Source organism: Flavobacterium aureirubrum, assembly GCF_038739835.1.
In the GTDB taxonomy this organism is placed as follows: domain Bacteria; phylum Bacteroidota; class Bacteroidia; order Flavobacteriales; family Flavobacteriaceae; genus Flavobacterium; species Flavobacterium aureirubrum.
Window position 1 is genome coordinate 1 of the sequence record NZ_JBCGDO010000006.1, and the last position, 57,671, is coordinate 57,671.

The 57,671-nt window shown below is 33.3% G+C and carries 57 protein-coding genes and 1 pseudogene; 19 read left to right on the plus strand and 39 right to left on the minus strand.

The annotated features are described in order from the left end of the window. Positions 1-170 (plus strand): annotated as a pseudogene (locus WFZ85_RS06200) (IS982 family transposase); the annotation flags it as partial. 298 nt (positions 171-468) lie between these two features. Next, a complete protein-coding gene (locus tag WFZ85_RS06205) occupies positions 469-1,269 on the plus strand; it encodes a glycosyltransferase family 9 protein (protein ID WP_342695553.1) in 801 nt (266 codons plus the stop codon). A gap of 104 nt (positions 1,270-1,373) precedes the next feature. Here the strand turns inward: WFZ85_RS06205 and WFZ85_RS06210 are convergent, their stop codons facing one another. Beyond that, positions 1,374-1,745: a hypothetical protein gene (locus tag WFZ85_RS06210; protein WP_342695421.1), complete on the minus strand. Its 372-nt coding sequence runs from the start codon at positions 1,743-1,745 to the stop codon at positions 1,374-1,376. 120 nt (positions 1,746-1,865) lie between these two features. After that, on the minus strand, positions 1,866-2,276 hold the full coding sequence (locus WFZ85_RS06215; RefSeq protein ID WP_342695422.1) for a BrxA/BrxB family bacilliredoxin: 411 nt from the start codon (positions 2,274-2,276) through the stop codon (positions 1,866-1,868). Between the two features lie 133 nt (positions 2,277-2,409). Here WFZ85_RS06215 and WFZ85_RS06220 point away from each other — a divergent pair, with 133 nt between their 5' ends. Continuing rightward, positions 2,410-2,868 carry a hypothetical protein gene (locus tag WFZ85_RS06220; protein WP_342695423.1) on the plus strand — a complete coding sequence of 153 codons (459 nt, stop codon included), beginning with the start codon at positions 2,410-2,412 and terminating at the stop codon, positions 2,866-2,868. Here the strand turns inward: WFZ85_RS06220 and hisIE are convergent. The 13 genes from hisIE to WFZ85_RS06285 all read right to left on the minus strand — a co-directional run bounded on the left by hisIE (position 2,784) and on the right by WFZ85_RS06285 (position 15,756). Beyond that, a complete protein-coding gene (gene hisIE / locus WFZ85_RS06225) occupies positions 2,784-3,380 on the minus strand; it encodes a bifunctional phosphoribosyl-AMP cyclohydrolase/phosphoribosyl-ATP diphosphatase HisIE (RefSeq protein ID WP_342695424.1) in 597 nt (198 codons plus the stop codon). The genes WFZ85_RS06220 and hisIE overlap by 85 nt on opposite strands. Beyond that, positions 3,377-4,129, minus strand: coding sequence for an imidazole glycerol phosphate synthase subunit HisF (hisF, locus tag WFZ85_RS06230; protein WP_342695425.1), 753 nt, complete (start codon positions 4,127-4,129; stop codon positions 3,377-3,379). Before hisF ends, hisIE begins: the two co-directional genes overlap by 4 nt. Further along, positions 4,123-4,836 carry a 1-(5-phosphoribosyl)-5-[(5-phosphoribosylamino)methylideneamino]imidazole-4-carboxamide isomerase gene (gene hisA / locus WFZ85_RS06235; protein WP_342695426.1) on the minus strand — a complete coding sequence of 238 codons (714 nt, stop codon included), beginning with the start codon at positions 4,834-4,836 and terminating at the stop codon, positions 4,123-4,125. The genes hisF and hisA overlap by 7 nt, the downstream gene beginning before the upstream one ends. Positions 4,837-4,943: 107 nt before the next feature. Continuing rightward, positions 4,944-5,522, minus strand: coding sequence for an imidazole glycerol phosphate synthase subunit HisH (gene hisH / locus WFZ85_RS06240; RefSeq protein WP_342695427.1), 579 nt, complete (start codon positions 5,520-5,522; stop codon positions 4,944-4,946). After that, on the minus strand, positions 5,519-6,610 hold the full coding sequence (gene hisB, locus WFZ85_RS06245) for a bifunctional histidinol-phosphatase/imidazoleglycerol-phosphate dehydratase HisB (protein WP_342695428.1): 1,092 nt from the start codon (positions 6,608-6,610) through the stop codon (positions 5,519-5,521). The genes hisH and hisB overlap by 4 nt, the downstream gene beginning before the upstream one ends. After that, positions 6,607-7,620: a histidinol-phosphate transaminase gene (gene hisC, locus WFZ85_RS06250; RefSeq protein ID WP_342695429.1), complete on the minus strand. Its 1,014-nt coding sequence runs from the start codon at positions 7,618-7,620 to the stop codon at positions 6,607-6,609. The genes hisB and hisC overlap by 4 nt, the downstream gene beginning before the upstream one ends. Beyond that, positions 7,613-8,902: a histidinol dehydrogenase gene (gene hisD / locus WFZ85_RS06255; RefSeq protein ID WP_342695430.1), complete on the minus strand. Its 1,290-nt coding sequence runs from the start codon at positions 8,900-8,902 to the stop codon at positions 7,613-7,615. The genes hisC and hisD overlap by 8 nt, the downstream gene beginning before the upstream one ends. 15 nt (positions 8,903-8,917) lie before the next feature. Then, the gene (gene hisG / locus WFZ85_RS06260) at positions 8,918-9,775 is read right to left on the minus strand and encodes an ATP phosphoribosyltransferase (RefSeq protein ID WP_342695431.1); all 858 of its coding nucleotides are present in this window, start codon (positions 9,773-9,775) and stop codon (positions 8,918-8,920) included. A 260-nt stretch (positions 9,776-10,035) separates the two neighbouring features. Next, on the minus strand, positions 10,036-11,184 hold the full coding sequence (locus tag WFZ85_RS06265; protein ID WP_342695432.1) for a lycopene cyclase family protein: 1,149 nt from the start codon (positions 11,182-11,184) through the stop codon (positions 10,036-10,038). A gap of 46 nt (positions 11,185-11,230) precedes the next feature. Next, positions 11,231-13,276, minus strand: a complete 2,046-nt coding sequence (locus WFZ85_RS06270; RefSeq protein WP_342695433.1) for a TonB-dependent receptor plug domain-containing protein — start codon at positions 13,274-13,276, stop codon at positions 11,231-11,233. 114 nt (positions 13,277-13,390) lie between these two features. Continuing rightward, positions 13,391-14,629, minus strand: a complete 1,239-nt coding sequence (locus WFZ85_RS06275) for a GTP-binding protein (RefSeq protein ID WP_342695434.1) — start codon at positions 14,627-14,629, stop codon at positions 13,391-13,393. Between the two features lie 2 nt (positions 14,630-14,631). Further along, a complete protein-coding gene (locus WFZ85_RS06280; protein ID WP_342695435.1) occupies positions 14,632-15,399 on the minus strand; it encodes a cupin domain-containing protein in 768 nt (255 codons plus the stop codon). A 9-nt stretch (positions 15,400-15,408) separates the two neighbouring features. Continuing rightward, entirely contained in the window at positions 15,409-15,756 is a 348-nt protein-coding gene (locus WFZ85_RS06285) for a MerC family mercury resistance protein (RefSeq protein ID WP_342695436.1), read from the minus strand. Between the two features lie 80 nt (positions 15,757-15,836). Here WFZ85_RS06285 and WFZ85_RS06290 point away from each other — a divergent pair, with 80 nt between their 5' ends. The 3 genes from WFZ85_RS06290 to WFZ85_RS06300 all read left to right on the plus strand — a co-directional run bounded on the left by WFZ85_RS06290 (position 15,837) and on the right by WFZ85_RS06300 (position 17,747). Continuing rightward, entirely contained in the window at positions 15,837-16,211 is a 375-nt protein-coding gene (locus WFZ85_RS06290; RefSeq protein WP_342695437.1) for a Fur family transcriptional regulator, read from the plus strand. 67 nt (positions 16,212-16,278) lie between these two features. Next, positions 16,279-16,926: a metal-dependent transcriptional regulator gene (locus tag WFZ85_RS06295; RefSeq protein ID WP_342695438.1), complete on the plus strand. Its 648-nt coding sequence runs from the start codon at positions 16,279-16,281 to the stop codon at positions 16,924-16,926. Positions 16,927-16,928: 2 nt separating this feature from the next. Beyond that, positions 16,929-17,747: a ZIP family metal transporter gene (locus tag WFZ85_RS06300; RefSeq protein WP_342695439.1), complete on the plus strand. Its 819-nt coding sequence runs from the start codon at positions 16,929-16,931 to the stop codon at positions 17,745-17,747. Here the strand turns inward: WFZ85_RS06300 and WFZ85_RS06305 are convergent. The 3 genes from WFZ85_RS06305 to WFZ85_RS06315 all read right to left on the minus strand — a co-directional run bounded on the left by WFZ85_RS06305 (position 17,744) and on the right by WFZ85_RS06315 (position 20,493). Next, positions 17,744-17,869 (minus strand): FeoB-associated Cys-rich membrane protein, encoded by a 126-nt coding sequence (locus WFZ85_RS06305; protein ID WP_342695440.1) that lies wholly within the window; start codon positions 17,867-17,869, stop codon positions 17,744-17,746. The two genes, WFZ85_RS06300 and WFZ85_RS06305, sit on opposite strands and share 4 nt — an antisense overlap. 46 nt (positions 17,870-17,915) lie before the next feature. Next, on the minus strand, positions 17,916-20,138 hold the full coding sequence (locus WFZ85_RS06310; protein WP_342695441.1) for a TonB-dependent receptor family protein: 2,223 nt from the start codon (positions 20,136-20,138) through the stop codon (positions 17,916-17,918). Positions 20,139-20,277: 139 nt separating this feature from the next. Next, the gene (locus WFZ85_RS06315) at positions 20,278-20,493 is read right to left on the minus strand and encodes a hypothetical protein (RefSeq protein ID WP_342695442.1); all 216 of its coding nucleotides are present in this window, start codon (positions 20,491-20,493) and stop codon (positions 20,278-20,280) included. 298 nt (positions 20,494-20,791) lie between these two features. On the opposite strand from WFZ85_RS06315, the gene WFZ85_RS06320 reads away from it, so the two are divergent. The 4 genes from WFZ85_RS06320 to WFZ85_RS06335 all read left to right on the plus strand — a co-directional run bounded on the left by WFZ85_RS06320 (position 20,792) and on the right by WFZ85_RS06335 (position 26,087). Beyond that, a complete protein-coding gene (locus tag WFZ85_RS06320; RefSeq protein WP_342695443.1) occupies positions 20,792-21,337 on the plus strand; it encodes a Riean_0653 family protein in 546 nt (181 codons plus the stop codon). Positions 21,338-21,572: 235 nt separating this feature from the next. After that, positions 21,573-22,124, plus strand: coding sequence for a Riean_0653 family protein (locus WFZ85_RS06325; protein ID WP_342695444.1), 552 nt, complete (start codon positions 21,573-21,575; stop codon positions 22,122-22,124). A gap of 19 nt (positions 22,125-22,143) precedes the next feature. Continuing rightward, positions 22,144-22,683, plus strand: coding sequence for a Riean_0653 family protein (locus WFZ85_RS06330; protein WP_342695445.1), 540 nt, complete (start codon positions 22,144-22,146; stop codon positions 22,681-22,683). A 125-nt stretch (positions 22,684-22,808) separates the two neighbouring features. Further along, positions 22,809-26,087, plus strand: a complete 3,279-nt coding sequence (locus tag WFZ85_RS06335) for a T9SS type A sorting domain-containing protein (RefSeq protein ID WP_342695446.1) — start codon at positions 22,809-22,811, stop codon at positions 26,085-26,087. A gap of 68 nt (positions 26,088-26,155) precedes the next feature. On the opposite strand, the gene feoB is transcribed toward WFZ85_RS06335, so the two are convergent. From feoB to WFZ85_RS06350, 3 genes are read right to left on the minus strand one after another with little or no spacing between them, the layout of a single operon-like run. Next, positions 26,156-28,183, minus strand: coding sequence for a ferrous iron transport protein B (feoB, locus tag WFZ85_RS06340; protein WP_342695447.1), 2,028 nt, complete (start codon positions 28,181-28,183; stop codon positions 26,156-26,158). Position 28,184: 1 nt separating this feature from the next. Continuing rightward, the gene (locus WFZ85_RS06345) at positions 28,185-28,415 is read right to left on the minus strand and encodes a FeoA family protein (RefSeq protein ID WP_342695448.1); all 231 of its coding nucleotides are present in this window, start codon (positions 28,413-28,415) and stop codon (positions 28,185-28,187) included. A 57-nt stretch (positions 28,416-28,472) separates the two neighbouring features. Beyond that, on the minus strand, positions 28,473-29,144 hold the full coding sequence (locus WFZ85_RS06350) for an SCO family protein (protein ID WP_342695449.1): 672 nt from the start codon (positions 29,142-29,144) through the stop codon (positions 28,473-28,475). A 142-nt stretch (positions 29,145-29,286) separates the two neighbouring features. On the opposite strand from WFZ85_RS06350, the gene WFZ85_RS06355 reads away from it, so the two are divergent. Then, complete coding sequence (locus tag WFZ85_RS06355; RefSeq protein WP_342695450.1) at positions 29,287-31,338, plus strand: M13 family metallopeptidase; 2,052 nt, start codon at positions 29,287-29,289, stop codon at positions 31,336-31,338. Positions 31,339-31,583: 245 nt separating this feature from the next. Next, the gene (locus WFZ85_RS06360) at positions 31,584-32,303 is read left to right on the plus strand and encodes a GLPGLI family protein (RefSeq protein ID WP_342695451.1); all 720 of its coding nucleotides are present in this window, start codon (positions 31,584-31,586) and stop codon (positions 32,301-32,303) included. Between the two features lie 69 nt (positions 32,304-32,372). On the opposite strand, the gene WFZ85_RS06365 is transcribed toward WFZ85_RS06360, so the two are convergent. The 9 genes from WFZ85_RS06365 to WFZ85_RS06405 all read right to left on the minus strand — a co-directional run bounded on the left by WFZ85_RS06365 (position 32,373) and on the right by WFZ85_RS06405 (position 39,345). Continuing rightward, positions 32,373-32,621 (minus strand): CBU_0592 family membrane protein, encoded by a 249-nt coding sequence (locus WFZ85_RS06365; protein WP_342695452.1) that lies wholly within the window; start codon positions 32,619-32,621, stop codon positions 32,373-32,375. Continuing rightward, the gene (locus WFZ85_RS06370; protein WP_342695453.1) at positions 32,618-33,490 is read right to left on the minus strand and encodes an SDR family oxidoreductase; all 873 of its coding nucleotides are present in this window, start codon (positions 33,488-33,490) and stop codon (positions 32,618-32,620) included. The genes WFZ85_RS06365 and WFZ85_RS06370 overlap by 4 nt, the downstream gene beginning before the upstream one ends. A 15-nt stretch (positions 33,491-33,505) precedes the next feature. After that, the gene (locus tag WFZ85_RS06375; RefSeq protein ID WP_342695454.1) at positions 33,506-33,862 is read right to left on the minus strand and encodes a helix-turn-helix domain-containing protein; all 357 of its coding nucleotides are present in this window, start codon (positions 33,860-33,862) and stop codon (positions 33,506-33,508) included. Between the two features lie 5 nt (positions 33,863-33,867). Continuing rightward, positions 33,868-34,161, minus strand: a complete 294-nt coding sequence (locus tag WFZ85_RS06380) for a type II toxin-antitoxin system HigB family toxin (RefSeq protein WP_342695455.1) — start codon at positions 34,159-34,161, stop codon at positions 33,868-33,870. Between the two features lie 82 nt (positions 34,162-34,243). Continuing rightward, on the minus strand, positions 34,244-36,637 hold the full coding sequence (locus WFZ85_RS06385; RefSeq protein WP_342695456.1) for a M28 family peptidase: 2,394 nt from the start codon (positions 36,635-36,637) through the stop codon (positions 34,244-34,246). A gap of 11 nt (positions 36,638-36,648) precedes the next feature. Beyond that, positions 36,649-36,993, minus strand: coding sequence for a hypothetical protein (locus WFZ85_RS06390; protein ID WP_342695457.1), 345 nt, complete (start codon positions 36,991-36,993; stop codon positions 36,649-36,651). 99 nt (positions 36,994-37,092) lie between these two features. Then, positions 37,093-38,034 carry an ion channel gene (locus tag WFZ85_RS06395; protein WP_342695458.1) on the minus strand — a complete coding sequence of 314 codons (942 nt, stop codon included), beginning with the start codon at positions 38,032-38,034 and terminating at the stop codon, positions 37,093-37,095. A 56-nt stretch (positions 38,035-38,090) separates the two neighbouring features. Beyond that, positions 38,091-39,077: a Fic family protein gene (locus tag WFZ85_RS06400; protein ID WP_342695459.1), complete on the minus strand. Its 987-nt coding sequence runs from the start codon at positions 39,075-39,077 to the stop codon at positions 38,091-38,093. Between the two features lie 133 nt (positions 39,078-39,210). Further along, entirely contained in the window at positions 39,211-39,345 is a 135-nt protein-coding gene (locus tag WFZ85_RS06405; RefSeq protein ID WP_342695460.1) for a hypothetical protein, read from the minus strand. A 210-nt stretch (positions 39,346-39,555) separates the two neighbouring features. On the opposite strand from WFZ85_RS06405, the gene WFZ85_RS06410 reads away from it, so the two are divergent. After that, complete coding sequence (locus WFZ85_RS06410) at positions 39,556-39,780, plus strand: hypothetical protein (protein ID WP_342695461.1); 225 nt, start codon at positions 39,556-39,558, stop codon at positions 39,778-39,780. A 304-nt stretch (positions 39,781-40,084) separates the two neighbouring features. Here WFZ85_RS06410 and WFZ85_RS06415 read toward each other — a convergent pair whose 3' ends face one another. The 3 genes from WFZ85_RS06415 to WFZ85_RS06425 all read right to left on the minus strand — a co-directional run bounded on the left by WFZ85_RS06415 (position 40,085) and on the right by WFZ85_RS06425 (position 43,288). After that, a complete protein-coding gene (locus WFZ85_RS06415) occupies positions 40,085-40,633 on the minus strand; it encodes a tetratricopeptide repeat protein (protein WP_342695462.1) in 549 nt (182 codons plus the stop codon). After that, positions 40,620-40,925, minus strand: a complete 306-nt coding sequence (locus tag WFZ85_RS06420; RefSeq protein WP_342695463.1) for a hypothetical protein — start codon at positions 40,923-40,925, stop codon at positions 40,620-40,622. Before WFZ85_RS06420 ends, WFZ85_RS06415 begins: the two co-directional genes overlap by 14 nt. A gap of 296 nt (positions 40,926-41,221) precedes the next feature. Beyond that, positions 41,222-43,288 carry a T9SS type A sorting domain-containing protein gene (locus WFZ85_RS06425; RefSeq protein WP_342695464.1) on the minus strand — a complete coding sequence of 689 codons (2,067 nt, stop codon included), beginning with the start codon at positions 43,286-43,288 and terminating at the stop codon, positions 41,222-41,224. 309 nt (positions 43,289-43,597) lie between these two features. Between WFZ85_RS06425 and WFZ85_RS06430 the strand changes: the two genes are divergently transcribed. The 3 genes from WFZ85_RS06430 to WFZ85_RS06440 all read left to right on the plus strand — a co-directional run bounded on the left by WFZ85_RS06430 (position 43,598) and on the right by WFZ85_RS06440 (position 45,060). After that, entirely contained in the window at positions 43,598-43,930 is a 333-nt protein-coding gene (locus WFZ85_RS06430; RefSeq protein ID WP_342695465.1) for a single-stranded DNA-binding protein, read from the plus strand. 18 nt (positions 43,931-43,948) lie between these two features. Continuing rightward, on the plus strand, positions 43,949-44,389 hold the full coding sequence (locus WFZ85_RS06435) for an HRDC domain-containing protein (RefSeq protein ID WP_342695466.1): 441 nt from the start codon (positions 43,949-43,951) through the stop codon (positions 44,387-44,389). A gap of 191 nt (positions 44,390-44,580) precedes the next feature. Further along, on the plus strand, positions 44,581-45,060 hold the full coding sequence (locus WFZ85_RS06440; protein ID WP_342695467.1) for a hypothetical protein: 480 nt from the start codon (positions 44,581-44,583) through the stop codon (positions 45,058-45,060). Here WFZ85_RS06440 and WFZ85_RS06445 read toward each other — a convergent pair. The 4 genes from WFZ85_RS06445 to metG all read right to left on the minus strand — a co-directional run bounded on the left by WFZ85_RS06445 (position 45,053) and on the right by metG (position 49,615). Beyond that, positions 45,053-45,955 (minus strand): histone deacetylase family protein, encoded by a 903-nt coding sequence (locus WFZ85_RS06445; protein WP_342695468.1) that lies wholly within the window; start codon positions 45,953-45,955, stop codon positions 45,053-45,055. The genes WFZ85_RS06440 and WFZ85_RS06445 overlap by 8 nt on opposite strands. A 276-nt stretch (positions 45,956-46,231) precedes the next feature. Continuing rightward, complete coding sequence (locus WFZ85_RS06450; RefSeq protein WP_342695469.1) at positions 46,232-46,741, minus strand: ferritin; 510 nt, start codon at positions 46,739-46,741, stop codon at positions 46,232-46,234. Between the two features lie 72 nt (positions 46,742-46,813). Further along, the gene (locus WFZ85_RS06455) at positions 46,814-47,497 is read right to left on the minus strand and encodes an HAD family hydrolase (RefSeq protein WP_342695470.1); all 684 of its coding nucleotides are present in this window, start codon (positions 47,495-47,497) and stop codon (positions 46,814-46,816) included. 51 nt (positions 47,498-47,548) lie between these two features. Continuing rightward, positions 47,549-49,615: a methionine--tRNA ligase gene (gene metG / locus WFZ85_RS06460; protein WP_342695471.1), complete on the minus strand. Its 2,067-nt coding sequence runs from the start codon at positions 49,613-49,615 to the stop codon at positions 47,549-47,551. A gap of 334 nt (positions 49,616-49,949) precedes the next feature. On the opposite strand from metG, the gene WFZ85_RS06465 reads away from it, so the two are divergent. From WFZ85_RS06465 to WFZ85_RS06475, 3 genes are all read left to right on the plus strand, one after another. After that, entirely contained in the window at positions 49,950-50,846 is an 897-nt protein-coding gene (locus WFZ85_RS06465) for a S66 peptidase family protein (RefSeq protein WP_342695472.1), read from the plus strand. A gap of 97 nt (positions 50,847-50,943) precedes the next feature. Continuing rightward, the gene (locus tag WFZ85_RS06470) at positions 50,944-51,303 is read left to right on the plus strand and encodes a YraN family protein (protein WP_342695473.1); all 360 of its coding nucleotides are present in this window, start codon (positions 50,944-50,946) and stop codon (positions 51,301-51,303) included. An 80-nt stretch (positions 51,304-51,383) separates the two neighbouring features. Next, entirely contained in the window at positions 51,384-53,561 is a 2,178-nt protein-coding gene (locus WFZ85_RS06475) for a M12 family metallo-peptidase (RefSeq protein ID WP_342695474.1), read from the plus strand. A gap of 47 nt (positions 53,562-53,608) precedes the next feature. Here the strand turns inward: WFZ85_RS06475 and mfd are convergent, their stop codons facing one another. Both mfd and WFZ85_RS06485 read right to left on the minus strand, forming a co-directional pair. Continuing rightward, a complete protein-coding gene (mfd, locus tag WFZ85_RS06480; protein ID WP_342695475.1) occupies positions 53,609-56,983 on the minus strand; it encodes a transcription-repair coupling factor in 3,375 nt (1,124 codons plus the stop codon). A 3-nt stretch (positions 56,984-56,986) separates the two neighbouring features. After that, positions 56,987-57,583 carry a hypothetical protein gene (locus tag WFZ85_RS06485; RefSeq protein WP_342695476.1) on the minus strand — a complete coding sequence of 199 codons (597 nt, stop codon included), beginning with the start codon at positions 57,581-57,583 and terminating at the stop codon, positions 56,987-56,989. Positions 57,584-57,671: the final 88 nt, after the last annotated feature.

Here is a 57,671-nt window from a genome sequence, read left to right on the forward strand (position 1 = left end):
TATTTTCACAATTATGTGACCAGTTCAGAATTAGAAACAATTATGCTAAAACTTTTGAAGGTTTTAAAACAAGAATTTTAGCCAAAATAACAGCATTAACATTGGTTCAATATATCAATAAATTCATCTTTGATAGACCAATAAATAATATTAAAAATCAAATAATTTAATTACACCCAACGGGTTAATTTAATTACACCCAACGGGTTAAAAGAAGTTTCTGATAGTGTCACTTTTGCCGTTAGTACAAGACTGGTTTCGTTTTTTAGCAAACATTTACAAGGAATAAATGTAGTTGATGAAAAAGAAATTAAACTTCAAGAAGGCACTTTTGACAAAGTAATTGAACTTGGAAATTACCCAATTTTTGATAGATCGTTCAATCAAATAAATTACATTACGGGAAAGAAAGTTAAGCAACATTCAATCCAACATTATATAGATGCAATTGCGAGATTTCACAATAAAATCTCAAACAAAAACGAAGGATTTCCTTATTTTGAGAGAAACACCAATTTTGAAAATCCGTATTATACGATTCATCCTGGCGCAGGATTTTTGTTGAAAATTTGGCCTACAAAAAATTATGCCGAGTTAATTGAAACGCTTTTCGAATTGTTTCCCTCTTTAAATTGTAAAATTATTTTAGGCAAAGACGATCCCAATCCGGTAGCGCTATTATCAAAAAAATATTCACATATTGAGTTAGTTACTGGTGATTTAAACGATGTTGGTAACGCTATGGCTGGAGCGTTGTTTCACATTGGGAATGATGCAGGAATTACTCACGTTGCTGGAGGTTTTAACACACCAACCGTTGGAATTTATGGTCCGACTGGTCCAGGTTCATGGGGAAGTTTTTCTGAGCAAAACGAAATTATTTGGGGAAAACCTGGAAATTGTAATTTAAAATGTAATTATGATGTAATCATGAATTGTGCTCATAAAGTATGTTTGACATCAATAAGTACCAAAAAAGTAATCGGTGGATTATATACTTTGTTGCAAAAAACATATCCGAGTGACACTAATTATTTAGTTGTAAATCCAACTATCGAGATTGAAAATAAGGATTCTAATTGGAAATTGAAAATTGGTGACAATGAATTGAACATTACTTTTATTGATGAAAAAATTAAAACATTTGTAAAGTCAATTTTTAACAATCAATTCCAAGAACATTACTCTGATGAAGAAGAAGAAATATTGAATGTTTTGTTGGAGCAAAAAGCCATTTTTAAAATACCAAGTTTTATAAAAAAACCCTAACAATTTTTCAATTGAAAGGGTTTCTTTTTCACAGCAACTTTTTAATTTATAGCAATTTTAGATAAGATGACTAATTATAGAAATGGTTGCGTTGTAACTAAAAATTAATTTAAAATGACACAATCACCGTTTACACAATCTAAATTTGTTGGAGGAGTGACAAGCATACAGTCTGAAACTGCACCGGTTTGAATATTGAATAAATTATCCATTTCGTTATATTCTGTCACTAAATCATTAATTACAAAAAAATCCACTGTGCTAGGAAAAACCAAATATTCTCTTGGTCCACCACATGGTTTTGAGCCAAATGCGATATAGTTGCAACTTCCTGTACATTCGAAAGAATTTATATAATTCAAAATCTCTTGCTTCTTTTGAACAAGTTGTTCCTGAGTAATTTCGTCTGATGAGCTATCATTATTTGTACAACTAATCAATACTAGAACATATAGTAAAAACACAATTTTTTTCATTTGATATTATTTACATTTTTTTACAATGATGTTTGTAATGTAAAAAGGTTGCGTTGCTCTAAAAAAAAATCCTGCAAAATTTAAGATTTACAGGATTAGAACTATTTTTTTAATCGATTACTAACAAAATTCAGCATATGCGTCTTTCAAGTTTTCAGCTATCATTTCGGCTGGTCTTCCTTCAATGTGATGACGCTCTAACATGTGAACCAATTCGCCGTTTTTGAACAAAGCCATGCTTGGTGATGAAGGAGGAAACGGAAACATGTGTTGACGCGCAGCATCTACTGCTTCTTTATCTACGCCAGCAAAAACAGTTACAAGATGATCTGGTTTTTTTGTGCCATCTAAACTCATTTTCGCTCCAGGACGAGCGTTTCTTGCTGCACAACCACAAACTGAATTCACAACCACTAGTGTAGTGCCTTCAGCTTTTATTGCATTTTTTACTTCTTCTGCTGTATATAATTCTTGAAAACCAACCGATGAAAGTTCAGCTCGCATTGGCAATACCATTTCTTCTGGATACATAATTACAAATATTAGATTTTAGATATAAAAATTCAGATTTAAAAAATCCATTGCAAAGATAATGAGAAATCTAAAGGGAAGTTTTAAAGAATTCATAAAGATTTGTTATGTTTACATATCAAAAAATAATTTCATGGAATTTTTAGATAAAGTTGATACGTTTTATATTGAAATAGGATTGCTAATTGTTTTTGCAATTGGTTATTTCTTTGTGCAAAGAAAAAACAATTTGAAGTCAATGTTGCAATACCTTTTATTTAGTTATGGGATAGCTATTTTGTTATTGACACTTACAATACCACATGTTTTCCCAGGATATCCTTATGATGTTTCAGATGTAGAAAATAAAAAAAGATTGCTTTTTCATTTGCAAAGAAATAATGAAGCACTTGTTCAAACCACAGAAGCTTTTAGGACAATGGCCTTTTTAACGTTTTTATTTTTAGTTTCTGTTATTTCTCTAAAATCATCAACCATTTTAATATTGAAAAGACGGTGTAATAAGTTTTATTCCCTAATCTTCACACGACTTTCCAATACTTTTTCAACATCGTTTAAACATAATCCTTTAGCTTTCAGCAAAATCAAATAATGAAACAACAAATCGGCGGCTTCGCCCAAAAATAAATCTTGGTCATTATCTTTGGCTTCAATAATTAATTCAACTGCTTCTTCTCCTACTTTTTGGGCGATTTTATTAATTCCTTTTTGAAATAAAGATGCTACATACGATTCTGAATTTGGATTTGAAATGCGATCATCTATAATATTCTCTAGTTCATTTAGAAATGAAATTTGGGCTTCGTTGGCAAAACAAGAAGTCGTTCCGTTGTGGCATGTTGGTCCGTCGGGAATTACTTGGATGAGCAATGCATCTTGATCGCAATCTTCTTTTATGGAAATTACTTTTAAGAAATTCGCCGAAGATTCACCTTTGGTCCACAACCTATTTTTGCTTCGGCTAAAGAATGTCACCACATTTTCTTTTTGTGTTTTTTGCAACGCTTCTTCGTTCATATAACCCAACATTAAAACTTGTTTTGTTTCGTTATTTTGAATAATTACTGGAATTAATCCGTTGTTTTTTGAGAAATCTATCTTCATCTGATGGGAATATTTTGAGTTTTTAAAACGTTTTTTAATTCGGAAATCGGCACTTCATTAAAGTGAAAAATACTTGCTGCTAATCCGGCGCTGACTTCGGTTTTGGTAAATAAATCTATAAAATGCTGCGAATTTCCTGCGCCACCAGAAGCAATTACTGGAATAGAAACGGCTTCGCTGATGGCATTGGTAATGTCTAATGCAAATCCGTTTTTCGAACCATCGTTGTTCATTGAGGTTACTAGTAATTCGCCTGCGCCTAATTTTTCGACTTTTTTTGCCCAATCGATGGCTAAAATTTCCGTGCTTTCTGTTCCGCCTTTGCTGAAAACAAGCCAATCATTTTCCACTTTTTTGATGTCGATAGCAACTACTAAACTCTGACTTCCAAAAGCATCTGAAATTTGCGAAATCAAATCTGGATTTAAAACGGCAGCGGAATTAATACTGACTTTATCGGCACCAGATTGCAGTAATAATCGCGCATCTTCAACCGATTGAATTCCACCGCCAACCGTAAACGGAATATTGATTTCTTTCGACAATTGCGTTACCATTTCGGCTAATGTTTTTCGCTTTTCCAAGGTCGCACTGATGTCTAAAAACACCAATTCGTCTGCACCGTTTTTAGAATAAAACGAAGCCAACTCCACTGGATTTCCTGCATCTTTCAGTTCAAGAAATTGAACGCCTTTTACAACGCGTCCGTCTTTAATATCCAAACACGGAATGATTCTTTTCTTTAACATAATTCGCGTAGATTTTCGATTTTTATTGTGCCTTCATACAATGCTTTTCCGATGATTGCGCCTTCGCAACCTATAGTTTTTAAAAGTTCTAAATCGGAAATCGTTGTAACACCACCACTTGCGATTAAGTTGACTTTTGTCTTTTCTAAAATATTAGAATACAATTCATTAGACGTTCCTTGCAGCATTCCATCTTTGGAAATATCGGTACAAATAACTGTTGAAATTCCTTTTGAAACATAATCTGAAATGTAATCAACAACATCCAATTCAGAAGTTTCTAACCAACCATGAGTAGCAATTTTTCTATTCAAACAATCGGCGCCCAAAATGATTTTGTCACTTCCAAATTCAGTCAACCATTCTAAAAATTCGATTGGATTTTTTGCAGCAATGCTTCCGCCTGTAATTTGATTGGCTCCGTTTTCAAAAGCAATTTCGAGGTCTTTTCGTTGTTTCAATCCGCCACCAAAATCGATTTTCAATTTGGTTTTGCTAGCAATTTGATACAACACTTTATGGTTGACAATTTGCTGTGATTTTGCTCCGTCCAAATCCACTAAATGCAAATATTCGATACCGTTGTCTTCAAAATATTTGGCAACTTCTAGCGGATTTTCGTTATATATTTTTTGCGTGGCATAATCGCCTTTGGTCAATCGGACGCATTTTCCGTTGATGATGTCTATGGCTGGAATGATTCTCATAATTTGTTTACCATTTACTTTTTTTTTAAACCATTAAGTGAATTAAGAAAATTAAGTATAAATCTTAATGCAACTTAATATCTTAATGGTTAACATTTTTTGCGTATTTATAATTTCAAAAAGTTTAGTAATAATCGTTCGCCTTCGCTGGATGATTTTTCAGGATGAAATTGTGTGGCATAGAAATTATCCTTTTGCATCGAAGCGCTAAACGGAACGATATAATCGCAAACCGCTGTGGTTTCTTGACAGATTTCGGCATAAAAACTGTGTACAAAATAGAAATTTTCATCAGATGCAATTCCCTCAAACAATTCAGAGTTTAACTTTGAAATATTATTCCAGCCGATGTGTGGTACTTTCAATTTGGGTTCAAATTTCTTAACGGTTGTATCAAAAACTCCTAAACATTCGGTGTTTCCTTCTTCCGAAAATTTACATAATAATTGTTGACCGAGGCAAATTCCTAAAACTGGTTGCGTTAGATTTTTGATTACTTCATCCAAACCTTTTTCCTTCAAATACTTCATCGCCGAACTTGCTTCGCCAACGCCAGGGAAAATTACTTTTTCGGCTAATTTTAGAATAGTTTCGTCATCAGTAACGATGGAGGAATAACCCAATCTTTCTATCGCATTTTTAACCGAAAGAATATTGCCTGCGTTGTATTTTACTATTGCTATCATAAAATTCCTTTAGTGCTTGGTATGCCGTTTGTTCCGTCTTTTTGCACTGCCATTTTTATTGCTTTTGCAAATGCTTTGAAAATCGATTCTATTTTGTGGTGTTCGTTTTCGCCTTCACTTTTGATATTCAAATTGCATTTGGCGCCATCGCAAAACGATTTAAAAAAGTGTGAGAACATTTCGGTTGGCATTTCTCCGATTTTTTCTCTGCTGAATTTTGTATTCCAAACCAACCACGAACGACCGCCAAAATCAATAGCCACTTGCGACAAACAATCGTCCATCGGAAGTAAAAATCCATAACGTGTAATGCCTTTTTTCGAACCTAAAGCTTGTGAAAAAACATCTCCCAAAGCAATTCCAACATCTTCAATCGTATGGTGTTCATCAACATACAAATCGCCTTTTACGCTAATGTTCAAATCGATATTTCCATGTTTGGCAATTTGGTCGAGCATGTGGTCAAAAAATCCTAAACCAGTATTGATGTTGCTTTTTCCGTTGCCATCCAAATTGATTTCGACCGCAATTTCGGTTTCTTTTGTTGTTCGAATTAATTTTCCAACTCGAGGTTGTTCCTTTAAAAATTGATAAATAGTTTCCCAAGAAGTCGTTGATAAAACCGCTTTTTCATGGGCTGTAGCCGAAATAAATATCGCCTGACTTCCTAAATTTTCTGCTAATTGAATATCAGTAACTCTATCTCCAATTACGAAGGAATTTTTTAAATCGTAATTGCCTTTCACATATTGTTGCAATAACGCAGTTCCGGGTTTTCTTGTTGGCAAATTTTGCTCTGGAAATGACACATCAATAATAACATCAGAAAATTGAATTCCTTCGTTTTCAAACGCTTTCATCATTTTATTTTGTGCTGGCCAAAACGTGTTTTCTGGAAACGAATCGGTTCCCATTCCGTCTTGATTGGTCACTATAACCAACTCATAATCGAGTTCTTTTGCAATGCGTGATAAGTACTGAAAAACTTGTGGATAAAACTCCAATTTTTCTAAACTATCGACTTGAAAATCGATTGGTGGCTCGATGATTAACGTGCCATCTCTATCTATAAATAATACCTTCTTCATGACATAACTAAATTTAAAGCATACAATAATTGTTGGTTTTCTCTTGGTGTTCCAATGGTAATTCGAATGGTATTTTCAACTACCGAACTTCGGTTGCGTGTAATGATTTGTTGTTCGATTAAACTGTTGTAAATGGCGGTTGCATTTTCCATTTCGACCAATAAAAAATTAGCATCTGAAGGATAAATTTTCGACACAAAATCTAATGCCAAAAGAGATTGTTTTAGCAATTCTCGTTCTGATTTTATCAGTTGCACATTTGATTTGAAATTGGCTTCGTCAGCAAGCGATTGTACTGCGGCTTCTTGGTTTAACTGACTAACATTATATGGTGGTTTTACTTTATTCAATACTGAAATAATGGTGTCACTGGCATAAGCAATTCCAACTCGAACTGCCGCTAAACCTCGCGCTTTACTGAAGGTTTGTGAAACAATTAAATTGGGATATTGCTTAATTTTTGAAACCAACGAAGGTTGTTCACTAAAGTCAATGTACGCTTCGTCTAAAAACACAATTCCGTTGAAATTTTCAATTATAAATTCTAGATTTTCTAATGAATTTCCAGTCGGATTGTTGGGTGAACACAAGTGTAAAATTTTTGCTTTTGTAGCTAAAATGGCCTCAGTATTTAATTGAAAATCTTCGGTTAATGGAATCGAAATAATTTCTAGATTATTAATATTTCCGTAAACTTCATACATGCCATAGGTTGGTGGACAAATGATGATTTTATCTTCATTAGGTTCGCAAAAAACACGTTGCACCAAATCGATAATTTCGTCGCTTCCATTTCCAATTAAGATATTTTCAATTCCGACTTTCTTCTGACTGCTTAGGATTTGTTTTAATCGCCATTGGTAAGGATCGGGATAACGATTTAATTTCCCAAACGGATTTTCATTGGCGTCCAAAAAGATGCCTTCATTGCTTTTGTATTCGTCGCGCGCACTCGAATAAGGCGTAAGCGAGAGAATATTTTTTCGAATTAAATTAGTGATATTATCCATTTTGTAATTTTTTTAATCGGATGGAAACTGCGTTTTTGTGTGCGTCTAATTGCTCTGCAGCAGCCATAATTTCTATTGTTGGCCCAAGATTTTGAATACCTTGTGATGTTAATTTTTGAATTGTAATTTTCTTTACAAAACTGTCTAACGAAACGCCACTGTAATTTTTAGCATAACCATTGGTTGGCAAAGTGTGATTGGTTCCGCTGGCATAATCTCCAGCACTTTCACAACTATAATTTCCTAGGAAAATTGAACCTGCATTTTCGATTAAATTGATTTTATCTTCAGCATTTTCAATAGCTAAAATCAAATGTTCTGGTGCGTAAAAATTACTGAATTCTATTGCTGTTTTAATATCTTCAAAAACCAAAGCACGACTGTTTTCTAATGCTTTTTCTACTGTTGCTTCTCGTGGTAAAATGGCTTTCTGATTTCCGATAGCTAATGTCACTTTTGATACAATTTCTTCTGAATTAGTAACCAAAATTACCTGACTATCACCTCCATGTTCTGCTTGCGAAAGTAAATCGGATGCCACAAACTCTGGATCACAACTTGCATCGGCAATTACTAATAACTCACTTGGTCCAGCTGGCATATCGATAGCTAATCCTAATTGTTGCGAATATTGTTTGGCAGCAGTTACATATTGATTTCCTGGTCCGAATATTTTTGAAACTTTCGGAATTTCATCAGTTCCAAAAGTCATTGCTGCAATCGCTTGAATACCTCCAACTTTATACATTTGAGTTACACCTGTCAATTGTGCGGCATACAAAATCGCTGGATTAATGTTGCCGTTTTTGTCTGGTGGCGAACACAAAATTATGTTTTTGCAACCTGCCAATTTTGCCGGAATTGCCAACATTAAAACTGTTGAAAAAAGTGGAGCTGTTCCGCCTGGAATATAAATTCCGATAGTATCGATCGCACGACTTTCTCTCCAACAAAAAACACCTGAAGTGGTTTCGATTTTAGTCGGAATTTCTTTTTGAGAACTGTGAAATTTCGAAATATTATCTGCTGCAATTTGGATCGCATTTTTTAATTCGGTTGGAATTTGGGCAACCGCATTTTCAATTTCTGATGGAGTTACTGCAAAATTTTCTATTGATACACCATCAAAATAACTGGTGTATTTTTTTACAGCTTTGCTTCCGTTTTTTTGGATGTCGTTAAAAACAGCTTTCACGGTTTCGTTTAAATCGGCAGTAGCAACGGTTTTGCGTTTTGCCAATTCGTTCCATTGTTCTGCATTTGGATTTATGTAAGTTTTCATGATTATTTTATTGAATTATCGAATCATTTTTTCTATTGGAATAATTAAAATTCCTTCGGCACCAAGATTTTTGAGTTGTTCAATAATTTCCCAATAATCGTCTTCTTTTATAACCGAGTGCAAACTGCTCCAATCTTTATTTACTAGTGGTAAAATAGTTGGTGATTTCATTCCGGGTAATAATGAACAAATTTTTTCGATAGCAGAATTTGGTGCGTTCAACAAAATATATTTGTTCTGTTTACCTTCGCGAACGGCTTGCATTCTGAACAATAATTTATCAAGAATTGCTTGATTTTCTGGTGTTAGATTTGGATTTGAAATTAAAACCGCTTCACTTTTAGTAACGGTTGCTACTTCTTTCAATCCGTTCATTAAAAGTGTACTTCCGGTGCTGACAATATCAAAAACGGCATCAGCTAGACCAATACTTGTAGCAATTTCAACGCTTCCGCTGATTTCTTCGATGAAAACTGAAATGTTGTTTTTGGCAAAAAAATCAATCAGAATTTTTGGGTAACTTGTGGCAATACGCTTGCCTTCGAAATAGTTTAAATCGGTATAGATTTCGTCTTTTGGTATAGCCAACGACATTCTACAACCTGCAAAACCTAATTGTTGGATAATTTTTACTTCTTTGTCTTTTTCCCAAACTTCATTTTCGCCTAGAATTCCGATATCAGCAACGCCTTGTTCTACATATTGCGGAATATCATCGTCACGCAAGAATAAAATTTCGATAGGAAAGTTTTGGGCAACAGCTTTCAGTTTTCGTTCGCCATTAGAAATTTTGATGCCACATTCTTCTAGAAGTTGGAGTGATTTTTCACTCAGTCGGCCACTTTTTTGAACCGCAATTTTTAAAGTACTCATTTTTTAATTTAGAATAAAATCTGAGTATATCGCGAAGTGTATAAATACAAAAAACCCGACTTGATATACTCAGACGGGTTTTTAATTATGTTATTTGATTAGCTACAATACATCATTAACTCGCCTGGTTGCAAGAATGATGATGATGTAATTGTGCAATAATCTTGTTCATTATTATATTTTGAATGGCCAAAACTAGCCATAACTTTTGGATTGAAAACTATATTTTATAAAATTTAACAGTTGTTAACGGTACTACTTTACAACATTCTTTTAAATAAAGCTTTTAAAAATGGTAATGATGGACATTTTGACATTATAACAACATCTTCCCACAAAGTTGTTTCTTCATCTAAAAATTTAAAGATCATGGTGGGATTTCCTTTTTTGAAAAGAGAAGAAAATATTTTTGAACCTAATTCATTATTTTTATGTAAAACGTCAATAAAAAGTAAATCATAAAGCCAAAATTTATCCATTTTATGGAATTTTGTAAAATCAGTTTCAAGTAGTAGAAAGGAAACCAGCGATTTCGATTTTTTGGTGACATTTTTAAATGTAAAACCAGTACTTGCTTTTGTCCAACCACCAGCAGAACCGATGTTAATAATGTTTTTGGTGTTGTGTTTCCAAAATTTGTAACACGTCATAGGAATATTTCCTTGTTCTTTTTCGACGATTTCGTAATCAGTAATTCCTAATTTTTGAATGTATTTTTTGATTTCGGTTTCATATTCTTCGGTTGCAAGCAAGTCGGCTGAAAAAAGTGTATACTCTAGTAATGCTTCGGTCGAAGAAGTCGGCAGAATATACATAAAACGTGTGTTTCCTCTTTGTTCCACGGAAAAATCCATAAAAGTTGCTGCGTTTGGATTAAAAACAGCTTCTTTACTTTTGATAAACCAGCCAATAAAATGTTGTTGTAATAATGGATATTCCGATTGTTTCTTTACTAGTTCTGGGTTGAATATGGAATTAAAAATTTTATCACATTTGTAAATTTCTTCCAAACCGTTTGAAGTTGTTTTTACTTCACAATAGTCGTCAAATTCTTGAAAATGGATTACTTTTTTGTGGGCAAAATGGATGTTTTTATTTTTAGAGATTAAATCAAAAATCATGTTGTAGAAATCCAAGCCACGCATCATTTTATATTGATAATGTTTCAGGTCAAGATTTCGTTGAAAATTTTCATTGGCAAAAAGGGCGTAATCCCATTTTTTTGACAAAATAGAATCAAACATAGCGGTATCGTCCCAAAAACACCAGGTTCTGTCATTGCTCTTTTTTGGATTTTCATCCAATAATAAAATGGTTTTATCCTGAAATTTATCAGACACTATCATTTCATAAACCGTCATCAATGCTGATAAACCCGAGCCAGTAAAAATGTAATCGTATTTCTGCATGGCTCAAAAGTAATGATTCTAAGCCTTATAAAAAATGAAATAAACGTTAATCAATGTGGTATCTTAATCCGACAAAAAAACGAGCGCCTTGATTTGGACCATATGCATAGGTTGGATCAAAGGTTAAACCAAACGGATTATCGGCAGTTGGAACCGCATTTCCGTTGCCATCAAATTGAACATTTTGGTCAAATGGATCGTTGGCTCTTGCTATTAAAAAAGGATTTCCGCGATTGGGTGTCCAATTAAAAATGTTTTTCACGCCAGAATAAATTTCAAGATTTTTGAATTTTTTATATGTAAACTGTATGTTTTGAATACTAAAAGGTTGCGAATATTCGCGGCGTGGATCAAGTTCGCTAAGTAATGGTAATCGCATCGGACCAGTAAGATTTCCAGTATAATCAAAGGAAAGAAACCATTCGGGTATTTCATAATTAATCGCCCAGTTCAACGAATATTTTTCGGTAAACAAAGGCACAAAAGATACACCATCTTGCTGTGTTATTGGGTCAAAATAACTAGCGCCAACTGTGGCTTTTACACCAAATGGAGTTATCCAATCGGCATTCGCACTTAGACCAAAAATTTTCGAAAAACCATTTAAGTTGTCGTAAATAATTTGATTGGGATTGAGGTCATAATTCGCAAATATCCTATTGGTAAAATAAGTATACCACGAAGACATTTCTAAATTTAGAACTCCTAAGCTTTCCAATTTATATTTTTTTAAGTAATTTAAGTTGACATTATACGATGTTTCTGGCTCTAAATTGTCGACCAAAACTACTTCTCTTGCGCCTGAAAGTGCTTGATGATCTTCTGTAAATAAATTAACAACCCTGAAACCGGTTCCAAAATTTAATCGCAAAATATCCTCTTGCGTAGGTTTCCATTTCAATGCAATTCGTGGTGTAAAAATGGAGCCGTGAGCTGAGTTATAATCATAACGAGAACCGAGTAGTAATCCTGTCTTTTCAGAAAATTTTATATCGTCTTGTACAAAAAGACTGTAGATTTTGGAATGGTCAGAAGTGGCAGTTGCTGGCGTATTATCATTATAAAATTGATAACGAAAAGCACTTCCAAAAAGTAGTGAATGATTTTTTATGTTCTTATCCCAAAGAAATTGTCCAAACCCAATTTTTTGATTGGCTAAATAAAATGAATTTCCATAAACCGAATTTTGGTCGTGGCTAATGAATGAAAATTGCAGGTACATCTTTTCTGCTACGGGCAATTGATACTTTCCTAAAAGTTCATAACGCGAGGTGTAAATGCTTTCGCCATATACTTCATCGCCGCCACGAAAATTTTTGTTCCATTGCATTTCGCCACCCCAACGATCTTCATATAGATAGCGGGAAACGATACTAAACTCTTTTTCTGATTTTCGATTGATGTTCCATTTACTAAAAAAGGAAACGCGGTCTTGCAGCGCAATGTCTGTAAAATTATCGTTGTTATTGTCTATTGGATTGTTATATGAAAAATAATTAACCCCGAAAAGCGCATCCACTTTTTTGCCGATAGATGCCTTGTAACCTAAGTCAATATTATTCTCTAACCAAGAAGTAGTAAACATATCAGCGGTAAATAATGACGCAGTCTTTGATTTTTTGGTAATAATATTGATTAATCCGCCAACAGCTTCACTACCATATAGTGTAGACGCAGCACCTTTTACTACTTCAATTCGTTCAATCATAGAATTTGGAATTCCTGATAAACCATACACCGTTCCGAGCGCACTAACAATAGGCATTCCGTCTATAGTAACCATGGTATACGGACCATCAAGACCATTTATTCTAATGTCGCCAGTATTACAAACATTACAATTATTTTGAGGACGCAAACCGTTTACGTTTTGCAAAGCATCAAAAACAGTACTGGTCGGATTTTGCTTTAAGAATGTAGTTGTAATGACTTCAACAGGAACTGGCGTTTCTAATCGTTTTACCGCTTTTAAAGTTCCTGAAATTACTACTTCTTCAAGCTCATTGGTTTCTTTTTTTGAAACGGTATCAGTTGTAGTTTGAGCAAAAGTTGAGAGTGATAAAATATAAACTATAAAAATAATTTTTTTCATTTTAACATAAAATATTTAGACAAAACTAAAAATTAATTTTGATTAACACAAATAAAATCGGCTTGCTATTTCAACAAGCCGATTAATCACTAATTTAACCAAAAACCAAGTGATTTAGTCATGAAAAACAGCACGACCATTGTTATTTTCATAGAATTGTTTTGGAACTGGAAATGGGTCTTTACTTGAGAAGAAACCATCTTGTAATTCCATTAACTCATCATCATTACAAATACAGCTAACTAATTGATTTCTAACTTCGGCTTCATTCATCTTAATTCCTATAAAGACTAACTCGTTTAATCTATCGCCAAAATCTAACGACCAACGTTCTTCTATAATTTCTTGATTGTCTACAAAATTTTGAAACTTTATACGTTCAGAAAACGGCATACTTGCCCACCAAACTCCAGCACCTTCTGATTTTATTGAGCCGCCAGCTTGAGACCAATTTAATGCTTGATCGGGTCTTGAAGCAATCCAAAACAATCCTTTACTTCTGATAATTGTTGAGGGAAAATTGGAAATAAATTCCCAAAAACGATACGGATGAAATGGTCTGTAATCTCTAAAAACAAACGAACTGATGCCATATTCTTCGGTTTCAGGAGTATGAATTCCTTCTAGTTCTTGTATCCATCCAGCAGAAACTTCAGCTTCTTCATAGTTAAATAAACCTGTATTCATAATTTCCTTAGGTTGAATTTTTCCCATTTCTGAATGGATGATTTTGGCAACAGGATTTAATTTTTTTATTGATGCTTCAAGTAATTCTAATTCAGTTTTGGTAACTAAATCGGTTTTGTTTAAAATAATGACATTGGCAAATTCTATCTGGTCAACCAAAAGGTTTACAATAGTTCTTTCGTCATTTTCTATGTCTGATGCTTTTATATCTTTCAAAGTTTCGGCACTACCAAAATCTTTGAAAAAGTTAAAAGCGTCAACAACAGTAACCATGGTGTCGATATAGCTAAAACGCGACAAATCGATATTTTCTTCTTCATTTACAAAAGTGAACGTTTGAGCAACGGGAATAGGTTCAGATATTCCAGTACTTTCGATAAGTAAATAATCAAAGCGATTTTCTTTGGCCAGTTTTTCTACCTCAAGCATTAAATCTTCTCGAAGTGTGCAACAAATACAGCCGTTGCTCATTTCTACTAATTTCTCTTCGGTTCTAGACAAAGTGTTTTCGGCTTTCACTAAATTGGCATCAATATTTACTTCGCTCATGTCGTTGACAATGACGGCAACTTTTAATCCTTCTTTGTTATGAAGAATATGATTGAGTAAAGTGGTTTTTCCGGCACCAAGAAAACCTGATAAGACGGTTACGGGTAATTTTTTCATAATTATGATAATGCATATTCTGCTTCAAATAGTTTAGGATTATTTTCAAAATTTATTTCTTCATTAACTTGGTACCAAATCGAAGCTGCTTCATTTTTTTCGTTGTAGGCAGGCGTAAAAACATCTACTAATTGCGTAAATTCATTAGGCATTAAAGAGTGAATATTTCCTTTTGTTGAAGTCAAGATACTGGTGTTTCCAGGTGTTAGAATTTCTTTTTTGGTTTCTTCAAGCACACATGATTTTAAAGTATAGGTTTGTCCATTGTAAGATTGCTTTTTTGTTTTTTCGAGTTCTTTGTGAAGTGTATAGTTTTTCACCAAGGCATTTCCAGTAACCATATTGATGACACCGCACATGTCAGGATGATTGTGATGTGAGATGTATTCGCCTTTTTCAAATTGCAATAATGACACTTGAAAATTAAACTCTTTATGAAGCAACGAATGTTCAAACCAGTTTTTATTTTTATCTGTATAACCAACAAACTCTTTTTTTACATTTTCAAATTCGGGAAATTTACACTGGAGCAAAAGTGCTTGCACTGCTTTTATGTACTCTTTTTGGTTCCAATTTGGCTCAAATTGTTCACTAGCTAATTTGGTTACTTTTGATAGAAATGAATCCCAATTTAATCCAGGATTTATACTTTTTCCTTGAAATAAATTAGATTGTTGAGCAAACGCACTAATCGAATTAAGTTGTAATGCGATTCCAGCAAACGCTAAGGCACTCATTTTTATAAATTCTCTTCTTTCGTTATGTTCCATAATTTAGAATTAATGTTTATGATTTTTATAATTTAAACCATGACCAATAATCAATCCTATTCCGCCAAGTAGCATGCCTTCAAAATGAGTATGTAAAATGATTTCAATCATTACACTAACCAAAATAATTGAAATAGATATGCCTAAAATTAATTTTACAGTTTTCGTACATGGCGACATTATAATTTTAGACGTGGCTAGCAAAGCAATACTACAAAATAGGATATCTATCCAAATGCTCTTAAAAGTACTCAAAGGAAGAATGGCAAGAAAAGGAACAAATAAACAATGAACTAAACACAAGGTTGCACTCGAAATTCCTAAAAAATCATATAATTTTTGAGTTGTGTGTTTCATTTTTATACCTTTGTTAATGCAATTGAGTTGCAAATATAAATATTTTTTTATTAATGCAACATTGTTGCAATAATATTTTTATGAAACAATTTAGAAATACCACTGCCAAAACCACTATTTTAAACGTATTGAAAAATGCAGAAGCGGCTTTATCTCATGCTGAGTTACTAACTTTAACAAATGGTGTATGCGATAGAGTTACCATTTACAGAGTTCTTGAACGTTTAGTTAATGAAGATAATGTGCATAAAGTGGTAACCTCTGATGGTACTATAAAATATGCCGCTTGCAATCATACAGCACATCATTCTCATGACCATATTCATTTTAATTGCGAAAAATGCAAGACTACAACTTGTATAGAAATGGTAAAACCCGTAATTCAACTTTCTAAAGATTATACCGTTAAATCATTTAATTTCACAGTTACAGGTATTTGTCCAAAATGCAATTAATTTTTAGATTTATCTAAATATTTTATTTGCTTTTCTAAAAATTTGTATTTTTGATAAAAAAATTCAAATGACAACCTCTGAAGAAAACTACTTAAAAGTAATTTATCACTTATCACTGGTTTCACCCAAAGGAGTAAATACAAATGCAATTGCAGCGATGTTAGACACTAAGGCATCTTCTGTGACTGACATGTTAAAAAAACTTTCTGACAAAGAATTGGTTTCCTATCAGAAATACCAAGGTGTTACACTTACAGAGAAAGGATTTCATTCGGCTAAAATGATTGTTAGAAAACACAGATTGTGGGAAGTTTTTTTGGTCGAAAAGTTGCATTTTTCTTGGGATGAAGTACATGATATTGCCGAAGAATTAGAACATATTAAATCAGAATCTTTAATTAATAAGTTGGATAGTTTTTTAGGATTTCCTGATTTTGATCCACATGGCGATCCCATTCCAAATGCTGACGGTGAAATAAAAAAAGTGACTAAACTATTGCTTTCAGAAGTTGAATTAAACAAAGAATATCGATGTATTGGTGTAAAAGATTCGTCTTCCGATTTTTTGAAATATTTAGACAAACAAAAAATAGCTTTGGGTTCCACTTTTGTAGTGAAAGAAAAAGAAAGTTTTGATGACACATTATTGGTTGAGGTCAATTCAAAACATATTACGATATCTAACAAAATAGCAACTAACTTATACGTTCACTAATTATGTTTGAAACAATAATAGACTATTTCGAAAGTATAAATCCAGTTTTAGCGGCTTTATATGCTACATTATTTACTTGGTTTTTAACGGCATTTGGTGCATCGTTTGTTTTCTTTTTTAAGAATATGAACCGTGTTGTTCTTGATGGAATGTTAGGTTTTACAGGTGGTGTGATGATAGCAGCCAGTTTTTGGAGCTTATTGGCGCCAGCCATTGAAATGAGTAAAGGCGAAGGATTTGTAAAAGTAATTCCAGCAGCTGTAGGGTTTGCTTTGGGTGCTTTATTTATTTTTGGATTGGATAAATTGCTTCCTCATTTACACATTAATTTTAAAGAAACGGAAGGCGTAAAATCGCCATGGCAACGAACGACATTGTTAGTTTTAGCCATAACATTGCATAATATTCCGGAAGGTTTGGCGGTTGGAGTGCTTTTTGGCGGAGTTGCTGCTGGAATTCCCGAAGCATCAATCGCTGGTGCTGTTACTTTAGCTATCGGAATTGGAATTCAAAATTTTCCTGAAGGTATTGCCGTTTCTATGCCATTGCGCAGAATGGGAATGAGTCGTTGGAAAAGTTTTATGTATGGTCAGTCTTCGGCTATTGTTGAACCTATTGCTGGTGTTTTGGGTGCAGTTGCTGTAACATTTTTTACACCACTTTTACCTTATGCTTTAGCCTTTGCCGCTGGCGCCATGATATTTGTAGTTGTAGAAGAAGTAATTCCCGAAACCCAACAAGATAAGAATACTGATATTGCTGCATTGGGTTTAATAAGCGGATTTATAGTAATGATGACACTAGATGTGGCTTTGGGTTAATGACAACCACAATCGCCATTACCGCAGTTTTTCTTTGATTTTGATTTCCAAAAAAACTTTCTCACAAGAAAACCAAGCGCCACAATCAAAACTACATAAACCAATATTTCTTGAATATCCATAGTACAAATGTAAAAGGTTCTCTAACTTTAGAGAACCTTTTTTATGTTAAAGTTTAGCGCCTATCGAAATATAGAATGTTCTTCCTTCGCCTGGCAAAATTCCTGGTCCAGGATAACCGCCAGCTCTTCGTGTGGCATATTCTTCATCAAATAAATTATTAATTCCGGCACGAATGTTATAGTTTTTCAGGAATTTATATTCAGTCGATAAATCAAAAACACGATAATCGTCTAAAATTCCTGTTACGCCATTAGTTGAAGGTGTCGTAGTATTATTAGCATCGGTAAAAATTCGCCCAGACATTCTGTATTGTGCTGTTGCCGATATGTTATTATTACTCCAAGAAAGACCAAAATTATGAATATATCTCGGCGCGTTTTCTACTCTATTACCAGAAAGATTGGTTTCTCTAATAGTTGCACTTGGTGGATTACTATCTGGTATTGGAACTACGGTAAAAATTTTAAAATCAGTATAACGACTATCAATAAAACTCACCGATGCAAAGAAATCTAAATTTCCAAAGGGTTTTTCAATTTCGAATAATCGTGTAATATTTAAGTTGGCAAATCCTTCAATTCCTTTGTTTACTGTTTCTCCAAGATTGGTTCTAAAAAGGAAAGTGCCTTGAGTAGGATCATTGTTTACAAACTGTCTGATACCGCCAATTCTATTGTTGTAGCTCAGATAGAACAAACTAAAATCAAAGTTTAAGTAGTTTTTAAATGTTCCTCTAAAACCTAAATCGGCATTGAAACCGCTAGCATCTTTTAGATTTGGATCAATAACGTCAGTAACCGCTGGCGGTGTAAAATCGGAAAATAAAACAGGTCTAAACGCTTGTGTAATATTCGCATAAATATTGGTCGTTCTAAATTTATATTCTAATCCCAATCCAAAAAGCGGTTGACTTCTTGAAATGTTTTTATTGGGCATAGCAACATCATTTCCGTTACTAATTCCAAATCGGCCATCGCCCGAATTTTGAATGTATTCATAACGAACTCCTGGTGTCACGCTAAATTTTTCAGTTACTTTAAATTGATTTTCAGCAAAAACGGCTACATTCTCGGTTGTAAAGTTTAAATCACGAACGTAGCGTCCATCAATTGATATATCAAAATCAGAACCTGTTGTACCACGACCATCTTGAAGTCGTTGCGTATTGGCTTTATACAAACGCACACCAAAGGCGAGATTATTATTGATTTTTCCTAATTTGTATTTATAAATATTTCTATTTTCTAATCCATAATTTTCATATAAATCGCGATCTACTCTACGGTTTGTTAGATCATCTACAACATTTGGCGTACCAATAAAACCCACACTATTTCGTTCACCGATAAGTCCAAATAGTTTCGTGTTTGAAGTAAAATTATCATTTATTTTAGTGTCAAAATTTATCGAAAACACATTCCAAGGCGTGCCAAACCAGTTTCGCTCTCGTAACGATTGTCTTGGATTGGCGTTAAATTGTTCATCGGTTAAACCGCCAGCTTGTTGCATTTGATAATCCATGTTGGTGTATTCAGCTGATAGTTTGGTGTTCTCCGTGAAACGATATTCCACAAATGCGTGCGTATTTCGAACTGTGTATTCACTGTTTTCTCTCCAACCATCGGCGCTTCGGGAATGATTGTATACATAATAGGAGAACTTTTTAAAATTCCCACCAATGGCGTTGTAGCTACTCATCAAACCATAACTTCCAACAGTGTTTTGTGTTTCAAATGAAAACTTCTTTTTGGTTTCTCTTTTCAACACATAATTTAGCATGCCGCCAAATTGTGGTCCAAATTGCAAAGAAGAACCACCACGAACCAATTCTATAGTCTCAACCGCTTCTAACGGAGGATTGTAATAGGCTTCAGGGTAACCAAAAACATCCGATGAAATATCATAGCCATTTTGTCTTGTGTTTAATTCCCAGCTTCTGTTTGGACTTAGACCGCGAACTCCAACATTGATTTGAATACCTGAACCTTCATTTTCCCAAATAGTAACACCCGGAATTCTAGCAAAAATTTCTCTGGCATTATTAGTGGTGAAATTTCCATTGATGTTTGAAAGTTTCAAAACCTCATTTTTTTTACCAGAAAAAAGTACGTTTTCTTTTATTTCTGGCATTCTTTCTGGGCTTTGTTGTTTTGGTGTAAGAATCACTGGAGCCAATCTTTTTATTGTGTCATTGTAAGCTAGATCGTTTTCTTGAGCTTGAGATAGGAAACAAAAAGTAAGTAACAGCAATGCAAATGTATTTTTCATTTTTATTTAGATTAAATCTACATTGCAAATATAGAAGCTAAATTTTATTTAGACAAATTATAAATAATAAAAAAATGAGCTTACTTTATAAGGTATTGATTGTCATTATTGAATGACAAAAAAATTAACATTTGTTGATTTAGTTTAAGAGCGAATAACCAACAAAAGCAAACAAATAAGCGAGAATTCCCATGCCAAAAAGCTGGATAAGTGTCCATTTCCAAGAGTTGGTTTCTCTTTTAACAATCGCTACCGTGGCACCACATTGTAACGCAATGGCATAAAAGAGTAGGAGTGAAACACCTGTAGGTAATGTAAATATTTTTTCTCCGTTAGGAAACGTAGCTTCTTGCATTCTCGATTTTATGGTTCATTGTTCTTTCACATCATTGAAAACGATGACGAGCGATTCAATACAAAATAAAATAACTACAGTACAATTTCAATAAAATAAACCAAAAAAGACTGTTTAAGGAGTAAAAGGTCTTTGAAAGTCTATGGATTTATAAACTATTTCACTTTGTTTACTATAATTTTAAATAAAGCAAACAAATCATAAGAAAAACTTTAACAATTAAATGTTAAAAAAAATGGTAAAGCTGTTTTTTTTTTTTTATAGATTTACAAAATATTCATTTATAAGATATTAGGCTATGAAAAAACTACTGTTAATCCTGCTCACAACTTTTACTTTAAGCAGTTGCGATAAAGAAGACGACAAACCCAAAACAGAACTAGAAAAACTTCCTCCAGCCACACAAATTGGTGCACAAACTATTGGCTGTTTAGTCAACGGCAAAGCTTTTGTTGATAATTCAAGCTTTAACAATTTTTATCAATTTGTTGATGGTGAATTCTATCTTGTTATTAATTGGGATGAAAACACGCAAAGTGGTTTTAAAGATGGGCAAATTTCTTTGAGTAAAATTAACATACAAGAAGGACAAACTTACACACTTAACATTAGTGATTTTTTAGAAGATGATTTTGTTGGTGGAAATGGCACATATTCAACAAATATTGGAGGTATAACTCAATATGAAACAAACACCAACTATACAGGTCAAATTCATTTTACACGATTTGATACTCAAAACTTCATTATGTCAGGCACGTTTGAATTTGAAGCAAAGGATATTTTAACAGAAGAAACTATTAGTATTACTAATGGAAGATTTGATATGCAATACACTAACTAAAATTATATAACAAATGAAATAGAAAAAAAATTAAAAAAGAAAGACCATTCGAAAAGCGAACAGTCTTTCAGTAAAAAATCAAATTAAACAACCGTTCAACTTTGTTCAATTCATCTTTCAAAATTATGAAAAATAGGAACTATGAAAATTTAACAATTTAATGTTAAACATCTTGATAAACTGTTTTTATTTTTTTTAAAAATTTACAAAATATTCATTTATAAGATATTAGGCTATGAAAAAACTACTCTTAATCCTGCTCACAACTTTTACTTTAAGCAGTTGCGATAAAGAAGACGACAAACCCAAAACCGAACTAGAAAAACTACCACCTGAAACCCAAACAGGAGCGAATACCGCTGGTTGTTTAGTTAATGGTAATGTTTTTTTACCTAAGCAAGAAGGTTTAAATCCTGCTCTTGTATGTAATTACGAATTTATTGAAGGTGAATTCTTTTTTAATTTATATTTTTCTGATTTAAGAAACGGTGGAGTGAAAACAGTTGCAGTTCAAAATAGAAGAATTTCTTTAGAAGTTGGACAAACATATGTATTAAACAATACCAATATAGTTTTAAATGATTTTACTGGAGGTGGTGGAATGTATTATATTTCTTCAATATTAGAAAACAATTACTACACAAACACAATAAAAACAGGCGAATTAAAAATAACACGATTAGACTTGCAAAATTCAATTATTTCTGGCTCATTTTGGTTTGATGCTATTAATAACAATGGCGAAGTTGTTGAGATTAGACAAGGAAGATTTGACATGAAATATTAACTTTTAAACCAATAATTTTATGAAACACTTTTTTTTACTTTTACTCACAACTATTACATTAAGTTGTTGCAGTTCTGATGACGATAATAATAACGGAGACCAATTACCACCTGAAACACAAACAGGAGAAAATACCGCTGGTTGTTTAGTTAATGGTAATGTTTTTTTACCAAAGCAAGAAGGTTTAAATCCTGCACTTGTATGTAATTACGAATTTATTGATGGTGAATTCTTTTTTAATTTGGTTATTCGAGATAATATAGGACAAGGTGTAAAGACTGTATCAGTTAGAACTCAAAGAATAGATTTAGAAGCAGGTTCAACTTACATTCTCAATATAGACAACACTATCTCTATTGATTTTACAGGAGGTGGAGGAGTTTATTCTATTAATGCTTCAGACTTTTTCTACACAAACACCATTAAAACAGGCGAATTAAAAATAACACGATTAGACTTGCAAAATTCAATTATTTCGGGCACATTTTGGTTTGATGCTGTCAATAATAGCGGAGAAGTAGTAGAAATAAGACAAGGTAGATTTGATATGGAATATTAATTTCAAAACACTATTAGCCTATGATATAAGTTATTACAAAAAAAGAAAGAAACCTACAAAGTAAGTTCCTTTCACATTAATCAACAATCCTATCACAAATTATTAATCAATTAATTTACAAAAATATGAAATCAAAGATTCACGAACTCAAAAATAACAATAAACTTAGTGTGAGTAAAAATTTCGTTTACTTTATTATTCTATTTCTTGCCACGATGCAAATCAATGCACAACAAGAAATTGACACACAATTTAGAAATCAAACTTTACAAGTTTATCAAAATTTAGACAAAAATAGAGTGCCTCACGGTATTTTATTAGACTTTGGTATGGAATTTACCAATCTACGAGCTTTTAATGGTGTTGTGGTTGATAGTACCTTAACAACTTCGCAAACACTTTCAGACACTTATAAAACACTATTAATGTGTAGGGTTCGCAATGTCAATGACGGCTTTATTAGTCCCGTAGAATATGCCAACAGGTGGTATAATCAAAGAGAAGAAGGCGTTATTACTTTAAGCGGACAATATTTTAGATATAGCCGTTTTGAAGACAATGCTTTTCCGAATAGAATAAATTACAGCAACAACAGATTTTCTGACCGTTTTGTTAGAGGTATTTGGCAAAATCCCTATCAAGACCAGTCAATGTTTGTGATGGCACCAAGTGTTTCAACTTACCGAGGATTAAATCTAAAAGTAAAGTTACCTCAAAACTTAATGCTGTCTAATTATACAAGTACCATTCAACAAATTCATATAGATTTTGGAGATGGTTTAGGTTTTCGTTTAGTAAACTACAATACGCAAATCAATGTAAACTATAATCAACCGAACACTTATTCTTGGCGTTATAGAATAACATTAACAAATGGTCAAACCATTCAAAGCCATTCAAAAGTGGTTATTGAAAAGGGTTTAAATGCAATAGATTATGATGTTTATAAAAATCAAACTTCGGTACAAAATCAAGCATCCTCACAAAATCAAACCCTAAATAACCCATTAAGTCAATTTTACAAAAAAAGAATTACAGCTACAGTTCCTGTATTTGGCAGATTAGGCTCGGCAACTGTTTATGTTAAATTTAGACAAGGTGGTAATAATATTCAAAATCCTCTAATTGTTGCGGAAGGTTTTGACCCAGGTGTTATTCTTTCAAGAGAAATTGAGGGTGGGCAGAATAATATTATTGATTTCATTGATAATTATACATTTTCTGGTTCACAATTGTTAGAACAAGAACTAAATTCTTATGATATAATTTATGTTGATTGGGACAATGGTGTAGATTTTCTACAGCGCAATGCTATGGTACTTGAGGAAGTCATCAAATGGGTAAACCAAGAAAAAGCAAGCAACGGAAGTACAACTAAAAATGTGGTTTTGGGACAAAGTATGGGTGGTTTGATAGCTCGTTATGCTTTACGAGATATTGAACTCAATAGAAATTTTAATCATGACACAAGATTATATGTTTCGCACGATGCACCTCATTTAGGTGCAAACGTTCCTTATAGTGTGCAGTATTCAGCAAGGCATTTAAGAAATTTGTATATACAAACACCAGTAGCTTTATTGACAGGAGATCTTATTTTACCGATAATTCTTAATTTTGCTGATGGCTACATTGCGTCATTTAATTCTGTTTGGGGTACAAATATTCCAGAATTTAATTATGATGTTACTCCTTTACAGGGGTTTTCGCTCGCTGATGTGCCTGCTGCAAGACAAATGCAATATTTGTGGGTAAATAAAAATTATTCAATAAATAACAGTATTTTTCAAATTTGGCAACAAGAATACAATAGTATGGGTTTCCCTCAAGGCTATTCTAATGCACCAATCCGTAACATTTCTATTGTCAATGGTAGCGAATGTGGGGTTTTACAACCTGATAATGGCAATATTATGAGTTATATAAAAGATGCAGGTAGAGATACTTTTTTATCTAATTATATTGGTATACTTGATGCGGTTTATGGAGCACTTATATTAAGACCAGATATTGTATTTGTAGCTCTTTTTCCAGGCAAGTCATATTGGGAAATAGATTTTCAATCTAGGTATATGACAAATCTTAATCAAAATAAACAAATTTATAAAGGGAGTATTAAATACAAGAAAAAAGTATTTTGGTTTATACCTGTTTCAATCACAGTAACCAGTAGAACCGCAAATCAACCATCAAATGTTTTACCTTATGATATTTACGGTGGTGGTTTCGAAAGAACATCTACAACATCAATACCAATAGCAGGTTCAACATTAGTTTCAAATGCTTATGGTTTTATTCCAACTGCAAGTGCATTAGCAATTGGTAGTGGAACAACTGCTATTAATGATAACGACTATAGAAGAAATTATGTAGGAGCGTTACCCCCAGTTGCTCCTAAAAATACTCAATTTCACAATTTTGTTACTCATTTCGACCAATTTAATCCAAATAATAATAATTCAAGACACATTAGTTTTAACCGTAGAAATGGTAATTGGCTTAGAACTGAATTAAATATTAGTGTTCCAGATGAAGTCACTAACTGCTTTTATATATGTGCCGATAATCAAATAATAGGAGCTAATAATCTTTGCACATCAGCAACCTACTCAGGTCCAAGCGGTGGAACTTTCAGCAACTGGACTATAATAGAAGGCGCAAACCTGGTAACTTTAACAGGAAACGGAACACCTAATGTTACTTTAACCGCTTTACCAAATGTTTTTGGACAAGTTACTCTGACTTATAGCACAGGTGATAACGGTGCAAGATGTGGAAATATAACATTAACTAAAACCATTTGGGTTGGTCTTCCACAATTTAATGAATTTACTTTTGGTAGTGGATTGTCACAAAATCCTTGTATTGTACCGATAGATTGCTTAACATCAGGTTTACCGTCAACAGAAATTTTTGCTTCATTTACTGGATTGAGTACAACCGAGTTCAACAATAACGCAAACTGGGAATGGGTACGTTACAACAATTTTATATTTTTAAATAGTTCACGAAATCGAGCTACGATATGTCCTTTAGCCATTGGGAACAGTGGATTTAAAGTTAGAGTTAAAAACGCATGTGGTTGGAGTGAATGGGTTGATTATCCATCATTTGATATTACTTCATGCTCTGATAATGGTATATCTTCTTCAAATATCTATACTGTTTATCCAAATCCGTCTCAAGATATTGTTACTATAGATTTAAGAGACCAAAACAATCAACCTGATAATACTAAAAAAATAACTGGAGAACTTTTTAATATTTTAGGTATTACTAAATCAAAAATTCAAATTAATAACAACAAAGCGACATTTTCTGTAGCGGGTTTAACAAAGGGTATTTATGTTTTGAAAATTTACATCAATGACCAAGTAGAAAGCCATCAAATAGCAGTAAATTAGTTGTAATGTAATGCCGTAAAGGAGACTGTCTTAAATAAAGGACAGTCTTTTTTTTAAATATTAATTACTTATTTCAAGTTGTGATAACCTATAAAAGCAAACAAATAAGCGAGAATTCCCATGCCAAAAAGTTGAATGAGTGTCCATTTCCAAGAGTTAGTTTCTCTTTTAACAATCGCTACCGTGGCACCACATTGTAACGCAATGGCATAAAAGAGTAGGAGTGAAACACCTGTAGGTAATGTAAATATTTTTTCTCCGTTAGGAAACGTAGCTTCTTGCATTCTCGATTTTATGGTTCCTTCATCGTCGGCATTTTCAACACTATAAATGGTAGCCAGTGTGCCAACAAATACTTCTCGTGCTGCAAATGAAGTGATAATAGCAATTCCTATTTTCCAATCGTAACCCAACGGTCTTATCGCAGGTTCAATGGCTTTTCCCATCATTCCGATATAGGAGTTTTCTATTTGAAAAGAAGCAATTTTTGCATTCAGTTCGGCTTCGTTCAGCTTTTGATTTTCGAGTTGATTGCTCACGATTTTTTCAGCATTATCAAAATTTTGGCCACCATGCGAAGCCAAAAACCAGAGCACAACCGAAACCGCCAAAATGATTTTTCCAGCATCAATCACAAATGATTTTGTCTTTTCAAAAACAGTGTAAAAAACATTACGAAGCAATGGCATTTTATAAGAAGGCATTTCTATTACAAAATAAGATTTGCTAGTGGCTTTAATGATTTTGGTCAAAATAATGGATGAAATTAAAGCTAAAACAATCCCAAAAACATACATTGCTAATAACGCTAAAGCTTGCGAATTGATAAATCCAAAAATTTTTTGTTCAGGTACAATTAGCGAAATCAATATGGAATAAACAGGCAATCGGGCAGAACAAACCGAAAATGGTGTAACCAAAATAGTGATTAAGCGTTCTTTCCAATCTTCGATATTTCGGGTTGCCATAACCGCCGGAATAGCACAAGCATTTCCTGAAATTAACGGCACAATACTTTTTCCGTTTAATCCAAATTTCCGCATGATTTTATCCGTCAAAAAAACTACTCTCGACATATAACCGCTTTCTTCTAAAACGGAAATAAATAGAAATAGCATCGCAATTTGTGGAACAAAAATCACAATTCCACCAATTCCCGGAATAATTCCTTGAGTAATCAATTCGTTAATTTTTCCTTCGGGTAAAAGCGTGGCTACAGTTTCAGATAAAGTGGCAAAGCTTTCGTCAATCCAATCCATAAATGGTCCAGACCAGGCAAAAATTGCCTGAAACATTAGCATCAATAATACTATAAAAATAAGAAACCCAAAAAATTTGTGAGTTAATATTTTGTCTAATCTTGAATCAAAATCGGTTGCTTTTGCCTTGTCTTTTTCAAAATTTCCTTTTAAAACCGAATTGATAAATTGGTATCGTTTTATGGTTTCTTGATGTTGTTCTTTTTTTACTTCAATTTGTTTTTGCTTGTCTTCAATGTCAATTAAACCAATTTTATAGGTAGAAGTAAGCCAATTTTTATAGGTAGAAATATCGCTGGAAAACACTGGCTTTTCCGATAGTTTTTCAAAATTCTGAATAGCATTTTTCAGTTCAGAAATGCCTGTATTATTTCGTGTACTGGTTAAAATAATTGTTGTATCGAGTTGTTTTTCGAGATTTTCTTTGTTTATCGAAATTCCTTTCAACTGCATTCGGTCAGCCATATTGATGACTAAAATAGTAGGAATTCCTAAATCTTTTACTTGGGTAAAAAGCAATAAATTTCGCTTTAAATTTTCGGCTTCGGCAACAATAACAGCAACTTGTGGAAAATTTTTGTCTCCTTTGTTAAGCAAATATTCAGTGGTAACACTTTCGTCAATCGAGCTCGGATTTAAGCTGTATGTTCCAGGCAAATCGATGATTGTAACTTTTCGGTTGTCTTCTAAATGAAATGAACCTTGTTTTTTTTCGACTGTAATTCCCGGATAGTTTCCTACTTGCTGACGCAAACCCGTAAGCGAGTTGAACAATGATGTTTTTCCAGTATTTGGATTACCAACTAAAGCTATTTTCAACGTGTTGTTTTTTGTCATCTTACTTTTGTATTTCCACAAAAATCTTGCTTGCCATTTCTTTTCTAATAGCAAGATTTGTATCATTTACTGATAAAAAAATAGGATCACCAAGTGGAGCAATTTGTATCACTTCCACAAAATTTCCTTCCATGCAACCCATTTCTATGAGTTTTAATGGAATGACAGCCTCATCAAATGAAACAATAACCGCTTTTTGTCCTTTTTGAAGAGTGTCGATGGTTGTTTGCAAATCTTATTTAGATTGATTTTAGATTGCGAAAATACAAATTATTATCCTAATAAAATGTTATTTTTCTTGTTCCAACAACCAATTGATATCTTCAATAAGTCGCTGAATTTCCTCTTTTTTTGTTCCGTCATAAAAACCACGAACTCGCTTTTCAGTGTCAATTAAAACAAAATTTTCGGTATGAACCATATCATACAATTCAGAAGGTTTACCCAATTTTACAGCTAAGTAGGACTTTCTCGCTATGCTGTATATTTCTTTTTTGTCTCCAGTAACTAAGTTCCATTTCGTGTCTACAACGCCTTTTTTTACAGCATATTTTTTTAAAACAGAAACACTGTCAATTTCTGGTGTAACAGTATGAGAAAGCAATAGTACTTTTGGGTTGTTTAAAAATGCTTTTTGGACATCTAGCATGTTTGTTGTCATGATTGGACAAATCGAACCGCAAGTGGTAAAGAAAAAATCGGCCACATAGATTTTACCTTCATAGTCTTTTTGCGTAATTGTTTTTCCGTTTTGATTGGTAAACGAAAAATCGGCGATTTTATGTTCTCGCGCAATATATTGAACAGTTGAATCTACTAATTCTGGATTAACATCAGCAGGATTATAAATTGGCAATGTCTTTACAGGTTTTAAAACATTGTAAAACAACGAAACCGTTATGATGGAAAAAATCAAAAAAGTCCCAAGTAAAATTCTGTATTTTTTAATAAAATCTAGCATTCTTTTTTTTGACAAAAATACAAAAGCAACTGCTCATTATTTATACCTTTAGAGTTGTCAATACTTATATTTTTGTTAAAAAACACGACTTCGAAACTAATTCGATAAATTTGTGTAAACTAACAAATCAAATTTTAAAATAATGAAAATAAGTATGAACTCAAAAACACTTGTAATAAGCTTCCTTTTCTCAGGAATTCTACTATCAAATGCGCAACAAAAAACACCCGGAATAGACATTTCCTTAATGGATAAATCGGTAAGTCCCAAAAACGATTTTTTTAATTTCGTAAACGGAACGTGGATAAAAAACACCGAAATTCCTGCCGATAAAACACGTTGGGGAAGTTTTGATGAGTTGCGACAAAAGACCGATAAAGATGCTTTGGCCATTTTAAATGAAGCGGCAAACAATCCCAAATACAAATCAAATACCGACCAAGGCAAAGCGATCAATCTTTATAAATCCATCATGGATACGGTTTCGAGAAACAAGCAAGGGATTAATCCAATCAAACCTTATCTGGCCAAAATTGATGCTGTAAAAGATGTTGCTTCTTTACAAAAATTAATGATAGAAATGGAGTCTATTGGCGGTATCGGATTTTTTGGCGTTGGTGTTGGTACCGACTCTAAAAACAGTAACCGTAACATTGTAAACGTAGGTTTGGGTTCTTTAGGATTACCCGATAGAGATTACTATGTTTCAGAAGATGCCGACACAAAAGAGAAAAGAGCTAAATATGTGGCTCACGTGGCACGGATGTTTTCTTTTTTGAAAATTAAACCAGAGCAAGCAAAAATTGATGCAGAGAAAATATTGGCACTAGAAATTGCTATGTCAAAACCAAGATTAGATAGAGTTGAAAGAAGAGACAGACGTAAAACTTACAACCCAATGACAATTGCGCAACTGCAAAAACTAACGCCAGCCATTAATTGGGAAAACCATCTTTCAGCTATTGGATTACCAAAGCAAGATACCGTTATTGTTTCTCAACCCAGATATATGGAAGCGTTGCAAGCCATTTTTACAGAAAACAAAGTGGATGACTGGAAAGCTTACATGCGCTGGACATTGTTAAATCGTTCTGCGGGAATGTTGAGTACAGCAATTGGTGCTGCCAATTTTGATTTTTATGGAAAAACGTTAACTGGTGCAATAAAACAAAGACCGTTAGATGAAAGAGCGTTACAAACTGTTAATGGCGCAACAGGTGAAGCATTGGGCAAACTATATGTAGAGAAAAAATTTCCGGCAGAAGCAAAAACAAAAGCAGAAAACATGATTAAAAATGTGATTCGCGCTTATGAAAATAGAATCAATAATTTAACATGGATGTCTGCCGAAACAAAAGTAAGAGCCATCCAAAAGTTGAAAAAAATGACTGTAAAAATTGGCTATCCAGATAAGTGGAAAGACTATTCGGCATTGACTATCAAGAGTCCTGCAGAAGGCGGAAGTTATTTCGAAAATTCGTTAGCCATCTCAAAATGGAATTTCAAAAAAGATTTGGACAAATTACCAAAACCAGTAGATAAAACAGAATGGGGAATGTCTCCACAAACGGTAAATGCTTATTACAGTCCATCTTATAATGAAATTGTGTTTCCAGCCGCAATTTTGCAACCGCCTTTTTACAATTATCAAGCCGATGAAGCGGTTAATTATGGCGGAATTGGAGCAGTGATTGGCCACGAAATCTCACATGGTTTTGACGACTCTGGAGCACGATATAACGGCGATGGAAACCTTATCGATTGGTGGACAGCCGAAGATTTAAAACAATTCACGGCACTTGGTGGCGCATTGGCAGATCAATATTCAGCTTTAGAACCATTGCCAGGAGTTAAAGTGGATGGAAAATTTACTTTGGGTGAAAACATCGGCGATTTAGGCGGAATTAATGCCGCTTACGATGGATTGCAATTGTATTTAAAAGAAAACGGAAATCCTGGATTAATCGATGGTTTTACACCAGAACAACGATTATTCATTTCCTGGGCAACCATTTGGAGAAGCAAAATGCGCGATGAAGCATTGAAAAATCAGGTGAAAACCGATCCACATTCACCAGGAATGTATCGTGCTTATGTTCCTTTGTTAAATTTGGAAACCTTTCATCAAGCATTTGATATCAAACCAGGCGACGGAATGTATGTTGCTCCAGAAAAGCGAGTACTGATTTGGTAATATAAAGATATTTTGGAGCGAATGGCTTGGGCATTTTTACTTTCCTTGTTCGCGCTATTCGTTACAATCTGTCATTGCAATAAACGATGGGTTTCTATAACACTTTGGGAATTGCAATGACAGGATTTTTACTGCTATCGCGGCTAACTAATAATTGAATTGCCTTTTTAAAGACATTTTTAAACCTAACAAGTTTTTAAAACCTGTTAGGTTTTTTTTATTATCTTTCATAAAATTTTTCAAATATGAACAAAGTACTTTTCATCTTCTTTTTTTTATCCAGCATCGCTTTTTCTCAAAGTAAATTAGAGTTAACCTATAAAGTAAAAAGTTATGGAAAACCACTTGAATTTGACTCAACTATAAAACCAGAGATATTACCTTATCTTATATCTATGGAAAAAGAGCTTGAAGATTTGACCTTCACGCTCCAAATAAAAGGGAATGAGTCGTTGTGGTTTTTAAACAATCGTGATAAATTCCCAACTTCACACATGGGACAATCATTTGCAGGAAATACATCCTATTATTTTGATGCTAATGCACAAGAATATCTTACACAAGAGAATTTCTTTAGCAATTTATTTTTAATTAGTAAAAAGCCTAAGAAAATAAATTGGGAATTAGTCGATGAAACTAAAACTATTCTAGGATACGAATGTAAAAAAGCAATTTATAAAGAAACCAAAGAGATAAAAGGCGAAAATAAAGAATTTATAACCGAAGCTTGGTATTGTCCGAAACTCAGCTACAAAATTGGACCAAAAGATTTCGGAGGATTAAACGGTTTGATTTTAGAACTTACTGATAAGCGACGACAATTTTATTGTACTGAAATTTTAGAAGGAGCAAAAACTTCACTTTTTATTCTTGAAAAACCAAACAAAGGAAAACCAATAAAAGAAGAAGAATTTTTAGAAGAAATGAGAAAAATTGCTATTCAAAAAGGAATGCCGCATGATTAAAAATCATTTTAAGCGTTATTACTCCATGTAGTAAGAATGGTATAATTTAAGATGTAAATGTAACAAGCATTAGTCATGCTGAGGTTTTTTTACACTTTTTATCAATCCAACAACACTCACAATCACCCAAGTGGTTTCCAAAATAACAAACGGAATAAAATCAATTAAATAAGAAGCATAGCCAGCTAGTCCTGCACCTAAAATATTCATTAAAAAATAGAGACTTCCCTCTTTTTTAATTATCGAAAAAATATTGAAGAAATAAGCAAGTAGAATTAATCCAACGCCTATTGTTGCAATAGTATCATTATAACTCATAGTTGTGGTTTTTGAAAGGTGTAAACTAAAATTTGCTCTACTTTTTCCGAAGAAATAATTTTTCCAACCGAAGGTTTACTTTCGTCAAATTTTGGTAATGGTAAATTCAGTTCTTGTGCTTTTTTAGAATAATACACTTTTCGAGAAGGATGAAATGGCGCAACAGCGTTAAAAATTTCTCCAAAACAATTTTTCTCTAAAATTCCTTCTAAAATTCCAATGCAATCCAATTGATGAATTAAATTAATCGGTCCATCAGGATTTTCAAGATTTTCTCTCCCGAGACTTCGGGACACTAAAAACTTAATTGGATGTCTATCTTCGCCAATTAATCCGCCAAAACGAATAACGGTAGTTGTAAAATTAGAATTATTTTGTAACAATTTTTCTGCTTCCAAAAGTTGTTTTCCGCTTTCGGTATCAGGATTTGGAATGGTATCTTCGGTTATCAAATCTATTGAAATGTTATCGGAATAGACAGATGTCGAACTTACAAATAGCACTTTTTCAACCGATGATTTTTCGATAAACGGAATGAGATTTTGAATTTTAGCAACAAACGTCATACTGAGCGCAGTCGAAGTATCATTAGAATTTCCTCTTAATTTTGGTGGAATATCAATAATTAAAATTTGGGAATTGAATAAAAAGCTATCAATATCACCTTTAATTTCTTCTTCAGATAAAGCAATTTGAAAGGCAGTAATTCCAACATTTTCCAAAACCGACATTTTCTCGAAGGTTGTCGTCGAACCTTTTACCAAAAATCCTTTTTGAAGCAATGATTTTGCCAAAGGAAAACCCAACCAACCGCAACCTAAAATCGAAATTTGTTTTGTATGATTAGCCACAGATTCACTACTTTTCACTTGATTTTTTATTTATCAATATGTTTGAATTAAAACGTCTGTTGGGATATTTAATCTTTCGTGAAGTTGACGAATCATTTCCAACGAAAGCTTTCTTTTTCTATTTAAAATTTCACTGGCTCTACTTTTCAATCCTATTATATTTGCCAAATCATTTTGGTTATATCCCATTTGTTCCATTCTGAATTTTATGGCTTCGATTGGATCAGGTAAACCAATAGGGAAATGTTCGTTTTCGTATTGGTCAATCAGCATTCCTAGTATTTCAAGTTCATCACTTTCAGATGAACCTGGCTTTGAATCAAAGATAGTTTCTAATCTTTGTAAAGCTTCATTATACTCTTTTTCAGTTTTTATAAGTTTAATTTTCATAGCTTTTAAATTTCATTTGCATTAATCTTATCATATTCTGCGTGTGTTCCAATAAATCGAATCCAAATCATCTGATAGTTGTAATTTATCCTCACAATTAATCGATAACTATTTCCTTTGATATTAAATACAATTCTATTGTTGTTTAAAAAACTCACGCTTGGATACTCTTTTTTTATATCGTTTGGAGTTTTCCAAGTTGCGTTAGTTGTTTCCTGAAACCAAGATTTGAGTTGCTGTTCAGAATCAGCATGTGTTTCCCAAAAATCACGCAGTATTTTTTTTGAAATAATTCTCAATTCTTTTTAATTTCTAACAAAGATACCAAAAGTTCCCAATTTGGGAAATATTTTTAAGTTTTTTTCTAAATAAAAGAGAACATTAATTTTTATACTTCAAACTATCAACTTCAACTGTTGTACTATCTTTGGGATTTACGCTTCTAAATGCTGATTTTGGTTTAGTTAAAATTGATACAGAGGGTTTTATTTTTTGACGAATAACAATCGCATTATTCAATACAAAAGGAGTTGCAATCATCCAATCTTTTCTTTTGGCAACCGTAAACTGCGGATTTGTCAGCAAATCAAACGAACTTTCCACCAAATTCAAATCGAGTTTATCCTCTTTTGAAATGGAAAAACTCAAAACCAAAGGTTCATTATTAACCACATAATAACTCAAAATTTTACCTGAACTACTTCCGCTGATGTTGCTTTTGAAATCAATTGCTTTTGCACCATTGGCAACTAAATTATGAAGCGTTACTTCATTAGCATTGAAAATATCATAACGGTTTACAGCACGATTTGGCGTAATTTTTATTTGATACAAACGTTGCTTTCCTTTCAACGTATCACGAAGAAATTCAATGGTTGGTTGTGCAATATTTTTGTTTGGTGCTTCGCTCATGAATGTAAATTCCGAACCATATTTGCTATACAATTTATTAGTATTCAACGTTTCGGCATTTTTTGGCTTTTCGCCTAAATACCCTTTCGTCCATTCGTCTAAATCCACATCATACGTTGTCCAATAGGATTTTTTTACATCAGCATCATAAAGGTAAACCAAGCTGTTTGGTTTTGGTCGTTCAATTGTATAATCCGAAGCTTGATGTGCTTTTACAAATAGACCAATGCTCAGCAAAAAGAAAACGGCCGACCAAATTCCTTTTTTGTTAAACGAACCAAAAATAGGCAACAATAATCCGAAAGTTAAAACGGTTAAAATAGCACTTCCATAAAGGATTTTTAAACCCAAACCAACAGGAAACATTTGAATAAATGGCGGAAGAATTACTAAAGTTGGAATGGCTAAAATGCAATTGATTAACCAATTTGATTTTTGTGTTACAACATAAATTCCAAGCATTAATGAACTTGAAATTACTGGAATGATTAAAAATCCTGCGCCTTTTAAGAAAATTGCAATTCCGATATTTAGCAACAACCAAAGAAATAAGGGTGCGAAAAACTGGTTCATTTCGGCATTTCGTTTTCCTGATTTATGATAAAAAACAAAACAAATCGCTATGGATAAACTCGTGAAACCATAAATATAATCGTGTCCGTTATAAGTAAATTCATGAAGAATGTCTTGATACTGTGGATAAAATTGTAGCAATAATTTCCAACCGATATAGCTAATTCCGCCAGCAACAAGAAGCGATAACAATAGCGGAACGAAACCTTTCAACAATTCATCAATTCGCAAAACGTGTTTTCCTAAACCAATGAATAAAAAGATAAAAATCAATCCGAAAGCAACGATTACCATTGGAATAATCCACGAAAACGGATAGTTCATAAAGGCAAATGGAACGTTGAAATATACTTTGTCGTCATCAGAATTTAAATTGGACAAATCCGCATTTGAAAAATAAGTCAACAACGGAAAAAGATAACTTCCTTGATGTGCCAATGTTTTTGGACTAAGATTTTCAAAATTATCTCTTTCGGTATGGTAATTAAAATGGCTATCGATAAACGCAAAATTGAAACCTTGAATTCCCCCTTTTTCTCTAAAAACAGTTAAATCCGTATCGTTTGGCAACATTTTGTAAATGCTGTACATCAGCGAATTAGAAACAGGATAAGTAGCATTTCCATTAGAAAAAGCATCGACCATTTTTGAATTTCCTCTGTTGGTTTCCATCAACATATAACTTGGACCAGAACTGCCGCGCGCTTCAAAATTTAAAACTACGCCAACTTCCTTTGCCCATTTATGTTGGGTTACAAAAAGTGCTGCACCGTTTAAACCTAATTCTTCCGCATCAGAAAAAAGAATAATGATATCATTTTTGTGTGCCGTTTTGTTGTATAAAAAAGCACGAACACTTTCTAAAATAGTAGCAATTCCCGAAGCATCGTCGCTTGCGCCAGGTGAGGATGAATGTGGCGCACTGTCATAATGGGAAAGCAAAAGCAATGCTTTAGTATTTGAAGTGCCTTTTATGCGAGCTAAAATATTTTTAGAATACACCAAAGTTCCTTTTTCGGTCATGGTGAAACCTTCTTGAATAGAGGTTTCTAAACCTAAATTTTGGAACTCTTTTTGGATATATTGTGCAACTACATCGTGATTTTTGGAACCTACAAAATGTGGTTTTTTTGAAATTTCTTTGACTGTTTCCAAAGCTCTTTTTGTAGAAAATTCAGAAAGCGATGCTTCACTTTGATCATAATCTTGTGGCATCATAAAATAGAAAACACCAAAAATGACTAACAACAGAAAAAAGAAAGATAGAATAGGTTTTTGGTTGGTTTTCATGGTTTTGTAGGTTAATCTTTTTTTACCAACATATAGAAATCGTTGTCGAGAAGCATGTATCCTTGGTCGTAAACAAAATAATAAGTATTACCCGTTTTGGTCGTCAGAATATTGGTAAAATACTCAAACGAAAAACCTTTGGATAATAACTTGGCTTTGTTGGCTTTTGCTTTTCCTTCTACATTTATTTCAGAAAGAATGCGATAATTTTTGCGAAGCTTGTTATTGATATTTCGCATAATATTAGTAGAATCCTTGTTCATTCTATTGTTGTAGTTGTTACGACAACCATCGCTGCAAAACTTCTTGTCTTCGCGTCCGAGGATTTTATCGTTACATTCTAAACAATTTCTCATAGGAAAAGTTATGATTTATTGGCTCTATTTGACGAAATTAATAAAAAAAAGTACCCGTTTTGAAAGAAATAAAAAATTAGCTTATTTTATTAGTTTCTATTACAGATTTGATTGTAATTGAACAGGTTCAAATTCATTCAGTTTGTGATGCTCCACAATAGAACCTTTTCCATTTGGGTCTTCATAAAAAGCCGGTTTGAACTTGGCACCAAAAATGACTTCTTCATGCGTGTAGCTTGTTCGTTTGACAACTGTACTCGAAAAATCTTCATCATAAGCACGAACATAAACCAGAATTTCTAAATCTTTGTTTGTCATTTCGTCGAAATTCATTTTCCACAACGGACTTTGCTCATCAATTGGATGAACGATTGTCCAAGTAGTAACAAAAGTATCGAGCGTATCTATTTGAAGTGGTAAGTTGAAAAACTTATTGATTAATTTACCGTTTTCTTTGAGCATCAAACTAACGGTAACTCTAACCATCATGTTGCTAAGCGATGCGTTTTTGATTGGTGCTAACCGAAACATTAGTGCGGTATTTTCTTTGAATGGTGCAATGATGGCATTGTGGCTAAATTTCAAATGTGCTTTGGGTTTTACAAATCTTCCATAAAGCAAACCCGTATTAATCGCTAACGTTAAAATACCAATTAATGCTTCGGATGCTGCAATGGTATTGGTAAAAATGCCTACTGGGCTTATTCTTCCATAGCCAACTGTGGTGAGTGTTTGTGCGCTAAAGAAATAAACTTCTTGAAAATTTTGCCAATTGGAACCCTGAATTAACCCCATCAAATTGGGGATGCAAAAGAAATAGTAAATCAATGCGAAAACAAAATTGATAAAAAAGTAAAATATGAAAACAAGTGCCAAAAATTTCCACCACGAAATATTGATTAACTTGCTGTATAAACTGTTTCGTTCTTTTAGTGGTCGACCAACGTGAATTACATTGTGGGAACCGTCTTTGTTGATAAACCGAGCGTATTTTTCAGTAACCGAAGTGCCAAACCCCGAATTGTCTATATTTTTATCCATTGGCTTTAATTGTTTTTTGGGTAAAATAAATTATTTGGAAACCACATCGGGTTATATCAAATATACAAACTTTGGGTTTTAGGGAGATTTAATTTTTTATAGGTTGTAGTTTTTTTATCGCCACTTTTTTCCAGAAAATTTTTTTCAACAGCATATTTTAAATCGCGACTTGCTGTTGCCGAAGAAATATCTTTAAAATAGTTCATGTAATCTTTTCGGCTGAATACTTTTTCTTCATGATGTTCAAGAAATAATTGTATTCTATCAGCATCCGTAAGTTTTTTGGTTGAGTTTTCTAATAATTCATCAAGCGAATGGTCAATTATTTTCAACATGTATTCAATGAATTTTGTTGATTTTCCTTCTTTGTCAGATTGTGATAAGGCTTCATAATATGCTGTTTGATTTTTTGAAATCAATGTTTCAAACGGAAGAAATTCAAAAACGGGATAATCTTGCATTAAAATCAGCGTTTGCCATAATCTTCCCATTCTGCCATTTCCATCTAAAAAAGGATGAATAAATTCCATTTCATAATGAAAAACACAACTTTTGATTAATGTGATTTCGGAAGTATCTTTTAGATATTCAAATAAATCTTTCATTAAGAATGGAACATTTTCAAATGGTGGTGCAACGTGTGCTACTTTTGACCCTTTGACAATTCCAACACCTTGGTTTCGGTATTTTCCAGGTTTTTCGATTAAGTTTTTTAGTAATAATTGATGTGCTGATAGAAAATCTTTTTCCTTGTAAGGTATGAATTTGTTGAGGTTTTTGTATACTTCTAACGCATTTAAAACTTCAATAACGTCTTTCTCTGGACCAACCACTCTTTTGTTTTCTACAATGGCAGTAATTTGTTCTTCGGTAAGTGTGTTTCCTTCAATTCGCAAAGAAGAATGTATGGTTTTAATTTGATTTTGCTTTCGTAATGTTGGGTTTGATTTAAGTAAATATTTGGCATTTACTTCACCTATTTTTTCTGAAATAGAAGTAATATATTTTAGAATTTCTGGAGTAATTTCGTGAGGTGGTTTCATTTTTGATAGTATCAAATGATAGTATCACAAAGTTATATTTTTAATTTCAAAAAAGAGAACCTTTAGGAGAAATACTTTCTAGAAAAGGGAGTTTTACAATTGCTTTAATTATTACTATAAGACAAACGCTCGTTCAGGATAAGTTTGTTATGAGTAAGGTGATTATGCAGCGGTGAACTACATTGTGCGAACCGTTTTTGTTGATAAATCGAGCGTATTTTTTGGTAACCGAAGTGCCAAAACCCGTATTGTCTATATTTTTATCCATTGGCTTTATTTGGTTTTTGGGTAGAATAAATTATTTGGAAACCAGAATGTGTCATGCCAAATATACGAATTGTTGGTTTTTGGAGAATTTTATTTTGGGGTTTGAGTGAAAATTAAAACTACAATGGCAGACTGTGAAAAAACCTCCACAATCCACAAACAAATATAAAAAAATACTTCTAAGAAAAACATATTTTTCTTATTTTTAACCATGCAACATCCCGACGCTTCGGGGCAAGGAATATCACGCAATCAGCTTCAAGTGAGCAGTCTAGAAGACACCATCGCTGCTGACAATCCTGTTCGCTTTATCGATGCCTTTGTCAACAGTATCGATTTAGTTACAAATGGAATTGCAATGGCTTGTAGAAGCCATTTGCATACAATTTTCATTTTTTTAACAACGAGGACCGCCTGGGTGGTATCTTGGCGATAGCCAAAATTCAAGTTCCTATAAAAACTAATTGTATGGGTAAGGTTATTTATGCCTAAAAGTGAAGGAAAACACGATAAAAAACCAAGCAATACACTCCACAAAAAAAGAGGACTATTAATCCTCTTGTAAATCTTTATAAAATCATATCGAAATCCCCATAGTGGACGGACATGTAATCGGTGAGCCTGTCCTGAGTTTATCGAAGGGTTCAACAGGAGTTTCATTACTTCGTCTGTTCGCCTTTGGCTCGGGTGTTGGCTTTGCAAGCACAACGAAACTCTAGCTATTAGCAGATGTATTAAATTTAGTCGCAATATCCATTTTTTAAATGTTCTTTTGCTTCACTTTCTCCTAATTCTGATGCTTTGTTTAAATCGTTGCAGCCACCTTCATAATCTTTAAGAATAACATATTTGACTATTGCCCTGTTTAAATAAGCATACCCTGAATTTTTATCTAAACTGATTGCTTTGTCAAAATCTGCGATTGATTTTTCGGGATTATTTATTTCATAATATGCTCGTCCTCTATATGCAAATGAAGTTGATTCGTTAGGCTTCAATTCAATTACTTTTGAATAATCTGAAATTGCTTCTTGATACTTTTTCAAATCCATATATGCACTACCTCTTGATATATATGATGTTGAATGAGTTTTGTCAAGACTTATTGCTTTTGAATAATCTTCAATTGCTCCAACTAGATTTTTACTTTTTTGTTTTGCGAATCCGCTGTAATAATAATACTTTACAAAAATATAATTTGGACCTTTAAAAATTGAGAAAATAGCAATAATCACTAAAAAGGAAATTGTAGTCGAAATAAATGGCTTTAAAAATTTATTTTTTGTCATTTGAAATGGCATTATCGATTGTTGACTGTTTTGATAATAGTAATGTTGATCGTCCAATTTTTAATAATCTTTCTTTGTCAACTTCATTTTTAATTGCCCATTTGACCCATTTTTTAATCGAAAATTCCCAATAATACCATCCAGCAAGAGTTCCAATGAAAATACAAATTAGATTATTTAAGTTGAATAGTGTTAGTAAACTTAACCAAACGATGAGAATTATTGCAATTACTGGAATGTTTACCCAAAGATAACCTTTAGTGATAATTTCTGTTGTTGTTATTTTTTTCATGTCGTTCAAAAATATATCTGCTAACGGCAGACTGTGAAAAAACTTCCACAATCCACAAACAAATATAAAAAAATACTTGTAAGAAAAACATATTTTTCTTATTTTTAATCATGCAACATCCCGACGCTTCGGGTTTTTAAGCGCATTATTTTTTACAAACTACAACTTTAATGTAGAAAATAACCTCGCTTAAATCATCTTAAACGAGGTTGGTTTAATACTTATTTTGATCCCGAAACTTCGGGATAGTTTTTAAGAGAGGTTGCGCAACAGCTACGTGTGTTAGGCAATCGTGCTTATTTTATTAAAATTTTTTTATTTTCAGTTTTTCCATTTTTAAACTTAACATTAATAAAATAAACCCCATTTGAAAAACTATTACTATCAATTGAAATCTGATTTGTATTTTCCATTTTGTCTAAATAATATATTTTTTCACCTAAAAAGTTATATAAATAAATACTTGAAACTTCAATATTCTCTTTGAAAAGAATATTAATAATTTCTGATGCGGGATTAGGGTATATAATGAAATTGTTTCCTTCCGTATAATTTTCTAAGTCAAGTGATGCAGGTATACTACTTTTAAAAATAACTCCTCCATTGCCTGAAACAGATAAATTAGTATCAAACAAGTCAAAATGGTTAATGCCAAAAAAGTTAGTTAAATAAAACCAAGTTTGTCCACCGTTAAGAGTCCTAAAAATTGTAGAATCATCTCTCATCATATAGCCAATCTGGTTATTATAAAACTTCATGAAAGTATAATTTCCAGAATTTGTTAAATTTGTTGATTGCCAAGTTGTTCCTCCATCTGTTGTTTTTTTAAAAGTATTATTACCAACAGCATATATTGTATTTTCATCAAAGACATGATATGCACTTATTCCAGTTCCTTTTAGTGTCCAAGTCAAACCACCGTCTATAGTTTTGTTCAAACCACCATAAAGTCCAAATCCAATACTTGGATTTAAAAAATTAAGTTGAGAAAAGGTGTGGTTTGCAATTTGTTGCCAAGTATTTCCACCATTAATTGTTTTTGAAGTTCGAGTAGAATTGAAACCACCCATAGCAAAACCAATATTTTCATTATAAAAATAAACTTTAGAATTGTAACCATCATTTAAAACTTGAATATTGTTATTGGTTGCTAACCATGTTAAACCACCATTTATGGTTTTATAAACCCTACCATGATCTGTAGTTGTAGCATATCCAATATTTTCATTTACAAAATCAAAATCATTACCAAATTGATTAAGAGAACCAACAATTTGCCAACTACTACCACCATCTATTGTTTTTAAAAAATTACCATTTATGGCAATTAATGAATAAGCCACATTATTACTTTTAAATTGAATTTTTTTAATATCATTATATGTTGGTGAATATTCTGACCAAGTGATTCCTCCATTAGTTGTTTTTGCTATCCTTCCTCTTTCACCGCAAACAAATCCAGTGTTATTATCTAAAAAGTAAACTCCAAAATAAGTAGAATATCCATTTCCTGCAACATAGCTTGCGGATGTCCAAGTATTTCCTCCATCATTCGTTTTATAAATAAAACCATCCTCACCTGCTGTAAAGCCATTATTTTGGTCTGAAAAGTGAATACAATTCATTTTTTGGTTAATACTTGGTATTTCAGTCCAAGATTCTCCAGCATTTATAGTTTTAAACATCAAATCATGTTCTCTGGTGGCAAATCCTATATTTTCATTAATAAAATATAATGATAAGAAATTTGATGGAATTGTACTAACAGTTTCAGTAACATACCAATTTATACCTCCATTAATTGTTTTTAATATTTTTCCTTGATTGCATGCTGCATGACCAATAAGAGTAGAAGTGAAAAATGTCTTAACTATTGATGGGTAACCTGTTACCGATATACTTGTCCATGTAATTCCACCATCAGTTGTTTTTACAATCTTGTTATTACTTGATAATATTATATTATTGTCATCAATTATTGTAACACTATTATATGCATAACTAAAGGTTGTATTTATCTGAACCCATGTTTGTCCATAATCAATAGACTTTAATACATAACCAGATAGTCCAACAATGAAACCTACAGAGTTTTTAAAATTAATATCTTTTGCATAAATTAATGGTTGTGCTACCACCCATGTCTGGCCAGTATCCGTTGTTTTTAACAATTGAGATTCGTTCATAATAAAACCATTTGTGTTTGATATAAAATGAATATCCATGCCGTTTTGATATGAAGGTTTAGGATTTAACAATTCCCAAGGATTTTGAGAATATAAATTAAATACTGAACATAAAAATAAAATTAGAAATATTCTTTTTCTATTTGGCAATAATTTTTTAGTGATTTTTTCTTTCATTTTAGATTTGTATGTCATATTTTCTGCAAAATTTCTGCATGTTGCCTAACTCATTTATAACCGCAATATACCAAAAAAAATTTCATTTTACAAAAATCACAAACATCTGTAAATCAACGCAAAAAACGACAACAAACATTTACAAACGAAAGTAAACGACTAACAACCGAATAACGTTTTGAACTTGCCACAACTTTGCATCGTCGGAAGGAAACAATTTCAATAGCAATTTCAAAAATCAAATGCAATGACTTTGTGAATTTCAACAAAACAAAATATTTTAACAATAACATTTTAAATTTAAACGCCATGAATGCAATGAAAAACAAAGTACAATTAATTGGACACGTAGGACAAGAACCAGAAGTAAAAACTTTTGGAGAAGGAAAAAAAGTAGCTAACATAACTTTAGCAACAAATGATTATTACACCAACGCCAAAGGTGAGAAAGTAGAAGACACACAATGGCACAAAGTCAAAGCTTGGGGAAAAGTTGCTGACATTATTGAAAAATATGTTACTAAAGGAAAAGAGATTTGCATTGAAGGAAAACTAACGTACAGCGATTATCTTGACAAAGATGGAGTTAAACGTTATGTTACAGAAATTGTAGCGAATGACATTCTTTTGTTAGGGAAGTAATTTCTAAAGCGACTAATCATGAATATCAAGGTATTTAATATTCGATTAAGCAAAGAACATTGTCAAAATGATCAAGCTAAAATGAATGAGTTTTTAGACTCTGTAGAAGTTAAACTCACTTCAACTAATTTTGTAACAACTGGAACTATTGATTATTGGTCGGCAGCTGTTTTTTATCAACCAAAGTCCGTGAAATCTCAGAAATCTGAAAACAAGTTACAACTAGACGATTTATCTTCTGATGAGCTTAAAATTTTTAAAGCATTAAGAAGTTGGAGAAATGATTTGGCTGAAAAACTGAATTGGTCAGCATTTAGAATTTGTCATAATTCTCATTTGCTTGAAATAGCTAAACATAATCCAAAAACTATTGTTGAATTAGGTTTAATTTCAACTTTTGGAGCAGCACGAGCAGAGAAGTACGGCGCTGAAATTATGTCAGTTCTAAAACAGTACTAACAATTCTTTCTAAAACTTGAAAAGCGACAAAGTATTGACTTTGTCGCTTTTTTTATTCTAAAAATCGAAACCTTTTTAGCAGAAAACCAATAAGTTGTCAACACGAAAACGTTTTCGGTAGCTGTTTTGCAACGGAGAAGTAGTAGTTGTTTAACAATTTAGTTATTTTTAGGTTGTCAAAATATCAAAACATGAGATTTTCTAGGATTTTATTGATTTCAATAACAGCTGTTTGTGCTGTCAATTTTGGTTTTTCACAAGTAGGTATCAATACAACTAATCCATTAAGTACTTTGGATATTAATGGAAATTTGAATGTTAAAGAGATAGGTGTTCTCAATGCGTTGGTTCCTGGATCGGGACCATTAGTTGGAAGCGTCGGTCCTGCAAGAACTGCGATAAATGATGGCGTATATATTTCGATAACACCATTAGGAGCAAGTGGTGCAAATGATTTTCAATTGCCAAACGCAGCGTTAGTTCCAGGTAGAATATATATCGTAAGGAATATTTCAAATTGTTGTTCCGCTTTTATTTTTACTGCTGGTGGAGGTTTATTTGCAAAAGATAACTTCAACGCGACGGCTCAACCTTTACAAATGTTTCACAACAACGCTTCTAAGACGACTATTTTTATCAGTGACGGCGCAAACTGGACATTCATCAATTAAATATTGAACTCGCTATTCGATACGTATTGGCGTGAGCTTCAATAATGGTTTTTATCTCGGGAGAATAACCGCCACCCATACTCACTTGGACAGGAATTTGATTTTTAAAACAATATGAAAGTACAATTTCGTCTCTTTTTTTACAACCGTCAATTGTGCACGAGAGTTTACCTAATTTATCCGTTTCAAGAATATCTACACCAGCAAGATAAAATATAAAATCAGGCTGCAAAGTTTCTATTAGGTTTGGAATATGGTAATTAATACAATTCAAATAAGCTGTATCTGAAGTGTTATCTTCTAAAGCAATATCCAAATCAGAAACTTCTTTTTTAAACGGATAATTTGATTTTCCATGAACCGAAAAAGTAAAAACAGACGCGTTGTTTTTAAAAATTTCGGCAGTGCCATTTCCTTGATGGACATCCAAATCGATAATCAATATTTTTTTAAAATGATAGGTGTTTAGTAAATATTGAGCAGCAATTGCTTGGTCATTTAATAAACAAAACGCTTCGCCGCGATTAGTATAAGCATGATGCGTTCCGCCGGCAATATTAAAAGAAACGCCATGTTGCAGTGCAAATTCAGTTCCAAGAATGGTTCCGTTTGCAATGCGAAGTTCGCGTTCAACTAAAGCTGCTGAAAGGGGAAAACCTATTTTTCTAACTTCACGTGCATCTAGCGTAAGTTGTAACAATTGGTCAACATAGTTTTTTTCGTGAACCGCATAAATCAAGTCTAAATCAGGGATTGATGGTTCAAAAAAGTCATCTTTTTGAGCTGTTCCTTCATGAAGTAATTGCTGTGGTAAAAGCTCATATTTAATCATCGGGAAACGATGTCCTTCAGGTAATGGATGTTTATAAAGAGGATGATAAGCAATTTTTAGCATAAAAAAACCCTCATTTTATTGAGGGAATTAGTAATTTATTATTTTTTGAAAAGATCGAACATTGGACATCGTGAACAACGCTTATTTTCACTTTTCTTGTATTTTTCACAACATTTAGACTTACAATTTTCGGCAACTTTTATTCTTTTAAGCGCTTCTTTCTTGTCTTTTTTCTTCTTTTTGTCTTTTTCCTTCTTGCTCAAAACATCCGATTTTATCGGATACAAATATAGTTATTTTTAAATATTCTAAATAAAAATATTAAAAATTTAACGTTTAAACGGCTGGTGTACTTGCTACTGCAATTTGTTGAATATCTCTATCAAAAAGATACAAACCACCACGATCTTCGCCAATCAAATTAATTTTGTCTAAAATTGTTTTGGCTTGCGCTTCTTCTTCAATTTGTTCGGCTACATACCACTGCAAGAAGTTGTGAGTAGAATAGTCTTTCTCACCAAGAGTAATGTGAACTAACTCATTGATGGAATTGGAAACAAACAATTCGTGTTTGTATAATTCTTCAAACATTTCTTTAAAAGTAGTGTAGGTAGTTTTTGGCGCGTTTAAATCAGTAACTTGAGCATGTCCACCACGTTCGTTTACATATTTAACTAGTTTTAGCATGTGTTGTCTTTCTTCGTCAGATTGCGCAAACATAAATTGAGCCACACCTTCAAGTCCTTGTACTTCTGCCCAACATGCCATTGATAAATAAACTTGTGAAGACTCAGCTTCTATTCTAATTTGTTTATTTAATGCTTTTTCAATATTTGCTTGTAACATAATTTCTTTTTTTTGTTAAAATTACTTCTTTTATCCTATAATCAAATTGTAAAAGAATGTTAAAACTACAATTTATATTAAGTCTAAGACTTGATTAATCGAAGAAACGGCTTTAAAATTAGGATGAACGATTTCAAAATCTATTTTTTCATACTCCCAAGTCGTGTGATAAGGCACGTGGATTGCATGACCACCAATACTCAAAACAGGTAAAACATCCGATTTTAAAGAGTTTCCAATCATTATAAAATTATCAGGTTTACTATCCAAACGGGTCAGCATTTTTTCATAATCCAATTCTTTTTTATCGCTCATCACTTCGATATGGTGAAAATAATGTCCAATTCCAGAGTCGTGTAATTTTCGGTGTTGGTCTTTCAAATCGCCTTTGGTGGCAACAACCAATTTGTGTTTTCCTTTCAATTGCTTTAAAACATCTTCCACTTCTGGTAAAAGTTCAACGGGTTTTTGCAATAAATCTCTGCCAATATCAATGATTTTTTGAATGCCTTGTCCTGATATTTGATGATCGGTTAATTCCAAAGCAGAATCAATCATAGAAAGTGTAAATGCTTTAATTCCAAATCCATACAATGGAAGATTTTTGACCTGATGACTTAAAATCAGTTGTAAAATTTCTTGATTGGAAGTATAATCGGCAAATAGTTCACAGAATTTGGCTTGCGCTTCGTCAAAATAAGGTTCGTTGTGCCATAAAGTATCGTCGGCGTCAAAGGCAATTATTTTTGGGTTCATTTGTTTTTTCTTTTCAACCCTGCGAGAGTTCAAAACTCTCGCAGGGTTTTATTAACTTATAATTGCTCCATTCTTCACACCATCAGCATCTGGATTAACAAAAACCAATTTGCCTTCAGCATTGTTTGTCATCAAAATCATTCCTTGACTTTCAACGCCACGCAATGCTCTTGGTGCCAAATTCACTAAAACCGTAACACGTTTTCCAACTACTTCTTCTGGCGAAAAATGTTCTGCTATTCCCGAAACAATCGTTCGAACGTCAATTCCTGTATCGACTTTCAATACTAAAAGTTTGTTGGCTTTTGGCATTTTCTCAGCTTCAATAATGGTTCCAACACGTAAATCTAATTTCGAAAAATCTTCAAATGTTGACGTTTCTTTTTGTGGGCTTGTTTCCGCGAAGGCGGAAATCTCATCTCTATTCGCAACTTTCGTCGCTTCGAGTTTGTCTATTTGTTTTTGGATTTCGGCATCTTCAATTTGGGCAAAAAGTATTTCTGCTTCGCCAATTTGGTGACCAGCAGATGTTAAATTCCAATTTTCAAATTCCAAATTCCAATCGTTCACTTCAACGTTTAAAATTTTAGTCAATTTTTTAGAAGTAAACGGTAAAAATGGCTCACATAATGTTGCTAAAACTGAAGCAATTTTCAAAGCTACATACATTTGTGTTTTCACTCGTTCTGGATCAGTTTTCACCATTTTCCATGGTTCTTCGTCGGCTAAATATTTATTACCTAAACGCGCAACATTCATCATTTCGCCTTGCGCTTCTCTAAATCTGTAACGCTCAATTGAGGATGAAATCACCGCTGGATATGCTTTTAATTCGGCTAAAGTTTGTTCATCGACTTCTGTAAATTCATTTGGCGTTGGAACAATTCCGTCGTAATATTTGTTAGTTAAAACGACCACACGATTGATGAAATTTCCAAAAACAGCCGCTAATTCGTTATTATTTCTCGCCTGAAAATCCTTCCAAGTAAAGTCGTTATCCTTAGTTTCTGGAGCATTTGCTGTCAATGCATAGCGCAAAACATCTTGCTTGTCTGGAAAATCTTGTAAATATTCGTGCAACCAAACTGCCCAATTTTTAGAAGTCGAAAGTTTGTTTCCTTCCAAATTTAAAAACTCATTTGCTGGAACATTATCGGGTAAAATATAACTTCCTTCGGCTTTTAACATCGCAGGAAAAATAATGCAATGAAAAACGATGTTATCTTTGCCTATAAAATGAACCAGTTTAGTATCGTCTTTTTTCCAGTAATCTTCCCAATTTTTTCCTTCTCTTGCAGCCCATTCTTTGGTTGCCGAAATGTATCCAATTGGCGCGTCAAACCACACATATAGTTTCTTTCCTTCTGCACCTTCCACCGGAACGTCAATTCCCCAATCTAAATCTCGGGTTACTGCACGCGGTTTCAATCCGTCGTCCAACCAAGATTTTACCTGACCTAAAACATTCGTTTTCCAATCTTTAGCATGATCTTCCAAAATCCATTTCTGTAAAAAATCTTGGTATCTATCCAAAGGTAAAAACCAGTGTTTTGTCGATTTTAAAATTGGAGTTTCACCAGTAATTGTCGATTTTGGATTTATTAAATCGGTCGCATTTAGCGTCGAACCACATTTTTCACATTGGTCACCATAAGCTTCTTCGTTGCCACATTTTGGGCAAGTTCCAACCACAAATCGATCGGCCAAAAACTGATCGGCTTTGGCATCATACAATTGTTCGGTAATTTCTTCAATAAAATCGTTGTTGTCATACAATTTTCTGAAAAATTCCTGTGCTGTATCGTGATGAATTTTAGACGAAGTTCGCGAGTAATTATCAAACGAAATCCCAAAATCAATAAACGATTTTCTAATAATTCCGTCGTATTTATCAATCACTTCCTGCGGTGTAATGCCTTCTTTTTTGGCTTTCATCGATATCGCAACGCCGTGTTCATCGCTGCCACACATAAACGCCACATCTTTTCCTTGCAGTCGCAAATAGCGCGCATAAATATCGCTTGGCACATAAACGCCAGCCAAATGACCGATGTGAATCGGACCATTTGTATAAGGCAATGCAGCTGTAATTGTATATCTTTTTGGGTTTTCTAACATTGTAATTTTCGTATATAATTTGCAAAAATAAGCATTACAATCGATTGTTTATGAGTTTTATTTAAAGCAATTTCCAGCTTTCCATTCCAAGATTTTTTCCCAACAAGCCATTTTTCAAATTTTTTTAAAAAGAGCTTCCGTTGGTCGCTTTTTTAAAAAAGAAAAATGTGCTTGTTGATTCAAAATGCTTTCCATTTCAATCTGGGCTAGAAATTGTAGAAAACATAACAATAACTATATTTGTACTACAATTTTTTATAACCCAAAAGTGAGAAAATCTATTTTCTTTTTTCTATTATCTATACTCTCAATCCAACTTTATTCCCAAAAAAAGATGATTACACCACCATTTTTAAAACAAGGAGACACAGTGGCTCTAGTTTCTACCGCTCGAAAAAACGTTGAGGACAATTTAAAACCAACCATTGACATGCTTGAAGGTTGGGGTTTGAAAGTAACAATTGGCAAAACAATTGGTTTATTTCACCATCAACTAGCTGGAACCGATGAACAACGTGCGGAAGATTTTCAGGAACAATTGGACGATCCAAATATCAAAGCCATTTGGTGTGTTCGTGGCGGTTATGGAACCGTTCGAATTATTGATAAACTCGATTTTACCAAATTCAAACAAAACCCAAAATGGATAATTGGTTTTAGCGATGTAACCGTTTTACACAGCCATTTAAACCGAATGGGTTTTCAATCCCTACACGGCATTATGCCAGTAAGTGTAGCAAGAGCAACCGATGACGCCAAAAATTCACTTTGTACCGCTTTGTTTGGCGATAAATTGGAATACGAATTGGATTGTGATGCTTTAAATCATGTTGGCAAAGCCAAAGGCGAATTAGTTGGAGGCAATTTATCGATTTTATACAGTTTGTTAGGTTCAGAATCAGCCATTGACTGCGAAGACAAAATTCTTTTCATCGAAGATTTAGATGAATACATGTATCATATCGACCGAATGATGATGAACTTAAAACGAAACGGTTGTTTAAGCAGTTTAAAAGGAATCATCGTTGGCGGAATGACCGATATGAAAGACAACGAAATTCCATGGGGAAGAAATGCTTTGGAAATTATAGAAGATACAGTTAAAGGATTGAATATTCCTGTGATTTATAATTTTCCTGCCGGACATATTCGAGACAATCGCGCATTGATTTTCGGGAAACAAATCACGATGGAAGTAACTGCTGAAAAAAGTAAAGTAACTTTTGAATAGACATTTTAGACTGGCTTAGACATTTTAGATTTTTAGATAATCTAGAAGTCTAACAATCTAAGAAGTCTAACAACCTAAGAAGTCTAACAATCTAAAAATGGCTGAACACAACGAACTTGGTAAACTAGGAGAAGAAATGGCTGTGCAATTTCTGCAAAAAAATGGTTATGACATTTTAGAAACTAACTGGGTTTTTCAAAAAGCGGAAATCGATATTATAGCCCAAAAAGGAACTGTTCTCGCTATCATTGAAGTTAAAACTCGTTCAACAGTAGATTTTGGATTGCCACAAGATTTTGTGAAACCAAAAAAAATTCAATTACTAGTAAAAGCAGTAAATGAATATGTAATTTCAAATGATTTAGAAGTTGAGGTTCGCTTTGATATTATCTCAGTTTATAAAGAAAATAACCAATTTAAAATCGAATATCTCGAAGATGCCTTTTTTTATTTTTAAAAAACAATTCTTAAAATTTTTAAAAAAAAATTGTTTAAAATTGAATTTCAATAACTTTACAATGTATAAAATTATGTATCATGATTAAAAAATACCTACTGTTATCAGCATTACTTTGTGTAAGTCATTTTATAGCACAAAATAAGTTAGCCACAAAAGTTTCTGAACTACAGAGTTTAAAAGCTGATTTTAAGCCGTTTTCTGTGTTGTCAGTTGCCCAGAATACGATTAATTTAGACGTGAACAAAGTAGTAGATGGCGCTACATTGGCTACCATTAATTTACTAAAAGTTAATGAAATAGTTTCTAATCAATATGAAACTATTGAACTTGAAATTCCTTATCAAAACCAAAATATTGAAGTGCTTCTTTATAAAGTAAATCCGTTTGCCGAAGGATTTCATGTGGATACTGACAAAGGAAAAAATAGCAGTTATCAAAAAGGAGTTTATTACAGAGGAATTATAAAAGGAGAGACCAACTCTGTTTCATCTTTCAATTTTTTCAACGGCGAATTTAATGGAATAATTTCAAGCCGATCACTTGGAAATTTAGTGATTGGTAAATTGCAAAAGCTTAATAATTATATGGATTACATTGTTTATTCTGATGCTAAAATGAAAGTTTTGAATGATTTTGATTGCCATTTTAGTGAAGACGATGCACCATTTCAAAAAAATGAAATAGGCAGTAATAACGTGAATAGCGATCGATGTACGACATTTTATTTTGAAATAGATAATGATTTATATGTTCAAAACGGAAGTAGTATTACCACTACTACAAACTGGATGACGTCAGTTTTTAATAATGTTCAAATGTTATTTGAGAATGATGGAATTACAGTAGGTTTAAAATCCTTATTTATCTGGACAGAATCAGACCCTTATCAAGGCATTGGTACTAGTTCGGTTGCCTATCTTAATGCATTTCGAGCTACCAGAGTTGTCTTTGACGGCGATGTAGGACAGTTAGTAGGAATTGACCCTGGAGCATTAGGTGGTGTAGCATTTTTAAACACATTATGTACACAAAACAATTTTAGTTATTCTGATGTTAATTTTGGTTTTGAAACAGTTCCTACATATTCGTGGACAGTACAAGTTATAGCGCATGAGTTTGGTCATTCTTTAGGTTCTAGACACACACATGCTTGCGCATGGAACGGTAATAATACCTCAATTGATGGTTGCGGAACTCAAGCTGGTTTTCCTGAAGGAAGTTGTGGAGTTGGTCCAATTCCAGCGCCTGATGTTAAAGGAACAATTATGAGTTACTGTCATTTAGTTTCTGGCGTTGGAATTAGTTTTACAGAAGGCTTTGGACCACAACCCTCAGCCTTAATGTTGGCAAATGTGAATAGCAAAACATGTTTAAGTTTTGATTGTACATCAAGTTGTTCTAATACTATCACTGAAATAATAATTTTAAACGAAACGCCAACTTCTATTTCTTTAACTTGGTCAGATGCCGGAACAACAACTTCATGGCAAGTGGCTGTTACGCCATTTGCCTCTACAAACGCACAATGGAATACAGTAACAACTAACTCTTTTACAGCAACCGGACTTGATCCTAATACTTATTACAGCGTAAGAGTTAGACCATTTTGTTCTGGTGGTTTTGAGCCATCAAATAGAGCAACCATAGCAGCAACAAAAGCATCTAATTTTTGTGCAAGCGTCCCTTTTACCGATACAGGAGGAACAACAGGAAATTATACAAATAGAGAATCATGGGTTAGAACAATGACTCCCAACAATCCTGATTTAAAACTTAGATGTACCTTTTTGAGCTTTAACCTTGAACTGGACTATGATTTTTTATATATATATAATGGACCCAATGAGTTTTCACCTTCTTTAACACCAATCGGATTAACTGGACCATCAACTCCTGAGATTTTTAATTCTACCGCGTTTGATGGATCGCTTACCTTTAAGTTTGTTTCTGATGCGTTCGATACAAGAGCAGGTTGGAATGCAAATATTACGTGTACTGGAACTTTAGGCATTGATGATGCTGATTACCTTGATTTTTCTTATTATCCAAACCCTACAACAGGAAGAGTGGCCATGATAAGTAATACGCAAATCACCGATGTCAAAGTATATAATGTTGAAGGAAGATTGCTTTTCCAACAGAAGAAAAACGACATGGAAACAGCAGTAGATATTTCGCAGTTTTCTACAGGAACTTATTTCTTCAAAGTGAGTTTTGGCGAACTAGAAAAGAACTTTAAAGTTTTGAAATTATAATTACTTTTTCCTTCGATAAAAAAAGTCTCAAGAAATTGAGACTTTTTTTATTTTTTCATTAATTCCATAAATTCCAATGCTCTTGAAATCGTTTTTACATGGTCGAAAGTGATGAGTAAACGTAATCCGTTTTTGGTTTCTTTCTCTTTCATTTTACAGATGTTCCCATGCTGCTGAACAAACTGCAACATTTGACGGAATTGTTTAGAATTATAATAAGCCGATTGTTGGTCAGAAACAAAATAACCTATCAATTTCCCTTGTTTCATAACGAGTCGCTCAATACCCATTTGCGTCGCAATCCATTTTATTCGGATGCTATTCAATAGTGATTTGGCTTCCTTCGGCAATGGACCAAAACGGTCAATTAGTTTTGTTTCATAAGATAATAAACCTTCTTCGTCTTTAATAGTTCCTAATTCGTTATACAAATTCAACCGTTCCGAAATACTATTGACGTACTCGTCTGGAAATAACAATTCAAAATCAGTATCAATTTGTAAATCTTTTACATACTCTTTAGTGTCATCGTCATTGTCGTCGTGATACAATTCTTTAAATTCGTTTTCTTTCAACTCTTCAATGGCTTCATTCATGATTTTTTGATAGGTTTCAAATCCTATTTCATTGATAAAACCACTTTGTTCGCCACCCAATAAATCGCCCGCGCCGCGAATTTCCAAGTCTTTCATCGCAATGTTAAAACCGCTACCCAGTTCGCTAAATTGTTCTAAGGCTTGAATTCTTTTTCGAGCATCGTCTGTCATAGCAGAATAAGGCGGACAGATAAAGTAACAAAACGCTTTCTTGTTGCTTCTTCCAACACGACCACGCATTTGATGCAAATCGGACAAGCCAAAATTATTAGCATTATTGATGAAAATAGTATTGGCATTGGGTACATCCAAACCACTTTCGATGATGGTTGTTGCTACCAAAACATCAAAATCACCATTCATAAAACCGAGCATTAATTCTTCTAGTTTGTTGCCTTCCATTTGACCGTGACCAATACCCATGCGTGCATCGGGAACTAATCGCTGAATCATTCCGGCAATTTCTTTGATGTTTTCTATTCGGTTGTTGATAAAGAAAACTTGTCCGTTGCGCTGAATTTCATAGGAAATCGCATCACGAATGAGTTCTTCATTGAAGCCAACGACTTGCGACTCGATTGGATAACGATTTGGTGGTGCTGTGGTTATTACTGATAAATCTCTTGCTGCCATCAACGAAAACTGTAAAGTTCTCGGTATCGGTGTTGCTGTCAATGTCAACGTATCTACATTAGCAGCAATGGTTTTGAGCTTATCTTTTACATTAACGCCAAACTTTTGTTCTTCGTCAACAATCAGTAAACCCAAATCTTTAAACTGTACGTTTTTATTCACTAATTGATGTGTTCCAATAATAATATCCAATTTACCCGAAGCCAATTCTTCTAACGTTTGTGCTTTTTCTTTCGCTGTTCTAAATCGGTTTAAATAACCTACGCGAACAGGCATTTCTTTTAATCGTTCGGTAAAAGTTCGGTAATGTTGGTAAGCCAAAATGGTTGTTGGCACTAAAACCGCCACTTGTTTACTATTATCGACTGCTTTGAAAGCCGCGCGAATTGCCACTTCTGTTTTTCCAAAACCCACATCACCACAGACTAATCTGTCCATCGGACGATCTTTTTCCATATCGATTTTTACATCTTGTGTGGCTGTGATTTGGTCGGGTGTGTCTTCATAAATAAAGGAACTTTCCAGTTCTTTTTGTAAATAACTATCTGGCGCAAAGGCAAATCCTTTTTCCAATCTTCGTTTGGCATAGAGTTGGATTAAGTTGAACGCAATATGTTTTACACGTGCTTTTGTTTTCTGTTTTAAAACCTTCCAAGCATTTGAACCTAGTTTATAAATCTTTGGTGCAGTGCCGTCTTTTCCGTTGTATTTCGAGATTTTATGCAGCGAATGAATACTTACATATACGATATCATTATCGGCATAAACCAGTTTTATAGCTTCTTGGGTTTTTCCTTCTACTTGAATTTTTTGCAAACCGCCAAATTTCCCAATACCATGATCGATATGGGTAACATAATCGCCTACAGACAGTGAGTTTAATTCTTTGAGCGTAAGGGTTTGTTTTTTCGAATACCCATTTCTGATAGTAAATTTATGATAACGTTCAAAAATTTGATGGTCAGTATAACAAGCAATTTGATTTTCTTCGTCTATAAATCCTTGATACAACGGTTGTACAACGGTGTGATACTGCTTGCGGATATTCTCGTGATTGGCTTCGTCTATCGATTCAAAAATATCATGGAAACGATTGGCTTGGGCTTCATTGGAACAAAACAAATAATTAGTATAACCATTAAAATGATTGTCGCTCAAATTGTTCAACAGCAAATCAAATTGTTTGTTAAACGAGGGTTGTGGTTGGATGTGAAACTCAAGCGTTTTTGTGGTTTTGAATAACGGTTTATTGGAGAATTCGATAATAGAAAAATCCAACGCTTGGCGCAGAAATGCTTTTTCATTTAGGAACAAATGTTCTGGCGAAGCGTGTTTGATTTCTTTTGATAATTTGTCAAACGTTTCATTTGCTTTGGCAAAAAGTTTATCCAATTGCGAAGTCAAAAATTCTGTGTTTTCGATACACAAAACGGTTTTATCGCTGATGTATTCTAAGAAACTTTCGCGGTTTTCTTTGATAAATTTATTTTCAAGATTGGGGATAATCGTAATCTTAGTTTGTTTTTCTAGCGAAAGTTGTGTGGCTACGTCAAACGTTCGAATGCTGTCTACTTCATTGCCAAAAAACTCTATGCGATAGGGATTGTCATTGGAAAACGAAAACACATCCAAAATACCGCCTCGAACAGAAAATTCTCCTGGTTCGGTGATGAAATCTACGCGTTTGAATTCGTATTCAAATAAAACTTCGTTGATAAAATCGATGGAAACATTTTCGCCAACCGCAATTTTTAGCGTGTTTTTGTCGAGTTCTTTTCGGGTCACTACTTTTTCAAAAAGCGCTTCAGGATAAGTCACAATTACGGCTGGTTTTTTGCGCGAATTAATTCTATTCAGCACTTCGGAACGCAACAAAACATTGGCATTGTCGGTTTCTTCTCCCGAAGCGTCGGGATTATACGGACGACGATACGAACTTGGATAAAACAACACATCATTAGCGCCAATCATTTGCTCTAAATCGTTGAGAATATAAGCAGCTTCTTCTTTTTCGTTAAGAATGAATAAGAAAGGTTTCTCACTTTTCTTGAAAATCGCCTGAAAAACAAACGATAATGACGAACCCAAAAGGCCTTTTACCTGAATTTTAGTCAAAGGTGTTTCAAGTGCGTCAGCTATTTGTTTGACTTTTGTTGCCTGTAAATAACTGTTATATAAAGCGTTTTGGCTCAAAGCTTACTTATAGGGTTTTATGTTTAAATCATTGGATGGGATTGCCCTTGTTGTGTCTAACATTTTGAGCATATCGTTTTCGCCATCTTCCATTTTTATATTGTTTTTGCGATTTATTTCATCGAGTTGAAACTGCATTGCTACTACTTCAACATTGGTCTCTTGAATTAATTTCGCGATTTTTTCAACAGGAATTTGGTTCAAATGGAGATATAAATTAATGGTATTGATTTTAGTGGTGATGGCCGCAATTCTGCTTTTGACTTCTGGCAAATTATAGGCTATCGGAATGTTATCGTTTAATTGTAATGCTTTTACTGACAGTGTTTTTGCTTTTTTTTGAAAAGCACCAATACTGCTTTTAGGCTTTTGTCCCAGTTCGCTAAGAAATGCTCTCCATTCAGACCATGAACTAAGCAAAGCACTTGCGGTTGGGTTCACAGGTTGTGTATTAAAATTCCAAGCTTTATCGATGTTGTTAAAGATTATTTCCTGTTTTTTGGCTTCTTTTACTTGTTCTAAAACACGAATTTTTGGATCTTCTTGACACGAAGAGAAACAAAATGCAAGTAGAATAAAAGTTAAAAAAGGGAATTTCATGGATAGTGTTATAGCATCAACGGTGCAAAGGTAAAACTATATATTCTTTTAAGGAATTTTAGATTATAAAAATTAGCACTACTACACA

What these genes read in the sequence shown, in the direction of transcription:
- WFZ85_RS06210 (WP_342695421.1), bottom strand. Translation starts at nt 1,745, where the DNA reads ATGAAAAAAATTGTGTTTTTACTATATGTTCTAGTATTGATTAGTTGT.
- WFZ85_RS06215 (WP_342695422.1), bottom strand. Translation starts at nt 2,276, where the DNA reads ATGTATCCAGAAGAAATGGTATTGCCAATGCGAGCTGAACTTTCATCG.
- WFZ85_RS06220 (WP_342695423.1), top strand. Translation starts at nt 2,410, where the DNA reads ATGGAATTTTTAGATAAAGTTGATACGTTTTATATTGAAATAGGATTG.
- hisIE (WP_342695424.1), bottom strand. Translation starts at nt 3,380, where the DNA reads ATGAAGATAGATTTCTCAAAAAACAACGGATTAATTCCAGTAATTATT.
- hisF (WP_342695425.1), bottom strand. Translation starts at nt 4,129, where the DNA reads ATGTTAAAGAAAAGAATCATTCCGTGTTTGGATATTAAAGACGGACGC.
- hisA (WP_342695426.1), bottom strand. Translation starts at nt 4,836, where the DNA reads ATGAGAATCATTCCAGCCATAGACATCATCAACGGAAAATGCGTCCGA.
- hisH (WP_342695427.1), bottom strand. Translation starts at nt 5,522, where the DNA reads ATGATAGCAATAGTAAAATACAACGCAGGCAATATTCTTTCGGTTAAA.
- hisB (WP_342695428.1), bottom strand. Translation starts at nt 6,610, where the DNA reads ATGAAGAAGGTATTATTTATAGATAGAGATGGCACGTTAATCATCGAG.
- hisC (WP_342695429.1), bottom strand. Translation starts at nt 7,620, where the DNA reads ATGGATAATATCACTAATTTAATTCGAAAAAATATTCTCTCGCTTACG.
- hisD (WP_342695430.1), bottom strand. Translation starts at nt 8,902, where the DNA reads ATGAAAACTTACATAAATCCAAATGCAGAACAATGGAACGAATTGGCA.
- hisG (WP_342695431.1), bottom strand. Translation starts at nt 9,775, where the DNA reads ATGAGTACTTTAAAAATTGCGGTTCAAAAAAGTGGCCGACTGAGTGAA.
- WFZ85_RS06265 (WP_342695432.1), bottom strand. Translation starts at nt 11,184, where the DNA reads ATGCAGAAATACGATTACATTTTTACTGGCTCGGGTTTATCAGCATTG.
- WFZ85_RS06270 (WP_342695433.1), bottom strand. Translation starts at nt 13,276, where the DNA reads ATGAAAAAAATTATTTTTATAGTTTATATTTTATCACTCTCAACTTTT.
- WFZ85_RS06275 (WP_342695434.1), bottom strand. Translation starts at nt 14,629, where the DNA reads ATGAAAAAATTACCCGTAACCGTCTTATCAGGTTTTCTTGGTGCCGGA.
- WFZ85_RS06280 (WP_342695435.1), bottom strand. Translation starts at nt 15,399, where the DNA reads ATGGAACATAACGAAAGAAGAGAATTTATAAAAATGAGTGCCTTAGCG.
- WFZ85_RS06285 (WP_342695436.1), bottom strand. Translation starts at nt 15,756, where the DNA reads ATGAAACACACAACTCAAAAATTATATGATTTTTTAGGAATTTCGAGT.
- WFZ85_RS06290 (WP_342695437.1), top strand. Translation starts at nt 15,837, where the DNA reads ATGAAACAATTTAGAAATACCACTGCCAAAACCACTATTTTAAACGTA.
- WFZ85_RS06295 (WP_342695438.1), top strand. Translation starts at nt 16,279, where the DNA reads ATGACAACCTCTGAAGAAAACTACTTAAAAGTAATTTATCACTTATCA.
- WFZ85_RS06300 (WP_342695439.1), top strand. Translation starts at nt 16,929, where the DNA reads ATGTTTGAAACAATAATAGACTATTTCGAAAGTATAAATCCAGTTTTA.
- WFZ85_RS06305 (WP_342695440.1), bottom strand. Translation starts at nt 17,869, where the DNA reads ATGGATATTCAAGAAATATTGGTTTATGTAGTTTTGATTGTGGCGCTT.
- WFZ85_RS06310 (WP_342695441.1), bottom strand. Translation starts at nt 20,138, where the DNA reads ATGAAAAATACATTTGCATTGCTGTTACTTACTTTTTGTTTCCTATCT.
- WFZ85_RS06315 (WP_342695442.1), bottom strand. Translation starts at nt 20,493, where the DNA reads ATGCAAGAAGCTACGTTTCCTAACGGAGAAAAAATATTTACATTACCT.
- WFZ85_RS06320 (WP_342695443.1), top strand. Translation starts at nt 20,792, where the DNA reads ATGAAAAAACTACTGTTAATCCTGCTCACAACTTTTACTTTAAGCAGT.
- WFZ85_RS06325 (WP_342695444.1), top strand. Translation starts at nt 21,573, where the DNA reads ATGAAAAAACTACTCTTAATCCTGCTCACAACTTTTACTTTAAGCAGT.
- WFZ85_RS06330 (WP_342695445.1), top strand. Translation starts at nt 22,144, where the DNA reads ATGAAACACTTTTTTTTACTTTTACTCACAACTATTACATTAAGTTGT.
- WFZ85_RS06335 (WP_342695446.1), top strand. Translation starts at nt 22,809, where the DNA reads ATGAAATCAAAGATTCACGAACTCAAAAATAACAATAAACTTAGTGTG.
- feoB (WP_342695447.1), bottom strand. Translation starts at nt 28,183, where the DNA reads ATGACAAAAAACAACACGTTGAAAATAGCTTTAGTTGGTAATCCAAAT.
- WFZ85_RS06350 (WP_342695449.1), bottom strand. Translation starts at nt 29,144, where the DNA reads ATGCTAGATTTTATTAAAAAATACAGAATTTTACTTGGGACTTTTTTG.
- WFZ85_RS06355 (WP_342695450.1), top strand. Translation starts at nt 29,287, where the DNA reads ATGAAAATAAGTATGAACTCAAAAACACTTGTAATAAGCTTCCTTTTC.
- WFZ85_RS06360 (WP_342695451.1), top strand. Translation starts at nt 31,584, where the DNA reads ATGAACAAAGTACTTTTCATCTTCTTTTTTTTATCCAGCATCGCTTTT.
- WFZ85_RS06365 (WP_342695452.1), bottom strand. Translation starts at nt 32,621, where the DNA reads ATGAGTTATAATGATACTATTGCAACAATAGGCGTTGGATTAATTCTA.
- WFZ85_RS06375 (WP_342695454.1), bottom strand. Translation starts at nt 33,862, where the DNA reads ATGAAAATTAAACTTATAAAAACTGAAAAAGAGTATAATGAAGCTTTA.
- WFZ85_RS06385 (WP_342695456.1), bottom strand. Translation starts at nt 36,637, where the DNA reads ATGAAAACCAACCAAAAACCTATTCTATCTTTCTTTTTTCTGTTGTTA.
- WFZ85_RS06390 (WP_342695457.1), bottom strand. Translation starts at nt 36,993, where the DNA reads ATGAGAAATTGTTTAGAATGTAACGATAAAATCCTCGGACGCGAAGAC.
- WFZ85_RS06395 (WP_342695458.1), bottom strand. Translation starts at nt 38,034, where the DNA reads ATGGATAAAAATATAGACAATTCGGGGTTTGGCACTTCGGTTACTGAA.
- WFZ85_RS06400 (WP_342695459.1), bottom strand. Translation starts at nt 39,077, where the DNA reads ATGAAACCACCTCACGAAATTACTCCAGAAATTCTAAAATATATTACT.
- WFZ85_RS06405 (WP_342695460.1), bottom strand. Translation starts at nt 39,345, where the DNA reads ATGGATAAAAATATAGACAATACGGGTTTTGGCACTTCGGTTACCAAA.
- WFZ85_RS06410 (WP_342695461.1), top strand. Translation starts at nt 39,556, where the DNA reads ATGCAACATCCCGACGCTTCGGGGCAAGGAATATCACGCAATCAGCTT.
- WFZ85_RS06415 (WP_342695462.1), bottom strand. Translation starts at nt 40,633, where the DNA reads ATGACAAAAAATAAATTTTTAAAGCCATTTATTTCGACTACAATTTCC.
- WFZ85_RS06420 (WP_342695463.1), bottom strand. Translation starts at nt 40,925, where the DNA reads ATGAAAAAAATAACAACAACAGAAATTATCACTAAAGGTTATCTTTGG.
- WFZ85_RS06425 (WP_342695464.1), bottom strand. Translation starts at nt 43,288, where the DNA reads ATGAAAGAAAAAATCACTAAAAAATTATTGCCAAATAGAAAAAGAATA.
- WFZ85_RS06430 (WP_342695465.1), top strand. Translation starts at nt 43,598, where the DNA reads ATGAATGCAATGAAAAACAAAGTACAATTAATTGGACACGTAGGACAA.
- WFZ85_RS06435 (WP_342695466.1), top strand. Translation starts at nt 43,949, where the DNA reads ATGAATATCAAGGTATTTAATATTCGATTAAGCAAAGAACATTGTCAA.
- WFZ85_RS06440 (WP_342695467.1), top strand. Translation starts at nt 44,581, where the DNA reads ATGAGATTTTCTAGGATTTTATTGATTTCAATAACAGCTGTTTGTGCT.
- WFZ85_RS06445 (WP_342695468.1), bottom strand. Translation starts at nt 45,955, where the DNA reads ATGCTAAAAATTGCTTATCATCCTCTTTATAAACATCCATTACCTGAA.
- WFZ85_RS06450 (WP_342695469.1), bottom strand. Translation starts at nt 46,741, where the DNA reads ATGTTACAAGCAAATATTGAAAAAGCATTAAATAAACAAATTAGAATA.
- WFZ85_RS06455 (WP_342695470.1), bottom strand. Translation starts at nt 47,497, where the DNA reads ATGAACCCAAAAATAATTGCCTTTGACGCCGACGATACTTTATGGCAC.
- metG (WP_342695471.1), bottom strand. Translation starts at nt 49,615, where the DNA reads ATGTTAGAAAACCCAAAAAGATATACAATTACAGCTGCATTGCCTTAT.
- WFZ85_RS06465 (WP_342695472.1), top strand. Translation starts at nt 49,950, where the DNA reads ATGATTACACCACCATTTTTAAAACAAGGAGACACAGTGGCTCTAGTT.
- WFZ85_RS06470 (WP_342695473.1), top strand. Translation starts at nt 50,944, where the DNA reads ATGGCTGAACACAACGAACTTGGTAAACTAGGAGAAGAAATGGCTGTG.
- WFZ85_RS06475 (WP_342695474.1), top strand. Translation starts at nt 51,384, where the DNA reads ATGATTAAAAAATACCTACTGTTATCAGCATTACTTTGTGTAAGTCAT.
- WFZ85_RS06485 (WP_342695476.1), bottom strand. Translation starts at nt 57,583, where the DNA reads ATGAAATTCCCTTTTTTAACTTTTATTCTACTTGCATTTTGTTTCTCT.